Source organism: Streptomyces sp. NPDC045899 (genome assembly GCF_056431485.1).
This window is the reverse complement of record NZ_JBWKKP010000001.1, coordinates 455152-512822: the sequence shown is the minus strand read 5'-3', so window position 1 is coordinate 512822 and position 57671 is coordinate 455152. Positions and strand designations below refer to the sequence as shown.

Sequence of the window (57671 nt, the reverse complement as noted above, 5' to 3'; positions counted from 1 at the left end):
GCCGGGAGGGCGCCCCCGGCCGCGCCCTGACCGTGCGCCATCCGCTGCTGCCGCCGGGGCTCAAGACCTACCGGGGCACCCCGGTGCCGGTGCTGGAACCCACCGGCACGGACCTGGCGGCCTGGGCGGCCCTGACGGCCACCGGCGAAGGGAGCGCCCTGCTGCCGGTGATGCTGCTGGACGGCGCCGGGCCGCCGGTGACCTCCCGGACCGGTCCACCGGCGCCGCCGCCCACCCCGGAGGAGCGGCTGCGCCGCTTCCGTGCCGCCGCCTCTCCGGAGAGCCAGCGCCTGGCCGGTGCGCTGGCCACCGTCCATCCGCTCACCCTGCCGGTGATGCGGCTGATCCATGACGCCGGCGGCGCCGGATCCGCGCCGCTCGCCGAAGTCTTCCTGGGCGGACTGCTGCGCCGCCGCGAGGGCGGCGCGGAGGAGTTCGCGTTCCACCCGGGCGTGGCCGATCTGCTGCTGGACACCGTCCGCACCTCCACGGCGCTGGATACGGCGGCGCAGGTCACCGACTTCCTGATGCGCCGCCAGAGCGGTGGTCCGGCGTTCCGCGCCCGGCTGTCGGGACCCCACGGCGACGCGGCGGTGGCCGCCGAGGCCCGTCCGTTCGCGGCGGCGTCACCGGAGCTGCTGCACCGGCTGGGACTGGCACGGGACGAACCGGACCCGGAACCGGAAGCCCCGGCGCCCGGCCCGGGGGAACCGCCCGCCGCGTACCCGCCGCGCTCCCGCGCCTCGGAGTGGGTACAGCCGCCGCTCACCGATCTGGTGCGGCGGATCGCCGCGGACGACCGGCTGCCGCCGACCGTCCTGGAGAAGGCCGAGGAGGTGCTGGCCTCGGCCGAGCGGCGGGACGAGGAGACGGGCTGGTCGGCCGTGCGGACCCTGGCGCCGTTCGCCGGACGGCTGGTCGCCGCCGGATGGCCGCACTACGCGGACGCGCTGTGCCAGGCGATCCGGACCACCGTCGGGTGGCTGGAGCCCGCGGTCGACCTCGAATCGCGCAACCTCCGCGGCCATCTGGCGCTCGCCCTGAACCAGCTGGGCCGGCATGACGAGGCGGAGCGCCATCTGCGGGACGTGGTGGCGATCTCCGGCCGGGAGCACGGTGAGCACCATGACTACACCCTCTTCGCGCGCTCCTATCTGATCGACCTCCTGGAGGACGCCGGACGGGTGGAGGTGGCCGAGGAGGAGTGCCGTGCCCTGCTGGACAGCTGGGAGCGCCGGGGCCACGCCGAGTACGGGCGGACCGTGTACGGGCTGCGTCTGCTGCGCGGCCGGATGCTGCTGAACCTCGGGCGGGTGGTGGAAGCCGAGCGGGAACTGCTCGCGGCGGCGGTCGGCCGGGACGGCATGCTCGGCCCCCGCCACTTCGACACCGTCAACGCCCGCGCCTGGCGGGCCACCGCGCTGGAGCGGCTGGGCCGTTACGACGAGGCCGAGGCCCAGATGCGGGAGGCGGTCCAGGAGTGCGCGGACGCGCCCGCCGGGGACGCGGCGCTGCTGACGGCCCGGTTCACCCTGGGCGACATCCTGGTCGCCCGGGGGTTCACCGAGGAGGCGGAGTCCCTCTGGCGGGACCTCACCGAGACGACCTCGGCCGTGCTCGGGCCCCGGCACTGGCGGACCCGCACCGCCCGTCGCAAGTGGATCAACCGGCTGCGCGCCCTCGACCGGTACGACGAGGCGGAGGCGGCGCTGCGCACCCTGCTGGAGGAGACGGTCGAGTCCCTGGGGGAGCGGCACCCCGACACCTTCGTCGCCCGCCGGCTGGAGGCGATGCTGCTGGACGACCGGGCGCGCCACGACGAGGCGCAGGCCGCCTACCGCGCCCTGCTGGAGACCCAGCTGACGGTGGTCGGGGCCGACCACTCCAGCACCCTCACCACCCGCCACCACCTCGGCGTCAGCCTCGGCCTGGCCGGGCGGCACGAGGAGGCGCTGGACCTGTTCACCGAGCTGCTCCGGGACCGCGTCCGGCTGCAGGGGGCGGACGCCCAGCCGACGCTGGCGACGCGCTACTGCCGGGCCGGGGCGCTGAGCCAGCTCGGACGGCTGGAGGAGGCGGAGGCCGAGTACCGCGGGACGGCGGAGGGCGAGGCCCGCGCGATGGGCCCGGACGACCCCAGCACCCTGATCACCCGTCGCCGGCTCGCGGATCTCCTGCGCGACCAGGAGCGCTACGAGGAGTCCGAGCGGGAGTACCGCAGGGTGGTGGAGGGCCGCACCCGTGCGCTGGGCACGGAGGCCCGGCTGACCCTGGCGGCCCGCCACAGCCGCGCCAACGTCCTCAACAAACTGGGCCGGTTCGCCGAGGCGGAGGGGGAGAACCGGGAGACCGCCGCGCTGCGCGCCCGGCTGATGGGCCCGGAGGACGCCCGCACCCTGTGGACCCGGCACAACCTCGGCACCTCGCTCCGGGGACAGGGACGGCCGGCCGAGGCCCGGGCCGAATGGCGGGCGGTGCTCGAGATCAGTGCCCGGGTCCTCGGCGAGGAGCACAACTGCACCCGGCGGACGCGCGAAGCCCTGGAGGCCCTGGACGGCGGCGGCGCTCCCAGCTGAAGGCTCAGCCGGGGCTCGCCTCCAGTGCCAGGTCCAGCGCCAGCGCGGCCGTCCAGCTGAAGGACGTCGTTCCGCGCGCCCGGCCGGTGTACGGGTCGACGTACTCGGCGAAGTCCGAGGCGGCGGCCGTCTCCAGGACGGCGGTGCGCAGTGCGTCGGCCGCCGCCGTCTCGCCGTGCAGCCGCAGTCCCCGCTCCAGCAGCCAGTTGACGTTGAACCAGGCCGGGCCGCGCCAGTAGCGGGACGGGTCGAAGGCGCCGCCGAGCAGGTCGTAGCTGGGGACCAGCCGGGCCGTTTGGCCCAGTCCGAAGTGCTCACCGCGGACCGTCCGCACCAGCGTCCGCGCGACCGCGGGCGGGAGGTCCGGCAGGAGCAGGGGCAGCAGCCCCGCCGCGCTCCGCTCCGGCACCAGGGTGCCGGTGAGGACGTCGCGGCACAGGAACAGCCCGGCGGCCGGGTCCCAGAGCCGCTCCACCAGGGCGGCCGTGAGCCGGGCGGCCCGCGCCCGGTGGGGTGCGGGATCGGCGCCGGTCGCCGCCGCGATCTCGGCCAGGGCGTGTTCGGAGGCGGCGAGCAGGGCGTTGAACCCGGGGTCCTCGACGGCGAACCGCGGGTCCGTGGCCGGCCCGTCCCGGTAGCCGCCGTCCCGGTAGTCCGTGGCGAGCCGGACGTAGCGCCCGTAGTCCAGATCGGTCGGCCGGTCGGCGGCGGCGCCGTGGTCGAGGTCGGCGCGGTGGAAGGTACCCGGCGGGGCGGGGGTGACCCGGGCCAGCGGGGCGTCCCAGCAGGGGCTGTTGTCCATCCCGGGCTCCCAGGGGTGGACCGCCGAGACCAGTCCGTGGCCGCCCAGGTCGCGGGCCCGGAGCAGATAGCCGTGCCAGGCGGCGAGCCGTGGCCGGGCGCGGTCCAGGAAGCCGTGGCGGGCCGAGGCGTCCGGATCGGCGCGGTGGACCAGCAGGGCGGCGAGCGCGTGCACCGGGGGCTGGACGATGCCGGAGGTCTCCGTGTCCGCCGGTGCCCCGGCGGCGGCGCCCGCGGTGGAGGAGCGCCAGAAGTCCGGGCCGGGGAAGTAGGCGTGGCGCGGCACCGCCGGGTTGAAGACGATGTGCGGGATGCGGCCGTCGCCCCACTGGGCGGTGAACAGGGTCTCCAGCTCCCGCTGGGCGCGGTGCGGAAACCGGTGGCGCAGCCCGACCGCGATGAACGCCGAGTCCCAGCTCCACTGGTGGGGGTAGAGGGTGCGGGAGGGGACGGTGGAGGAACCGGTCCAGTTGTCGCGCAGCACGCGGTGGGCACCGTGTGCCAGGCGCCCATACGCACCGAGCGGGGGCCGGATACCGGTCACGGTCCCTCCTCGTCCGGGAATGTGCGGTCACGATAGCCGCGCCGAGGTGCTGAAACGGGGCTCCGGGAGGATGCGCCGTGGTTCGTGAGGGCGTTCCACGACCCCGCTCACCTGCATATCGCTCATCTGAGCGAGACCCCTCTCGTTGTATCCAAAGGGCGAGACAACGGCCCTCGCAAGGGCGTGATTCTCGCCACTCTGATCAGGGTCTCGCTCAGATGAGCGGTCGCCTGGAGGGGGTCGGATGGGTCAAGGCTGCTCTCACCTCTCCAATACGTGGCACTGAGTGCCACCCTGTTGATGTTCGATACATCCTTCGAATCATCACCGAGGGTGAGCAAAGTGGGAGTCGTCGCCTGCGGAGCGTGGTCATGTGTTCGAGTCCTGAAGGCTTGGCAAAATGACGCGCTTTCACTGCCGAACTTTCGAACGCGTGGCAGGCGGGTGGTTACAGCCGAATGACGGTGGAGTGGACATGCTCAGGCACCTTCGATCTGGGTACGCTCCCCGCCGTCAGGGCAGCCGAGCCGAGGAGATCGAGTCCCGTGTCGGAAACACAAGATCAGCAGAAGTTCGTTTACGACTTCACCGAGGGCAACAAGGATCTCAAGGACCTGCTCGGCGGGAAGGGGGCCAACCTCGCCGAGATGACCAACCTCGGTCTCCCGGTGCCACCGGGATTCACCATCTCCACCGAGGCGTGCAAGGTCTACCTCGACAGCGGCTCGGAGCCCGCGGCCCTGCGGGACGAGGTCGGCGCGCACCTCGAGGCCCTCGAGACCAAGATGGGCAAGAAGCTGGGCCAGCCGGACGACCCGCTGCTGGTATCCGTACGCTCCGGCGCCAAGTTCTCGATGCCCGGCATGATGGACACCGTCCTCAACATCGGTCTGTCCGACGACTCCGTGGCCGGTCTGGCCACACAGGCGGGGGACGAGCGGTTCGCCTGGGATTCCTACCGCCGTCTCATCCAGATGTTCGGCAAGACCGTGCTCGGCGTGGACGGTGACCTCTTCGAAGAGGCCATCGACGAGGCCAAGAAGGCCAAGGGCGTCGTCGTGGACGTGGACCTCGACGCGGCCGACCTCAAGCGGCTGGTCACCGAGTTCAAGGACATCGTCGCCAAGGAGACCGGCCGCAGCTTCCCGCAGGAGCCGCGCGAGCAGATGGACCTCGCCGTCCGCGCCGTCTTCGACTCCTGGAACGGTGACCGCGCCAAGCTGTACCGCCGTCAGGAGCGCATCCCGCACGACCTGGGCACCGCGGTCAACATCTGCTCCATGGTCTTCGGCAACCTCGGCCCCGACTCCGGCACCGGTGTCGCCTTCACCCGTGACCCCGCCAGCGGCCACCAGGGCGTCTACGGCGACTACCTCCAGAACGCGCAGGGCGAGGACGTGGTCGCGGGTATCCGCAACACCGTTCCGCTCGCCGACCTCGAGCAGATCGACAAGCGGTCCTACGACCAGCTGATGCAGATCATGGAAACCCTCGAGACGCACTACAAGGACCTGTGCGACATCGAGTTCACCATCGAGCGCGGCAAGCTGTGGATGCTCCAGACCCGCGTCGGCAAGCGCACCGCGGGCGCCGCCTTCCGGATCGCCACCCAGCTGGTCGACCAGGGTCTGATCGACGAGGCCGAGGCGCTGCGCCGGGTCAACGGCGCCCAGCTCGCGCAGCTGATGTTCCCGCGCTTCGACCTGGAGGTCGCCGACGGCGACAGCGTGCAGCGGATCGGCCGCGGTATCGCCGCCTCCCCGGGCGCCGCGGTCGGCAAGGCCGTCTTCGACTCCTACACCGCCGTCAAGTGGTCGCGTTCGGGCGAGAAGGTCATCCTCATCCGCCGGGAGACCAACCCCGACGACCTCGACGGCATGATCGCGGCCGAGGGCATCCTGACCTCCCGCGGCGGCAAGACCTCGCACGCGGCCGTGGTCGCCCGCGGTATGGGCAAGACCTGTGTGTGCGGCGCCGAGGAGCTCGAAGTCGACACCAAGCGGCGCCGGATGACGGCCCCCGGCCGGGACGGCAAGGACCCGGTGGTGATCGAGGAGGGCGACGTCGTCTCGATCGACGGCTCCTCCGGCAAGGTCTACCTCGGCGAGGTGCCGGTCGTGCCCTCCCCGGTGGTGGAGTACTTCGAGGGCCGGATGCACGCCGGTGCCGAGGAGGCCGGTGAACTGGTCGGCGCGGTGCACCGGATCATGGCCTACGCGGACCGGGTCCGCCGGCTGCGTGTCCGCGCCAACGCGGACAACGCCGAGGACGCCTCCCGCGCCCGCCGGTTCGGCGCTCAGGGCATCGGCCTGTGCCGCACCGAGCACATGTTCCTCGGTGAGCGCCGGGAGATGGTCGAGCACCTGATCCTCGCCCACACCGACGAGGAGCGCGAGACCGCCCTCCACGAGCTGCTGCCGCTCCAGAAGGACGACTTCGTCGAGCTGTTCGAGGCGATGGACGGACTGCCGGTCACCGTACGGCTGCTGGACCCGCCGCTGCACGAGTTCCTGCCCGACATCACCGAGCTGTCGGTGCGCGTCGCGCTCGCCGAGTCCCGCAAGGACCACAACGAGAACGACCTGCGGCTGCTCCAGGCCGTCCACCGGCTGCACGAGCAGAACCCGATGCTGGGTCTGCGCGGTGTCCGCCTCGGTCTGGTCATCCCCGGTCTGTTCGCCATGCAGGTGCGGGCCATCGCCGAGGCCGCCGCGGAGCGCCGCAACGCCAAGGGTGACCCGCGCGCCGAGATCATGATCCCGCTGGTGGGCACGGTCCAGGAGCTGGAGATCGTCCGCGAGGAGGCCGAGCAGATCATCGAGGAGGTCGAGCGGGCCCGGGGCGTGGACCTCAAGCTCACCCTCGGCACCATGATCGAGCTGCCGCGGGCCGCGCTGACCGCCGCTCAGATCGCGGAGTCGGCCGACTTCTTCTCCTTCGGCACCAACGACCTCACCCAGACCGTCTGGGGCTTCTCCCGGGACGACGTGGAGGCCAGCTTCTTCACCGCCTACCTGGAGAAGGGCATCTTCGGGGTCAGCCCGTTCGAGACCATCGACAAGGACGGTGTGGGCGCCCTGGTCCGGGACGCCGCGCGGGCCGGCCGGGCCACCCGCCCCGACCTCAAGCTGGGCGTGTGCGGTGAGCACGGCGGCGATCCGGACTCCGTCCACTTCTTCCACCAGGTGGGTCTGGACTACGTCTCCTGCTCGCCGTTCCGCATCCCGGTCGCGCGCCTGGAGGCGGGCCGTGCGGCGGTGAGCGGCTAGGAGCCACCGGGGCTGCCCGGGACTCCCTCAGCCCGTCGGCGGCCCCGGATCTCAAAGGGGGCGGCACCTTGTGCGGAGGTGCCGCCCCCTCTCACTCCCCCCACGGGAGCTGTTGCCACGCGCATCGGCTACGGGCGGCAACACAAGTGCCCAGTCGCCGTAACGCACTCGTCACCCCCCACGGGAACGAGCTATGTGGCTCTGAGCACCGCCTGTTGAATTGTGGACGGCCCCGGAGTGTTTTGCCGGTGGCCTCCCGTTTGCACGAGGAACAGCTTTCCTCTTCGCACGCCCGAAGCGCGCCCCGTTTCACATCTGGCCAAAAGGACGTGGTGACTGACCGTGTAAGCGTGCATACTCAACGGTGATCGGGGGGACGGTCGGCATGTCACATGTGAGGGTCTAGTGCTACGTGTTCATTTCAGTGAACTCGATCTGGCCCGGCTGCGGATGGCGGTCCGCCCGGATGTGCTCTGGGAAACGGTTCTGAGTTTCCACCGCCTACGGGAGAACCGGGCCGAGACCGTATACGGGGAATGGCGTTCGGAAGCGCGAAACCGGCTCAACGGGGAAGCGCGGCTCCTGGCGCCCCTCATTCCCTCGCGCGGATATTTTCCTGACTTCCTGACACCCGCCGAAGGGGTAATCGGTTGCGACAGTGCCATGGCCGCGCTGCGTGCCACACCGGGAGAGCGCTTGCACCACGAGATCGCCGGGCTCCCGGCGCCCCGTGCCCTCCCGGGATGGATACGTGACCTCGCCCAGGGCGAGGCGCGACCACTGGATCGTCTGATCACCACCCTGCGCACCTACCACCGGGCCGCCATCGCCCCCTACTGGCCTCATATCCAGGCCCGGATCGAAGCCGACCGGGCCGCCCGGGGCCGGGCGCTGCTGGACGGCGGGGCGGACGGCCTGCTGTCCTCGCTGCCGCCCACCATGCGCTGGCGGGCGCCGGTACTGGAGGTCGACTATCCCGTCGACCGGGATCTGTATCTGCGCGGCCGGGGGCTGTTGCTGCTGCCGTCGTTCTTCTGCCGCGGCACCCCGGTGACCTTCCGCAACCCGGAGCTGACCCCGGTGCTGGTCTATCCGGTCGAACACGCCCGCCGGACCGCGCCGCCCCGTATCCATCCGCGCCCGGCCACCGCGCCCGCCTGCGTCCGTTCGCTGGGCAAGCTGGTGGGCCAGACCCGTTCCGCGGTGCTGCTGGAGGTCGGCGGCGGCTGCACCACCAGTGAACTCGCCCGCAGAGTGGGCGTCTCGCTCGCCTCGGCCAGTCAGCACGCCAGTGTGCTGCGGGAGGCCGGACTGGTCCACACCCTGCGCCAGGGCAGCGCCGTACTGCACACCCTGACCCCGCTGGGCGCGGCGCTGCTGCGCGGCGGCGGCTCCCCGGGGGAGCGGGTCTTCGGCGCGCAGGCCGCGTTCCCCGCGGTGGCCGGTGCCCAGGGGCACGCGGGACACGGATGACGCGACCGCCGCGGCGGTGCGAACCCCCGCGCCGCGGAGCGCCTCAGTCATCGATGCCGGAGCGTTCGACGCCCGCCACGATGTAGCGCTGGAGCACCAGGAAGACCACCAGCAGCGGCACGATGGACACCGCGGCCGCCACGAACAGCTCGTGGATGTTGACGCTCTGGGCGGTGGTGAACGTCGACAGCGCGACCTGCACCGTCCACGCCTCCCGGTCCTGGCCGATGACCAGCGGCCAGAGGAAGGAGTTCCAGGCGCCGATGAAGACGATGGTGCCCACCGCGGCGAACACCGGCCGTGAGTTGGGCACCACCACCCGCCAGTAGGTGCGCCAGTAGCCGAGTCCGTCCACCCGCGCGGCGTCCTCCAGCTCGCGCGGGAAGCCCAGGAAGTACTGGCGGAAGATGAACGCGGCCACCGCCTGGAACAGCGTGGGCACCACCAGACCGCGCAGGGTCGAGATCCAGCCCAGCGAGCTGACCAGTACGAAGCTGGGCACGAAGGTGACCGCGGCGGGAACCATCAGGGTGCCCAGGATCCAGTAGAAGACCAGGTTGGCGTGGCGGTACGGGATGCGGGCCAGACCGTACCCGGCGAGCGAGGCAAGCAGCAGGGTGCCGAGCGTGGTGAGCACCGCGATCAGCGAGGAGTTGAGGAGGGCGCGCGCCATCGGCACATCGGGGTCCTCGAACAGCTCGCGTACGTTGCCCCAGTGCAGTTCGCCGGGGAAGAGGGTCCACCCGGGCGAGGTGATGTCCGCCTCGCTGGACAGACCGTTGCGCACCAGCAGATAGAAGGGGAGCAGGAAGAGCAGCGCGAGCGCGCACAGCAGCACCAGCCGCACCGCGCGGCCCGCGCGGGCCAGGCCGTCGCCCTGCCGCTCGTGCGCGGGAAGGGTCCGGGGCATCGCTCAGTCCTCCTTCCGGCCCAGGCCGAACCAGCGTGCCTGCGCCACCGTGACCACCGCGATGATCAGTGCCAGGATCACCGCGCCCGCACTGCCCAGACCCAGGTTCTGCCCCTGTCCCAGCGCGGTGTAGTAGAGGTAGACCAACGGCGGCCGGGCGTAGGGCGGGTAGCCGCGTGAGTCGGACAGCAGGTTGTAGAACTCGTCGAACGCCTGGAAGGCGTTGATCACCAGCAGCAGCACCACGGCCACCGAGGTCGCCCGCAGCTGCGGGAAGGTGATGTACCGGAACACCTGCCACCCCGGCCGGGCGCCGTCCACCGCCGCCGCCTCGTACAGCCGCGCGGGGATCCGCTGGAGCCCGGCCAGGAACAGCACCATGTAGAACCCGGCCTGGAGCCACAGCCGCACGGTCACGATGACCAGCCAGTACCAGGGCGGATCGGTGGTGGACAGCCAGGCGATCTGATCGGCCCCGAACCAGCCGAGCACGGTGTTGGCCAGGCCGAACCGCACCCCGTTGAAGATCGACATCTTCCAGATCAGCGCCGCCACCACGTAGGAGCACGCCACCGGCAGGAAGAACACCGACCGGAAGAACGCCTGCGCCCAGCGCAGCCGGTTGACCGTCAGCGCCAGGCACAGCGAGAGCACGTACGTGGCCGGGACGATGAACGCGGTGAAGACGAGGAAGGTCAGCAGGCTGTCGGTGAAGGCCTCGTCGCGCAGCATCGCCGTGTAGTTGTCGAAGCCGACGAACTCGGTCGGTGACACGGTGTTGTGCGCGTCGAAGAAGCTGAGGTAGGCGCTCCAGGCCAGTGGCACGTAGGTGAACAGGGTCAGTCCGAGGACGAACGGGCCCACGAAGACCCAGAACCACAGGGTGCGGTTCTGGCGGCCGAACCGGCTCCTCCGGGCCGGCGGCTTCCGTTGCGGGGCCGCCCCGCGCATCAGCGCTTCGTCCGGACGCGCCGCAGCTCCGCCCGGGTCGTGCGCACCACGGACCGCAGCTCCCGCCCCGGATCGGCACCGCTCTTGATGATCCGGCTCAGCGCGTCCTGGTAGGCGGTCTTGCTCGCGGGTGTCCACAGCAGCGGTTCGGCATGGCCGTGGTCGGTGGCGTAGCCCACGGCCTCACCGGCCGCGCCCGCGCGCAGTTTGGCGGCCCTCCTCGCCAGCGAGATCCGGGCCGGGATGTGGAAGCCGTAGGTGAGCGCGAAGTCCTCCTGGTACTCCGTCCTCTCCACCCACAGCCACTTCACGTACTCCTTCGCCGCCTCCCGGTGGCCGCTGCGCGCGCTGACCGCCGCCCCGTAGGCGCCCACCGGCACCGCGGGGCCGCCGTGCGCCCCGTCCCTGGGGAACGGCAGCACCCCGAAGTCGTCCCCCAGCGCCTTCTTCACCTGCGGCAGCGCCCACAGCCCGGACCACTGCATGGCCGTGAGCCCCTGGGTGAACGCGGCCGGGTCCGACCAGTCCGAAGGAGCCCCCAGCAGCAGTGACTTGTCGGCGAAGAGCCGATGCAGCTTGCCGAGGGTGCGGGCGGCGGCCGGATCGTCGAACCCCACCGCGCCGTCGGTGGTGATCAGTTCGAGCCCGGCGGCGTGCAGCGGGGTGCCGCCGAGGACCCCGGGACCGCCGTCGTTGCCGAGGAAGAGCCCCTTGACGTCCTTGGTGGTCAGCTCCTTCGCCGCGTCCACCAGCGCGTCGAGCGTGCGCGGTGGTTCCACGCCCGCCTTCTCCAACATGCTCTTGCGGTAGTAGAGCAACTGCATGTCCACGACCTGCGGAACGGCCCAGATCCTGCCCTCGTGGGTCTTGGGCGCCAGCACCGCCGGGTTGAAGTCGTCCTTGGCCTCGCTGAGCAGATCGGTGAGGTCCACGACCTGGCGGCCCCGGATCTGGTCCAGCGTCGGGCCGTTGACCTCGAAGACGTCCGGCCCGGACGTGGTCAGCAGCGCGGCGGCGGTCTGCTGGTCGTAGTTGCCCGGCCGCCACTGCACCTGGACGTCGGCCTTGCGGTAGGCGTCGGCGTACCGCTTGACCGCCTGCTCGGTGCCGGGTTCGCCGTACTGGTGGTACCAGTGCTCGAGCAGCGGCCGGCCGCCCTCGCCGTCCGATCCCCGTCCGGTGTTGGACCCGCAGGCGGCGGTCAGTCCACCGGTCAGCGTGAGTCCCGCGCCCGCGCCGAATGTACCGAGCAGTCTTCTGCGGCTGATGGACACAGCTGGCGCCCCCTCGCTCCTCGTGTGGCCGGTCCCGGGCCACCGTATGTCCCAACGATCAACGATGGGGGCGGATTACGACAGGGGTGTTGCGGCGCCATGTCCACTACGGCGCACGGAGGATGACGGGGCGTCGGAAGCGGGACCGGACCGCCTCACCGTTCCAGGACGAGCGCCAGCCCCTGCCCCACGCCGATGCACAACGTGGCCAGCCCCGTGCCCGAACCGCGGGCCGCGAGCTGGTGCGCCACCGCCCCGGCCAGCCGGGCACCGGAGCAGCCCAGCGGATGGCCGATGGCGATGGCTCCGCCACGCGGATTGACCACACCCGGGTCGAAGCCGGGGTCCTCGGCCCATTCGGCGAAACAGCCCAGCACCTGTGCGGCGAACGCCTCGTTGAGCTCCAGCGTGGCCAGATCGCCGAAGCCACGGCCCGCCCTGGTCAGGGTCCGGCGCACCGCCTCGACCGGCCCGAGGCCGAAGTACTGCGGTTCGATCCCGGTGACGGCCGAGGCGCCGATCCGGGCGAGCGGTTCCCGGCCGGTGGCCGCGAGCCCTTCCTCGTCGACGAGCAGCAGGGCCGCCGCGCCGTCGTTGAGGGGTGAGGAGTTCCCGGCGGTGACGGTGCCGCCGGGCTTGCGGAAGGCGGGCTTCAGACCCGCCAGGGACTCCAGCGAGGTGGTGTCCCGGATGGTCTCGTCGCGCACCAGGCCGGTGTCCGGGTACGGCAGCACCTCGGCGTCGTACGCCCCGTCCTTCCACGCCCGCGCCGCCTTCTCATGGCTGGCGAGGGCGAACGCGTCCTGCGCGGCGCGGGTGATGCCGTGCTTGTCGGCGATCAGCTCGGCGCCCTCGCCGAGGGCCACGGTCCACTCCGGCGGCATCTCCGGGTTGGTCATCCGCCAGCCCAGGGTGGTGGAGTACAGCTGCTGGTGTCCGGCGGGGAAGGCGCGCTCGGGCTTCTGGAGCACCCACGGTGCGCGGCTCATGGACTCCACGCCGCCCGCGAGCGCGATATGCGCGTCGCCGACGGCGATGGCGCGGGCGGCCTGGAGCACGGCCTCCAGACCCGAGGCGCAGAGCCGGTTGACGGTGGCGCCGGGCACCGTGACCGGGAGCCCGGCCAGCAGCACGGCCATCCGGGCCACATCGCGGTTGTCCTCGCCCGCGCCGTTGGCGTTGCCGAAGTACACGTCGTCGATCCGGGCCGGGTCCAGCTCCGGGGTGCGCTCGAGCAGCCCGCGCAGCACATGGGCGGCCAGGTCGTCGGGGCGGACCCCCGCGAGCGCGCCGCCGTACTTGCCGACAGGGGTGCGGACGGCGTCGACGATGTAGACGTCGCGCGGACGGTCGAGGGTCATCGGGCGTCCCTTCCTGCGGCCTCGGGCGCTTGTGGCGCGGCCGTCCGGTGGTGTCGGAGGGTGACGACGGAGGCGGTCCGGGACGGCCGGGGCCGCGGTCCACGGCGGCGTCGGTGACGCCGGGGTGGCGCGGGCCGCGGAGGCCGGTCGTCGTCACACCGTCCCGCCGGTGGTCAGCGTACTGATCACCTTCTCGCCCGCCCGTACGCTGCCACCGGGGGCGGGACCCGTCAAGAGGGTCCCGGTCCGTGTGGGCCCCGGTCCGCGGCGGGGTGTCGGTGCGCCACGGTCCCGGTCCGTGTGGATCCTGGTCCGCGGCGGGGTGTCGGTGCGCCGCGGTCCCGGTCCGTGTGGATCCTGGTCCGCGGCGGGGTGTCGGTGCGCCGCGGGTCCCTGCCCGTCGGGTGCCGGTGCGCGCGGGTGCCGGTGCGCCACAGGCCCGGTCCGTGCGGGTCCTGATCCGCGGCGGGTGCCGGTATGCCACGGGTCCCCGCCCGCGGCGGGTGCCGGTGTGCCGCGGGTCCGGTCCGTGCGGGTCCTGGCTCGTGGCGGGCGCCAGTGTGCCGAAGGTCCGGTCCGTGCGGGTGCCGGTGCGCGCGGGAGTCGGTGCGCCACAGGCCCGGTCCGTGTGGGTGCCGGTGTGCCACGGGTCCCTGCCCGCGGCGGGTACCGGTCCGTCCATGGTCCGGCCCGCCGCGGGTCCCGGTCCGCTCAGCCGCGCGGCGGACGCGTGGCGACCACCACCGTCGCCTCCCGCTCCGCGCACTCGGCCACCGTGGCCCGCAGCCCGTCCCGGGCGACGATCCCCACGGCCGCGGACGCCTGGGCCTCGCTGGTCTCGAAGAGCAGACAGCCGCCCGGCGCCAGCCACCCGGTCGCCTCCGCGGTCACCCGGCGCAGGACGTCCAGCCCGTCCGCCCCGCCGTCCAGCGCCACCCGCGCCTCGTGCTCCCGGGCCTCCGGCGGCAGCAGCCCGACCTGTGCGCTGGGCACGTACGGGACGTTGGCCAGCAGCAGGTCGACCCGGCCGCGCAGGCCCCCCGGCAGCGGCTCGTACAGATCGCCCTGGTGGACCCGGCCGCCCACCGCGGCCACATTGCGCCGGGCGCAGCGCACCGCCGCCGGATCGATGTCGGTGGCGTCCAGCGCGATCCGCCCCAGCGCCGCCCCCAGGGCCGCGCCCAGCGCGCCCGAACCGCAGCACAGATCGACCACCACCGCCCCGGCCCGCGCGGGCGCCAGCGCGAGCGCCCGTTCGACGAGGAACTCGGTGCGGCGGCGGGGGACGAACACACCGGGGTCCACGGCGATCCGCAACCACCGGAACTCCGCCCATCCCAGGACGTGTTCCAGCGGAAGCCCGGCGGCGCGCCGCGCCACCATGGCGTCGAGCGCGGCCGGATCGCGGGCGGTGGAGAGCAGCAACTCCGCCTCGTCCTCGGCGAATACGCACCCGGCGGTACGCAGTCTGCCGACGACGGCGGGGAAATCGAGGACCGGAACGAGGGAGAGAGGTGAAGTCGACATGGAGCCTTCCGGGATTCCCAGGGCGCTCCGCCGGTCACCTACACCGGTTCGGCCGCTTGGCCGCAGAAGGGGAGCACCCAGCCTGACCTGGCGTTTATGGGTCTCACCTCCTCAGTTGTGCTGGAGGGCCACCTTATCAGCAGGTCCCGTCCGAGGCGGGTGCGCGCGGTGTCGGTGCCATGGGCGAGGATCGGTCCATGGCAGACGTGACGGGGGGAACTCCGGTGCTCGACCGGCTCGGAGGCGGCGGGCTGGATGACGAGTGGGTGGCGAACGCCCTGGGCGGGCTGGTCGACGGCTCCGGGTACTGGATGACGCGGGGAGTGCTGGCCGCGCTGGAGCGTACCGGTGGGGCGTTGACCGGGAGGTGGGAGCCCGGGGAGGGGGAGGTCGGCCCGGGGGCGGCCGGTGAGGGGTCCTGGACCCGGTTCCTCGGACGGATCGGAGCCCTCGCGCTGCGCGCCGCCGTGGAACCCACCCGTGAGGTGCGGCGGCAGCGGCTGCTCGCCTGGCTGGAGATCTGGGCGGAGAGCCCGTTCGCGGACCCCTCGGCCCGCTGGCGCACCGGGGTGGTGCGCACCGACCGCACGGCCGTCCGCGATGAGCACGGCGCGGCGGTCCGCGTCGGCTGGGTGCGCGGCGGGGCCCGGACCTTCCTGGAGCTGCGCACCGGTCACGGCGAGCCCCCGTCGCTGGGGGAGACCGTGGAGGTGAACGACTTCGTCCCCGGCGGTGGCTGGGGCTCTCCGGAGCAGATCCGCACGCTGGTGGCGCTGGTCCGCGAGCGCGGTCCGGTGCCGTGGGACCGGTCGGCCGTCGCGCTGCTGCGCGAGGCCACCGGGCTGGGGCGGGCCACCGCGTCGTTCGTCCTGGCCGGGGTGATCAGCACGGGATACGCACCGTTCCTCGATGCCGAGGAGCGCCGGATCCACCAGTTGAAGGCCGTCGAGAGCGAGGACGGCGGAGCTGAGCTGGCGAGGCTGAGTCCGCTGGAGCGGCTGGAGCTGCTGGCGGACGTACTGCCCGCCGACCCGGCCGCGCTGTGGGAGCCCGAGGGCATGCGGGAGGTCGCGGCCCGGCTCGGCGCGGCGTGGCGGGCCCGGTTCGGGCGGCGCACGGCGGTGCCCGAGTCCACGCACGCGGCGGTGGTCGAGCGGGCCCCGTTCCTGCTGACGGCGGGCAAGCTGTGCTGGGCGTTCACCGACCCCACCGACCTTCCGGAGCTGCGCGCGGACATCGACACCTGGCTGACCGAGTCGAAGTTCGGTCCCTATGTCACCGACGCCCATGGCCGGCAGCGGTGGTTCGGGGACACCCTGGTCACCGCGGTGGCGCACCTCCCGTGGGTCTACGCCGAACTCCCCGCCGGGGACGTGGTGCACGACGGTGTGCCCGGGCTGGTGCGGGTGTTGCGGGAGCGGCTGGACCATCCGGGGCTGCTGCTCGACGCGGGGTTCCGGGGGATGCGCGGGGAGGATCTGCCGGCGGAGCTGCCCGAGGGGTTCGGCCGCCGCCCCTACGCGGGCCCGGAACCGCTGGACGACCCGAGCGTGGACGACGGGCTGACGGTGGTGACGCGGTGGCGGGCGAACCGCCCGGACGAACGGCCCAGTATGCATCTGTCCTTCCGCCCCGCCTTCTACGGCGACGACGAACGCTCCCGGCGGCTGTCGGGATGGGTGGGCGGCTACGGCCGCGAGCACATGGACGCGGTCGCCTGGCTGCGCGGTCCGGTCTGCTCCGCCATCGTGGACCGGATCGCCTCCGCCGCGCTGCCCCCGGGCCGCTACGAGTCCGATCCGGCGGCCTCGGCCCCGGACGTGGTCGCGCTCGCCGCCGGGAAGCTGGACGTCGACGAGGACCAGGCACGGCTGTATCTGCAACTGCTGGCGCTGCCCGCCCCCACCGACCGCAATGTGCGGAAGTGGAACGGCTGGACGGCCGCCCGCCATCACGCCGCCCGCGACGGACTGCTGGCGCGCGGTGTGGTGGTGGCGGACAAGCGGCCCCGCGCCGGACGGCAGGTCTTCCTGCCCGGCGAGTGGGGCCACGCGGTCAAGCCGTATCAGCCGATGGAGCGGTGGAAGGCGGCGCTGCTGGGCGTGGAACGCTCGTACAACGGCCGCTACGACAACCACCCGCCGCTGCCCGTCCGCACCCTGCCCGAACTCTTCGCCCACGCCTGGACGCTGGTGGAACGGGGCGACGGCCCGGTCTGACCGGTGGCGCGCGGTGCCCCACGACCGCTACGGCACCGGTGTGATACCCCCGTCGACCCGCAGATTCGTGCCGTTGACGTAGTCGGCCAGCGGGCTGGCCAGATAGGCCACCGCCGCGGCGATGTCCTCACCGGTGCCCAGCCGTCCGCTCGGGTTCGGCGCGTACTCCCGCGTCACCCGCTGTTCGATCGCGGGCCAGTCGCCCTCCCAGCCCTCCTCGGCCGCGCGCTCCTCGAACATCCGGCGCAGCCCGGGGCTCACGATGACCCCCGGGCTGACGGCGTTCGCGGTGATCCCGGTGCCGGACAGATGGCGGGCGAGGCTGGTGGTGGCGTTGAGCACGGCCGCCTTGGCCGCCGAGTACTCGACCATGTTGGGAAGCGCGGTCACGGCCGCGCGGCTGCCGACGTTGATGACCCGGCCCCAGCCGCGCTCGCGCATCCCGGGCACCAGGGCGCGGACCATCCGGACCGCGGAGAGCAGATTGCCGTTCACGGCCGTCAGCCAGTCCTCGGGCGCCGCGGAGTCCCAGTCGTGTTCGGCGAACGGGCCCGCGTTGTTGACCAGGATGTCCGTGCCCCAGTCCGCCGCCCGCCGAGCCACCTCCGCGGCGGACTCGTCCTCGCCGAGGTCGCCGAGCACCGCCTCGGCCCGCGCGCCCGCACCGCGCAGCGCGGCCACGACCTCCTCGGTCCGCGCCGCGTCCCGGCCGTGCACCAGCACCGCGCAGCCCTCGGCGGCCAGCAGCCGGGCGATCGAGGTGCCGATACCGCCGCTGCCACCGGTCACCAACGCGCGTTTCCCCAGGAGCTTCAGATCCATACCAGGGACCCTAACCGCCCCCAACTCCGCGCGGGCGACAACGGGTCGCACGGTCACACCGGGTGCGGCGCGGGGCTTCCGGTGCGGGTGGCGTACGCCGTGACGGACACCGTCTCGTCGTCCAGGCAGCGGCCGGTCTCCAGGTCGAAGCGCTGCTTGAGCAGCGGGGAGGCCACGAACGGCCGTCCGCCCGCGGTGCCCAGCAGTCCGCGCGAGAGGACGTACGCGCCGGTGAACGGATCGCGGTTGCCGATGGCGTGGGCGCGGCCCGCGCGGTCCTGGAAGACCGCCACCTGGGTGCCGTCCGGCAGCAGGGCCGCCACCCCGCGGCCGGGGACGAGATCGGTCAGTTCGCAGATCGCGAACCACTTCTGGTCGACGAGGAGTTCCACACGGACATCGGTCCGCTCGGGCGCCATGGTCATCGGCTGGAGGTCCCTTCGAGTTCGCGGGTACGGACGGGGATGGTCGGGCCGGACAGGATCGTGAGGTCCGGCTTGACCTGGTCGCGCTCGGGCACGAACCGCACCGTGGGGTCCGGTGCCTCGGGCGCGTTGACGAAGGAGACGAAGCGGCTCAGCCGCTCGGGGTCGGCCAGGGTCTCGGCCCACTCGTCGCGGTAGCCCGCCACATGGTCGGCCATCAGCGCCTCGAGCTCGGCGCACAGCCCCAGCGCATCGTCCACCACCACGTCCCGGACGTGGTCGAGACCGCCGTCGATCCGCTCCAGCCAGGCCGAGGTGCGCTCCAGCCGGTCGGCGGTGCGGATGTAGAACATCAGGAACCGGTCGATGAGCCGGATCAGCCCCTCGTCGTCCAGGTCCTGGGCCAGCAGGTCGGCGTGGCGGGGGTCGGCGCCCCCGTTGCCCCCGACGTAGAGGTTCCAGCCGTTGGAGGTGGCGATCACCCCGAAGTCCTTGCCACGGGCCTCCGCGCATTCGCGCGCGCACCCCGAGACGGCCGACTTCAGCTTGTGCGGGGACCGCAGCCCCCGGTAGCGCAGCTCCAGGTCGATCGCCATCCGTACCGAGTCCTGCACCCCGTAGCGGCACCAGGTCTGTCCCACGCACGACTTCACGGTGCGCAGCGCCTTGCCGTACGCGTGGCCCGATTCGAACCCGGCGTCCACCAGCCGTGCCCAGATCACCGGGAGCTGGTCCACCCGGGCGCCGAACAGGTCGATCCGCTGACCGCCGGTGATCTTGGTGTAGAGGCCGAAGTCCCGGGCCACCTCTCCGATCACGATCAGCTTCTCGGGGGTGATCTCCCCGCCGGGGATCCGCGGCACGATCGAGTACGAGCCGTTGCGCTGGAGGTTGGCCAGGAAGTGGTCGTTGGTGTCCTGGAGCGCGGCCTGTTCACCGTCCAGGACATAGCCGCTGGCGCCCAGCGTCGGGGCGAGCGAGGCGATGATCGAGCCGATGGCCGGTTTGCACACCTCGCAGCCGTCGCCCCGGCGGGCCTCCTCACGGCCGTGGCTGTCCAGCAGTTGCGCGTAGGTGGTGACGCGCAGGGTGCGCACGATCTCGTACAGCTCGGCGCGGGTGTAGCCGAAGCAGCCGCACAGCCCCTTGTCGACGCTGACGCCGCTCGCCTCCAGCTCGTCGTTGACCAGCGAGGTGAGCGCCTTGACACAACTGCCGCAGCCGGTCCCCGCCTTGGTGCACTTCTTCACCGCCGGGACGGTGGTGCACCGGTGGTCGGTGACGGCGGAACGGATCGCGCCCTTGGTGACGTTGTGGCAGTTGCAGATGACGGCCTCGTCCGGCAGCGCGGACGGGCCGAGCGCGGCGGGCGCACCGGCCCCGGCCGGGAGCACCAGCTGTTCGGGGGCGACCGGCGGCACCGAGCCGGTGAGCGGGCGCAGCATGCCGTACGCGTCGGCGTCACCGACCAGCACCCCGCCCAGCAGGGTGCCGTCCGCGCCGACCACCAGCTTCTTGTAGACGCCCGCGCGGGAGTCGGAGTACACCACGTCCAGACAGCCCTCCGCGGTGCCGTGGGCGTCGCCGAAGCTGGCCACGTCCACGCCCAGCAGCTTGAGCTTGGTGGAGGTGTCCGCACCGGTGAATCCGGTGTGCGCGCTGCCCGCGATCTCGTGCGCGGCCACCTCGGCCATCTCGTAGCCGGGCGCGACCAGGCCGTACACCCGGCCGTCGGCGGCCAGCGCGCACTCGCCGATCGCGAGGACCGCCGGATCGCTGGTGCGGCAGCGCTCGTCCACCGTGATCCCGCCGCGCTCGCCCACCTCCAGACCGCAGTCACGGGCCAGCTGGTCGCGGGGCCGCACCCCGGCCGAGAAGACGACGAGGTCGGTCTCGACGGACGAACCGTCGGACAGCGCCATCCCGGTGACCGTGCCGGCGGCGTCCGCGGTGATCTCCTTGCCGCCGACACCGGTGTGCACGATCAGGCCCATGTCCTCGACGGTGCGGCGCAGCGCGGCGCCACCGCCGTCGTCCACCTGGAGGGCCATCAGCCGCGGGTTGAACTCCACGATGTGGGTGGTCAGGCCCAGCCCCTTGAGCGCACCGGCCGCCTCCAGACCGAGCAGTCCACCGCCGACCACCGTGCCGGTGGCGCAGTTCTTGGCGTACGCCTCGATCGCGAGCAGGTCCTCGACGGTGCGGTAGACGAAACAGCCCTCGCTGTCCTTGCCGGGGACGGGCGGGACGAACGGGTAGGAGCCGGTGGCCAGCACCAGCGTGTCGTAGCCGACGGTCAGCCCGGAGCGGGCGGTCACCGTGCGCGCGGCGCGGTCCACGGACGCGGCCGGGTCGCCGAGGTGCAGTTCGATCCCGTGCCGGGCCAGGAACCCGTCCTCGACGAGGGAGAGGTCCTCGGCGGTGCGGCCGGAGAAGTACGAGCTGAGCTGGACGCGGTCGTAGGCCGGGCGGGGCTCCTCGCAGAACACCACGACCCGGGCGGTCCCGGTGACGTTCCGGTCGACGAGGGCTTCGAGGAACCGCTGGCCGACCATCCCGTGGCCGATCAGCACAATCGTCGGCTTCGTCATGAGCAGGAGCCTCCATCGTTGGTGAGCAGGTGGAGCAGCGGGGTGGCGGGGAGCGGCTCATCGCCCTCCCAGGTGCGGGCGAGCGCGCCGACGGTGCCGAGATCGCCGAGGAGGATGCCGCCGACGAGGCGGTCGCCCCGGACGACGACCTTGCGGTACGCGTTGCGGGTGGCGTCGGTGAGGTGCACGACGTCGTCCCCGGGGGCGGGGGTGGTCTCCCCGAAGGAGGCCAGGTCCAGGGGGCGGGCGGAGGCGAGGGTGAGCCGGGTGAGGGTACGGGTCCCCTGGTACGGGGTCGCCGCCGCGTCCTCCCGGGGCGCTTCCCGGTGGCCGGGCCCGGCCCGGCCGCGGTCGCCCAGCACGGCGCTGACGGCGTCGGCCTGTTCCTGGGCGGCCTGTGCCAGCCCGTAGACCACACCGCCGTGTTCCGCGCAGTCACCGATCGCGTGGATCCGGGGGTCGCTCGTCCGCAGCGCGTCGTCGACCACGACACCGCGCGCCACCTCCAGACCGGCCGCCCGGGCCAGCCCCACGCGCGGCCGGACCCCGCAGGCGAGCACCACGAGTTCGGCCTCCAGCGCATAGCCGTCGGCCAGTTCGACGGCGCTCACCGCGCGTCCGCCCCGGGTCCGTTCCCGGGTCCGCAGACCACGGACCCGGCACTCGGTGTGGACCTCCACGCCCAGCGCCGTCACATGGTCCCGCAGCAGCCGGGAGGCGCCCGGGTCCAGCTGGCGTTCCATCAGGTGCTCGCCCTGGTGCGCCAGCACCACCTGGGCGCCGCGTTCGGCCAGGGCGCGGGCGGCGGACACGCCCAGCAGCCCGCCGCCGATGACCACCGCCCGCACCCCGGGGCCGGCCGCGGCGCCGAGCGCCAGACAGTCGTCCATGGTGCGGAAGGCGTGCACCCCGTCGGGCAGTTCCCTGCCACCGGGCGCGAACAGACCGCGCAGCGGCGGCAGCACCGGATTGGAGCCGGTGGCCAGCACCAGCGTGTCGTAGCCGAGGCTCCGTCCGTCGTCGCACAGCACCCGCGCGGTGTCGCGGTCGAGGCGGACCGCCCGCACCCCGCCCAGCCGGTGCACCGCGGGGGCCGGGGCCGGGAGCGCGATGACCTCCGGGGCGTACCGCCCGGCCAGCACCTCGGCGAGCAGCACCCGGTTGTACGCGGGGCGCGGCTCCTCGCCGATCAGCGTCACCCGCAGCGGTCCGGCGCCCGCCGGCGGCGCGGCGGTGAGCTGCTGCGCCAGCCGGGTGCCCGCCATACCGCCGCCGACGATCACCACGCGGTGGCGGCGCTCCGGCTCCCTGTTCGACCTCATGACACCGAAGCCTGCGGGGTGCCTGTTACCCGACGGCATCCCCGTCGTTTCCCGGAGGCAACGCTGCCCTCAGCGGGCGCGGGCGGCCACTGTGAGCGGTGGCCGCGCGGCCGTCAGCCCAGCCGGACCGGCAGCTCCACCGGGCTGTTGCCGACGAAGCTGGGGTGCGGCACCAGCTCCTCGTCCGGCACCGCCACCTCGAGACCGGGGAAGCGGGTGAACAGCCGCTCCAGCGCGATGGTGGCCTCCATCCTGGCCAGCGGGGCGCCCAGACAGTAGTGGGCGCCGTGGCCGAAGGACAGATGGCGGGTGGCGGCGGCCCGGGTGATGTCGAAGCGGTCCGCGTCCTCGCCGTGGGCCCGCTCATCGCGCCCGGCGGAGGTGTAGGAGACCAGCACCGGCGCGCCGCACGGGATGACCGTGTCGCCGACCTCCAGGTCGCGGGTGGGGTAGCGGAACGGGAAGTAGCTGACGGGGGCGTCCCAGCGCAGGGTCTCCTCGACCACGTCGCCCCAGGCCGGGCCCTGTCCCTCGGCGTCCCGCGCGCGGGTGCGGACCAGCTCCAGCTGGTCGCGGTGGTTGCACAGCGCCCGCACCGCGTTGGTGATCAGGCTGAGCGTGGTCTCGTGTCCGGCGACGATCATCAGCAGCAGGGTGCCGATCAGTTCGCTCTCGCTCAGCCGGTCGCCGTTCTCCTCGCGCGCCGCGATCAGCGCGCTGGTCAGGTCGTCGCCGGGGGACGCCAGCCGGGCGGCGGCCACCTGGCCGAGGATGGCGACCATCTCCCGGTTGGCGGCCACCACCCGCTCGGGTCCGGTCCTGGTGGAGACGATCTCGTTGGACACCTCGTGCAGCCGGTCCTGGTACTCGGCGTCGACGCCCAGCATCCGGCAGATGACCCCCATGGGCAGCGGCAGCGCCAGGTGGCGGCGCAGATCGGCCACCCCGTCCGGGGCGTCGGCGGCGGCCCGCTCCAGACCGTCCAGCAGTGACTCCGTCAGCTCCTCGACCGCGGGCCGCATCGCCTCCACCCGGCGCGGGGTGAAGGCCCGGGTGACCAGGGAGCGCAGCCGCCGGTGGTCCGCGCCGTCGGCGGTGGTCATGCCCTGCACGGTGGCGAAGGTGGCCAGCGGCCAGCCCGGCGGGATGTCCCCGTTCCGCAGTGCCGCGAAGTGACGGGCGTTCTTGGCCACGTCGGGGTGGGTGACGAACTCCTTCAGCTCCTCGTGCCGGGTGATGGCGTACGCGGACACCTCACCGGGCAGCAGGATCGGGACCGCTGCCCCGCGGGCGCGCAGCCGGTCGTTGACCGCGTGCTGGGCGGCCCCGGTGGGGTCCAGACGGTGCGGCGGTGCGGCGTGCGGCACGGGGCATCGGCCGTCGGTCATCTGCTGCCTCCTGGCGGCTGCGAGGGCGTCACGGTCGGTTCTCGGGGGTGTTCCGGGCGGCCGGGGTCTCGGCGGCCAGCTGGGGCGCGGAGAACCGCACCGGCAGCGCCGCGAGACCCTTGGACCAGGGCGAGGTGATCCACGGCAACTGCTCCTCCGGGACCGCGATCTCCATGTCCGGCAGCCGGTGGCGCAGGGTGTCCACCGCGGTCCGGGTGATCAGCCGGGCCGGATCGCGCGCCGGGCAGGTGTGCGGCCCGGCGCCGAAGGCCAGGTGCGAGCGGTTGCCGACGACCGGACGGCCGTCCTCGGGCAGCACCTCCGGATCGGCGTTGGCCCCCGCGAGCCCCAGGATGAGCATGTCCCCGGCCCGGATGTCCTGGCCGCCGAAGCGCAGATCGCGGGTGGCGTAGCGGCCGGGGAAGTTGGCGGTCGGCGGGAAGCGCCACAGCACCAGGTCGAGCGCGTCGTCCACGGTCATCTGGCCGTGCGCAAGCGAGGAGCGGAACGCCGGGTCGGTGAGCAGGATCCGGGTGGTCTCGGCGATCCAGTTCACGGTGGTCTGGTTCCCCGCGACGATGATCACGACCAGGTTGTGCAGCACCTCCTCGTCACCGAGGCCGATGGGGTGCTCCAGCAGCCAGGAGGTCAGATCCGGGCCCGGCCGCCGCTTCTTCTCCGCGATCAGCTCCAGCAGGATGCGGCCCATGGTCCGGTTGGCGCTGGTGGCGGCCACGGTCGGGGCGTTGGCGATCGCCCGGATGGCCTCGACCAGCCGCGGTCCGTTCTCCTCGTCCAGACCCAGCAGTTCGGTGACCACCTGGAGCGGCAGGATCCGCGCGTACTCCGCCACCAGATCGGCCCCGGAGCGCTCGGCGAACCCGGCCACCAGCCGCTCCGCGGTGGCCCGCACCGTGCGGATCAGCTCATGGCCGTTGACCCGGCCCAGGGCGTCGACCACCGCCGAGCGCATCCGGCGGTGCTGCTGACCGTCGGCGAACAGCAGCGCGGGGCGCCAGCCGACCAGCGGCATCAGCGGGGAGTTGACCGGCACCCGGCCGTCGCGCAGCGGGGTCCAGCGGCGCGGATCGTGGGAGAAGTACTGCTCGTCACGGGTGAGGTGGAGCAGTTCGCGGTGGCCGATCACCAGCCACGCCTCGATGCCCGGGGAGATGTCCACCGGCACCACGGCGCCGTGCTCCCGGCGCATCCGCTCGTACAGGTCGGTCATCCGGCCTTCCAGCGCCGCCCCGTACAGCGGCACCCGGCGGGTCACGGTGGTCACGGCGCCTCCGCGACGGTCTCGATGAGATGGGACACCAGCGAGATCAGCGCCTGCACCGACGACTTGTGCTCACGGGCGTCACAGATGACCAGCGGGGTGTGCGGCAGCAGGTCGAGCGCCGACCGAAGATCCTCCTCGCTGTGCAGCGCACTGTCGGGGAAGGAGTTGACCGCCACCGAGAACGGTACGTCCAGGTCCTCCAGATGGCCGATGGCGTCGAAGGACGCCTCCAGATCGCGGGTGTCCACCAGCGCCAGCGCGCCCAGGGCACCGCGCGCCAGGTCCTTCCAGGCGGGCAGGAAGCGCTGCTGGCCCGGGGTGCCGAACAGGTACAGCACCAACTCGCCGCCCAGCGTGATCCGTCCGAAGTCCAGCGCCACGGTGGTGGTGGTCTTCGACGGGCTGACGACGGTGTCGAGCCGCGCCCCCGCCCGGCTCATCGTCGCCTCGGTGGAGAGCGGGGTGATCTCCGAAACCGTGCCGATCAGGGTGGTCTTGCCGACCCCCATCGGCCCGACGACCAGGATCTTGGCCGCGCCGGAGACGCTGGGCTGCACATACATGACGGGGCTGTCGTCCATGCCGTCCATATCGCCCGGCTCCGTTGTGTCGTCCGTATCGGCCATCGAGATCTCAGAGCTGGCTCTCAAGCCCATTGAGCACCTTCCTCAGCAAGTCCAAATCGGCACGCTCGGCCGCCCTGATCGGCGGGCGTGCCACGATGTGCCCCCAGTCGATGAGATCGGCGAGCAGCACCTGCACCACCGCGGGTGGCTGACCCAGGTGTGCCGCGACCTCCGCCACCGACAGCAACCCCCGGCAGAAATGGGCGATCCGCCGGTATTCGGGCTGCAGTGTCGGAGGCAGTGTGCTCCCGGAGGCCATGACGAGCGTTTCCAGCGGCAGAGCTTCCCGTGAGGAACCCGCGCGCCCCCCTGTGATCACATAGGGGCGCACCGCGGCCGTGGTCCGTTCCTCCCCGGGACCGGTCATGACGCCGGACTGATCGGCTCCCGCGGCTGACTGCTCAGGTGGGCGCCGATCTTCGCCACCAGCAGCTGCATCTGCTGGGCCACCAGACCGACATCCGCCTCGGTGTCGGTGGCCACCCCCAGCGAGGCGCCCTGACCCGCCGAGGTGAACAGGACGAATCCACTGTCGGACTCGATCATCAGCTGTCGCACCCCCGCCTCCTCACCGAACAGCAGTGACACCGTGGACTGGCTGGTCACCGTCAGCGCGGCGCAGGCGGCGGCCAGCGACTCGGCCTCGGCGACGCCGAGCTGGGACACCTCGCCGCTCAGCCCCTCGGCGGAGCCGTGCCCCATGCGCAGACCGTCCTCCGAGACGACGACGGCATGCCGCACCCCGGGAATCTGGGTCAGGGGACGCAGCATCCATCCAACGTCGGGCAGTCTGGAAATGGTTCCGGCCACTACCGGCCTCCCTCTCGATCCTCTTGGTCATCTCGGTCGCGGTCCCGCGGGGACCGCGCCGCCTCGGCCCGGCCGCGGCGGGTGCCCGCGACCACGCTGGCGACGGAGGCGCGGGCGGCCTCGGGCGTCCACGGGTCCCCGTCCGCCGCCGTGGTGTCGGCAGCCGACGCCGAGAGCGCGGGTGCGGTGGCCGCCGGTCCGGTGGTGTTCCGCGGTGGCGGACGGCGGCGGTTGCGGCGCTGGGGCAGTCCGGGGGCGGCCGGACCCCTCGGTGGCCCCGGATCCGGTGCGGGTTCCGGCTCCGGCTCCGTGGCCTGCGTCGCCTCGTCGGCGGCCACGGCGGCCACGGCGGGCGGTCCGGCGGTCAGGACGGCGGGTTCGGCGACGACCGGCTCCGTGGCCGGCACCGGCGCACCGACGCTGAACTCGGTCAGCAGCCGGTGCGGTACGAAGACCACCACCCGGGTTCCGCCGTACGCGGACGCCGTGGACAGCTCCACCCCGAAGCCCAGCTCCCGCGACCAGCGGCCGGCGCAGGCCAGCCCCAGCCGCGGCACGGCGCCCAGCTGGGCCAGGTCCAGTCCCTCGCGCAGCTGGCCCAGGGCCTGTTCCAGGACGTCGGGCGGCATCCCGAGCCCCGCGTCGTCGATCTCGATGACGGCGCCCGCGGCCACTTCCCGGACCGAGACGGCCACCTGGGTGCGGGAGGGGGAGAACACGGTGGCGTTCTCCAGCAGTTCGGCGACCGTGTGCATCAGGCCCTCGACGGCGGGCGCCACCACGTAGAGGTTCTGGCCGCCGTGCACCTCCACCCGGCCGAACTCCAGGATGCGCGACTGCGCGCCGCGCACGCAGTCGAACAGCGTCACCGGCCGGGTCTCCCGCCGCGCGGGCCAGATCCCGCACATCACCAGCAGGGTCTGCGCCTTGCGGGTCATCTGGGCGGCGGCGTGGTCGGCCTTCATCACCTCGGCCATCAGCCGGGGGTCGGAGACGAACTGCCCCAGGCCGTCCAGCACCTGCTGCTGCACCATCGACATGGCGTGCATGTTCCGGGCCACCGACTCGAACGACGCCTGCACCGAGTCCCGCAGGATCCGCTCCCGGCGCGCCGCCTCGTCCAGATCGGCCCGTACGGCCGCCATCCGTGCCACTTCTTCACCGCGTTCGGCCGCCAGGGCTCGCTCTTCCGCGGAATTGGCGCGTTCTCGTTCGGAAACGGCTTGTTCCCGTTTGGTCTCGGCCCGTGCCGTGACAACGGCCCGGCGCAATCGGGACACCCAAATCAGGCACAGCGACAACACCAGCACCAACAGCACGGACGCGGCCGTGGCGACGGTCTCCGCCCCCGACAGCACCTATGACACCTCCATCCGGGACACGGCCAAGAACGGGCAGATACTACTGACCAAGTGATCAGAAGAGTCTGGTAGTTGCCAAACTCTCACCGCTACGGGCGGAACGGACAACCGTTCTCCGCATTCGGGCAGTCAGGCGGAGACGGCCCGCGGCAGGCGCAACAGCAGCCGGGCACCGCCCTCGGGGCTGGTGAGGACGGTGAGCGTCCCCCCGTGGGCGTGAGCGATGTCATGGGCGATGGCGAGTCCCAGACCGGTGCCGCCGTCCTGGCGGGCCCGGGCGTGATCGAGCCGGGTGAAGCGTTCGAAGACCCGGTCGCGGTCGGCCTCGGGGATCCCGGGACCGTCGTCGTCCACGGTGAGTTCCACGGCGTCCTCGTACCGGCCGACGGTGAGGCGGACCGAGGCGCGGGCGTGCCGACGGGCGTTGTCGGTGAGATTGGTCAGCAGCCGCGAGAGCTGGACCCGGCTGCCGTGGACGACCGGGTCCGCCGCCGGGCCGCTTCAGCGGGGCCTCAGCGCCGGTGCGGCACGGTGGGCGGGCCGGTCGGCCGAGTGCCCCGGCCGGCGGACTCCCCTGACGGACGGCGGAGTCCGGCCCCTCGATCAAGGAGACAGATGACGATGTCGACCAGGCCCCGTTCCACAGCGGCCAAGCGCCGCAAGATCCTGTTCGTCGTGGCCGCCGGTGCCCTCGCCATGGGTGCCGCGCCCGCATCCGCCGCCGGGGGCTCCCCTTCCCCCTCCGGCACGCTGGAGAAGCACCGCGACCGGGTCGCGGTCGTCTGCGATGCCGTGGAGTGGCACGACGGGGCGGACGCGCGGGCCGAGGGATCCGTCCCCGGGAAGGGGAAGACCAAGGAGGAGACCCCGTCGCAGACCCTGTGCGGCAAGGTGCTGCCCGGCACGCCCGGTAAGCCCGGCGACCAGTGCGTGGTGGTCGTCATGAAGCACGAGACCGGACCGAAGAAGGCGACACCCGCACTGCCCGGTCGGCACGGTGAGCGCGTCAAGCGCGGTGAGCGGGTCGAGCGGGTCCGCCCGGCCCGGCCCATCAAGATCGACAAGCTGGACCGGTCCGTGCGGCCGGGCGAGGTGTGCGGCATGTTCCTGATCAAGGAAGCCAAGACCGTCGCGCGCTGATCACCGGCACCGGCCGCCGCCGGGAGACCGGCCGGACCCGGGGCTCCGGGTCCGGCCGACCGGGGCCGTTCTAGGCTCCTGACCATGCCTGACATATCCCTGACGACGCTGCTCCTGCTCTGTCTGACCGCGGCGGCGGCCGGCTGGATCGACGCCGTCGTGGGAGGCGGGGGACTGCTGATGCTCCCCGCCCTGCTGGTGGGACTTCCGCATCTCCAGCCCGCGTTCATCCTCGGCACCAACAAGGCGGTCGCCATCTGCGGCACCACGGGCGCCGCCGTCACCTACACCCGCAAGGCGCCCCTGGACCTGTGGATCGCCGTCCGGATCGGCGTGGCCGCCGCCACCGGCTCGCTCGCCGGGGCGTACCTCGCCTCGGGCATCGACAGCGGTGTGCTCCGCCCGCTCATCATGGCCGTCCTGCTGGCGGTCCTCGCGTTCGTCCTGCTGCGGCCCACCTTCGGCGCCGGCCCCGCGCTGACCGGCCCGGTGTCCCGCCACCGCGTGCTCGCCGCGGTCCTCGGAGTGGGTCTGGGCATCGGCTTCTACGACGGTCTCATCGGCCCCGGCACCGGTACGTTCCTCGTCCTCGCCCTGGCCGCGACCCTCGGCACCGATCTGGTCACCTCGTCCGCCACCGCCAAGGTGGTGAACGTCTGCACCAACCTCGGCGCCCTCGTCACGTTCGGCCTCCAGGGCACCGTCCTGTGGCGCTTGGCCGCCGTCCTCGCCTGCTTCAACCTCGTGGGCGGCATGGTGGGCGCGCGGATGGCCCTCAAGCGGGGGAGCGGTTTCGTCCGCGGCGTGCTGGTGGTGGTCGTGGTCTCCCTGGTGTGCAAGCTGGGGTACGACCAGTGGATCGCCTGAACGGCACCCCGATGACACCGTGAATTCGGTGCGGGATCACCGCATTCGGGAATCAACCCCAGACTGTCTGAGCCTGAGCCAAGATTTTCTTCTCCTCCACGGTCGCGGCCCGTTCCGCGAATTCCGCCCCGGCCCGCTCTCTTGGTCGAAGCGTGAGACGCGCGGTGCCCACCGGCGCAGAGTGCGGATGATTCCCCTCGGCATCGTGGCCGCCGTCGGCGTGGTCGCCGGATCGGCGGCGGTGTTCTCCTCCCAGGACGACGCCACGGCCGGTGAGACCTTCCCCCAGGCGTCGCACCCGGCCACTCCCGAGGGCACCTCCGCTCCCGCCCCCACCGCCTCGGCAGCCACCTCCGCGCCGAAGCCGGGGAAGGTGGCGCGCTACGAGGCGGAGATCAACCGTCTGGTCAACAAGGCCCGCGCCGACCACGGCTGCGCCCCGCTGCACCGCGACCCCCGGCTGGACCGCGCGGCCCGGCTGCACAGCCAGGACATGGCAGCCCACAGCCACTACTCCCAGACCGGCACCAATGGTTCCGGCCCCAAGGAGCGGATGGAGGCGCAGGGGTACCACGACGCCTCGGCGGAGAACATCGACGCCTGGCCGAGGACCCCCAAGGGCGCGTTCGACGCCTGGATGCACAGCCCCGGCCACCGGGCGAACATCCTCTCCTGCCGTTCCAAGGCGACGGGCATAGGCGTGGCCCTCGGCGGCAAGCACCGGGCCTAATGGACGCAGGACTTCGGCCACAAGTAGGAGCGGGCGCGAGGGCGGCGGCCGGACGGTTCCCGTGCCCGGAATTGAGTAGCCGTACTCAGGCGCCCGGCCGTCGCGCCGACGCACCATCGGGCGGTGGAGACCGCCGGGAGACGATGGACGCGCATCCCCCTTGCCACCGGACCGGTGTGGCTGCTGGGGGCGCTGCTGATACCCCTGGGCCACCGGCTCGCGTCCCTGCCGTGGTGGGGGCGGGGCACGGCCGGAGCCCTGGTGGTGCCGGCCGTCGTCGCGGCGGCCATGGTGGCGGCGCTCGCCCACGGCCCCGCCCCGGTCCACCGCGCGGTCCCGATGTGCCGTACGGCGGTGGGCCGGTGGGCCTGGGCCGTGATGGTGTGCTGCGGCGGCACGGTCGGACTCGCGGCCGGTGCCGGTGCCCGGCGGGCAGGAGCGCTGGACACGGGCGGTCCGCTGTCCCGCGCGGCCCTGTGCGGAGTGCCCTACGCGCTGGTGGCGGCGCTGTTCATCACGGGCGTGGCGGTCCGGACCGTCTCCGGGGTGGCCATGCTCGGCGTGGTGGCGTACGGCACCGCCGTGACCCACAAGGCGCGCCAGACGGAGGAGGTCCGGGCGCTGATGACCGGCACCTCGCTGGTCCGGCGGGAACTGGTGCTGCCCGATCCGCCCGCCGGTTACCGGCTGGACGAGGGCAACGGCGAGCTGGCGGACGACGACTTCCGGGTCCGGTACGTGTACACGGGCGCGGGGCGCGAACGGCCCGATGTGGTGTTCGCCGTCCGCCGCGACCCCGGCGCCCACGCGTGCGGCGGACGGCGCGACGGGCGGATCACCGAGTCGGTCCGGACACGCGGCGAGGGAAGCGGGAGCATCGTCCTGACCCGCCACCGTGACGGACTGCGGCTCACCGTCACCGCCCACGGGGCGGCCCGGCCGGACGCGGTGGACCGGGGCGAGCTGCGGCGGATGCTGCGGAAGGCCCGTACGGCCGGCGACGGTCAGGTGCTGCGCGCGCTGCGCCGCCCGGTGGCCTGACGGGTGCCGGGCGGGATCGCCCGCGATGACGTCCCGGGCCCGGGCGCGCCGTCCGGGAGACCGCGGACCGGGGCCGTCACGCGGTGACCGCGTCCTCGGCGGGGGCGGGACAGCCGACCGTCGCGGTCACCGCCGTCAGCAGCACCACCGAGTCCTCCAGGGCACGCAGCCCGTGCCGCCCGTGCGGGATGCGGTGCACCTGCCCCGCGATGAGTTCGGTGCTCCCGCCGTCGGCACCGGTCAGCCGGACATGGCCGTGCAGCACCTGGAGGCTCGCCGCCGGGGGCGCGTTGTGCTCGTCGAGCTCACAGCCGGAGACCATCGCGATCACGCTCTGCCGCAGGGGTCCGTCGTGCAGGAACAGATGGGCGCTGCGCCCGTGCGGATCGGCTCTCGCCTGGTCCAGATGGTGGCGCGCGAGCGCGGTGAGGTCATCCATGAGTGCCCCTCGATCGGCCTGGTCTGATCGTCGCCGGGTTCTCTCAATCGTCACCGGCTAGCGTGGTGCGCGCCAGTTCACCGGTGGGGTCCCGGGCGGAGCCGGGAGGCCCCGGAGCCGCCCAGGAGAGAGGTTCAGCAGCCGTGGCCGACCATCTGACCGTCCTGACCACCACCGACACCCCCGAGAAGGCCGAGGCGCTGGCGCGCGGGGCCGTGGAGGCGCGGCTGGCGGCGTGTGCGCAGATCAGCCAGCCCGTCACGTCGGTGTACCGGTGGGAGGGGGCCCTCGAGACTTCGGCCGAGTGGCAGGTCCTGTTCAAGACCACCGCCGCGCGGTACGAGGAGCTGGAGGCACATATCCGCGAGGCGCACGACTACGATACCCCCGAGGTCATCGCCACCCCGATCACCAACGGCAGCGAGGACTACCTGGCCTGGGTGGTCACGGAGACGACCATCGGCTGACCCGCGGTCCCGCCCGTCAGCGGTGACCGGCGTCCGCCGCCAGCGCCTCCTCCAGGCCCCGTTCCCGGGGCCCCAGGAAGGCCGGATCCGGCCGGAAGGCCGCGTCCAGGACCGCCTTGTTCGCCGCCAGTACCTCGCGCAGCGCACCGTAGTTCCAGGTCACGTCGTGCGGCTCGTCGACCGCCACCCCGTACGCGTCGATCCCCGCGGCACCGCACAGGGCCAGGGCCCGCTGAATGTGGAAGCCCTGGCTCACCAGGACCGCCCGGCGCACCCCGAAGATCCGCCGGGCGCGGCTGCACGAGTCCCAGCTGTCGAAGCCCGCGTAGTCGCGCACGATCCGCCCCTCGGGTACGCCGTGCCGGGCCAGATAGGCGCGCATCGCGTCCGGCTCGTTGTAGTCCTGGCGGCTGTTGTCGCCGGTCACCAGCAGCGCCCGCACCTTGCCCGCCCGGTAGAGCCGCGCGGCGGTGTCCAGCCGGTGCGCCAGGTACGGGGACGGCGCCCCGTTCCACAGCCCGGCCCCGAAGACCACCCCGACCGGGGCCGCGGGCACGTCCGCGACCGTGCGGATCCGGTCCTCGGTGGTCAGCCGCAGCCAGGTCGCGGGAAGCAGCGCCAGGACGCACAGCGCCGCGCCGGTCTGGAAGAGCCGCCGCTGTTCCCGCCGCGTACGCCGCCGGAACAGCCGCCGGAGCCGCCGCCGCGCCCGGTACCACGGCGTCATCGCGGCCCACCGCATCCGCTCGAACCGCGCCCCCACACGCCCCATCCGTCCCCCCCGACCCGTCTTGCCGGCCCTGCGTCCGTCGGGCTGAGGGACGACCACGGGCGCCGTGCGGTTGCGTTCCGGCCGCGTTCCGGCCGTGTTCCGGCCGCGTCGCAGGGGGGTGGCGATCAGCCCGGCGGGCCCCTTCCGCATAGCCTGGGGACGTTCCGTACGACCGAGAAAACAGGTGTGATCAAGCCGTGCCCCCGATCCCCACAGCAGAGCTCCACCTCCATATCGAGGGCACCCTGGAGCCCGGACTCGCCTTCGCGCTCGCCGGGCGCAACGGCGTCGTGCTGCCCTACGGCACCGAGGACGAGCTGCGGGCCGCGTACTCCTTCACCGACCTCCAGGACTTCCTGGACCTGTACTACGCGCTGATGGCCGTGCTGCGCACCGAGGACGACTTCGCCGACCTCGCCCACGCGTACCTGGCCCGCGCCCGGGAACAGGGCGTGCGGCACGCGGAGATCTTCTTCGACCCGCAGGCCCACACCGAGCGCGGCGTCCCCATCGGCACCGTCATCGGGGGCCTGTCGCGGGCCCTGGACACCGCCCAGGAGACCTACGGCATCACCACCCGCCTCATCATGTGCTTCCTGCGCGACAAGAGCGCGGAGTCCGCCCTGGAGACGTTCGAGTCGGCCCGGCCCCACCTGGACCGGATCGCCGCCGTCGGCCTGGACTCGGCCGAGGTCGGCAACCCGCCGTCGAAGTTCCGCGAGGTGTACGCGCGGGCCCGGGAGGCCGGGCTGAAGTGCGTGGCGCACGCGGGGGAGGAGGGCCCGCCCGCGTACGTGTGGGAGGCGCTGGACGTCCTCGGTGTGGACCGGATCGACCACGGTGTGCGCTGCCTGGAGGACGAGGCACTGGTCGCGCGGCTGGTCGCGGACCAGGTCCCGCTGACCGTGTGCCCGCTGTCCAACGTCCGGCTGCGCGTCGTCGACCGCCTCGAGGACCATCCACTGCCCGCGATGCTGGACGCCGGGCTGCTGGTGACGGTGAACTCCGACGACCCCGCCTACTTCGGCGGCTACGTGGGCGACAACTACACCGCCGTGCGGACCGCGCTCGGGCTCGACGACGCCACCCTGCGCACCCTGGCCCGCAACTCCTTCCGCGCCGCCTTCCTGGACGAGCCGACGCGGGCGGCCTATCTGAAGGAAGTCGGGGAGACCGGATAGCGGCGGTTGACCTCACCTCGGGTTCAACTTCTACGTTCATGAGCAGTCGCGTGACCCGGTCACGCGATCAGTCCCACGGACGGACGAAGCGAAATGAGGACAGGGTGATGGAGTACTCCCACAGCGACGCCGAACTGGTCCGGCAGCCCATCGGCTACTGGTCCTGGGCCGCGCACACCTCGGTGGTGACCCACATCCGCGCCGGGCTGGCCGAGTTCGGCCTCAGCCAGCCCCAGTGGTGGGTGCTCAACCAGGTGTTCGACGGCGGTGCGGACGGCCGCCTCCGTGAGCGGGTGCGGTCGGTCCTGGAGGGCTACCTGGACGCGGGCGACACCCTCGAGCCGGAGATCGACGCCCTTCTGCAGCGCGGTCTGCTCGTGTCCGGCGAGGGGGCGCGGCTCCGGCTGACCGACGAGGGAGGGGCGTTGCGCGAACGGGCCGCGGAGCGCCAGCTCCAGATGCGCGCGCGGATCCACGAGGGCATCGACGACGACACCTATGTGACCGTCCTCAAGGTCCTCCAGCGGATGATCCACAACACCGACGGCAAGGCCTGGCACCACTGACCGCTCCCGGCGGCGCGGGGACGACCGGCATCTCCCACGCCCGGTACGGGCCCCGCCGGACCAACCCCCGCGGGTGCGGGGGACGGGCGGGGCGGCCCGGGGATCAGCCCCCGGCCAGCTCCACCCGTACCGCGCACACCTTGAACTCCGGCATCCGCGAGACCGGGTCCAGCGCCGGGTTGGTGACCGTGTTGGCCCGGCCCGGCCCCGCCCAGTGGAACGGCATGAACACCGTGTCCGGCCGGATGTCCCGGCTGATCCGCGCCGGGGCCACGGTCCGGCCGCGGCGGGAGACCACGGCGAGCGGAGCCCCCTCCGCCGCGCCCAGCCGGTCCGCGAGCAGCGGATGGAGCTGGACGAACGGCCCGGGCGCGGCCTCGTTCAACTCCGCCACCCGCCGGGTCTGGGCGCCCGACTGGTACTGGGACAGCACCCGGCCCGTGGTGAGCAGCACGGGGTACTCCGCGTCCGGCTCCTCGGCGGCGGGCCGGTGGGTGACGGGAACGAAACGGGCCCGTCCGTCGGCGGTGGCGAACCGTTCGAGGAAGAGCCGCGGTGTACCGGGATGAGGCGCGACCGTCCCGGCCGGACCCGCATCCCCCGTCCCCGCCCGGTCGCCCTCCGGTCCGGCCCCGGTCCGTTCCCCGTCCCCGGCCGGGGCCGGACAGGGCCAGAACACACCGTCCTCGTGCGCGATCCTGCGGTAGGTGATGCCCGAGTAGTCCGCGGGGCCGCCGGCCGACGCGCGGCGCAGTTCGTCGAAGACTTCCTCCGGGTCGGCGGGGAACCCCTTCTCCCAACCGAGCCGCGCCGCCAAGGCGTTCAGCACCGCCAGGTCCGTCCGCACACCCGGCGGCGGGGAGACGGCCGCCCGGCGCAGGATGACCCGGCCCTCCAGGTTGGTCGTCGTGCCCGTCTCCTCGGCCCACTGGGCCACCGGCAGGACGACGTCCGCGAGCGCGGCCGTCTCGGAGAGCACGACGTCCGCGACCGCCAGGAAGTCCAGCGAGCGCAGCCGCGATTCGATGTGGGCCGCGCGGGGCGCGGAGACCAGCGGGTTGGAGCCCATGAGCAGCAGCCCCCGCACCTCGCCGCCGAGCGCGTCCAGCAGTTCGTACGCGCTGCGCCCCGGGCCCGGCAGCGCGTCGGGGTCCACGCCCCAGACGCCCGCCACATGAGCGCGCGCGGCGGGGTCGTCCAGTTTGCGGTAGCCGGGGAGCTGATCGGCCTTCTGGCCGTGTTCCCGGCCGCCCTGGCCGTTGCCCTGGCCGGTGAGACAGCCGTAGCCGGACAGCGGGCGCCCGGCGCGGCCGGTGGCCAGGCACAGGTTGATCCAGGCGCCGACGGTGTCCGTGCCCTTGGACTGCTGCTCGGGGCCGCGCGCGGTGAGCACCATCGCGTTCTCCGCGTCGCAGAACATGCCGATCGCCCGCCGGAGTTCGGGCACCGGGACACCGGTGATCCGCTCGACCAGTTCCGGCCAGTGGGCCATGGCGGCGGCCCGTGCCTCCGCCCAGCCCGTGGTCCGCCGCGCGATGAACTCCTCGTCCACCCGCCCCTCCGCCACCACCAGGTGCAGCAGCCCCAGGGCCAGCGCGAGATCGGTCCCGGGCCGGGGGGCGAGGTGCAGATCGGCCTGTTCGGCGGTGCGCGTACGGCGCGGATCGACCACGATCAGCCGCCCGCCCGCCTCCCGCAGCTCGGTCAGATAGCGCAGCGCGGGCGGCATCGTCTCGGCGAGGTTGGAGCCCACGAGGATCACACAGCCCGTGCGGGAGACGTCCGCCAGCGGGAACGGCAGGCCCCGGTCCAGGCCGAAGGCCCGCTGGTGGGCCGCGGCGGCCGAGGACATGCAGAACCGGCCGTTGTAGTCGATCTGCGAGGTGCCGAGCACCACCCGCGCGAACTTCCCCAGCGCGTACGCCTTCTCGTTGGTCAGCCCGCCGCCGCCGAACACCCCCACCGCGTCCGGACCGTGCGCCCCGCGGGTGGCCGCGAGGCCGTCCGCTACCCGGTCGAGGGCCTCCTCCCAGGTGGCCGGTTCGAGCCGACCGGTGTCAGGGCGGCGGACCAGCGGCCCGGTCAGACGCACCCGGGAGGAGAGCAGGGCGGGCGCCGTGCGCCCCTTGCCGCACAGCGCGCCGCGATTGACCGGGAACGCGGTGCGTTCCACCACCTCGACACCGACGTCCGCCGCCGACGGCCGCAGCGTCATCCCGCACTGCAGCGCGCAGTACGGGCAGTGCGTATCGACGGCGGCGGTGGCGGTGGCGGGTGCGTCCCCAGGAGCGTGCGGCATACGGGGGAGCGTGCTACGCCCGTGTTACGGACCGCGTCCCGGTGCGTTTCGCCTCCGGGAACCGGACCTCAGCGCGTCCCGGAAGCGCCGGTGAAGTCGGCGCAACCACCCGTCACCGCGGCGCAACGGCGGCGCAACACGCCGCTGCCAGGCTCTTCTCATGACGGCGTCGCCCCGCCCGGGTCCTCCCGGTCCCCACGGTCCTTCCGGCCCTCCCCGGCCTCCCGGCCCCACCGGCCCCCACGACTTCGAGAGCACGGCGCAGCTCATGAACCGGATCACCGCACAGCTCCACACCCAGCTCAGCCGCAGGAGGCGGTCGGCCCGCCGCCCCGCGCCGCCCCCGCCGACCCTGGTCGCCGTCGCCCACGGCAGCCGGGACCCCCGTGCGCTGCGCACCGTGACCGCGCTCCTGGACCGGGTCCGGGCGCTCCGCCCCGAGGTGCCGGTGCGCCTGGGCCACATCGAGCTGAACCAGCCGCTGCTGACCGACACCCTCGCCGCCCTGCGCGGTGACGTCGTGGTGGTGCCGCTGCTCCTGGGCCGCGGCCACCACACCAAGCGGGACATCCCGGCCACCGTCGCCGCCGCGGCCCACCTCCGCGCCCGGATCGCCGGCCCGCTGGGCCCGCACCCCCTGCTGGCCGAGGCCCTGTATGCCCGGCTGGCAGAGGCGGCCCGGCGGCCCGGGGCGCCCACCGCCGCGCCGGGCGGTGTGGTCCTGGCCTCCGCGGGCTCCAACGACCCGGACGCGGCCGTCGACACCGCCCGTACCGCCGAGCTGCTCAGCACCCGGCTCGGCGGTGCCCCGGTCCTGCCCGGACACGCCTCCGGCACCGGGCCCCGCGTGTCCGACGCGCTGCGCGCACTGGCCGGCCTGGGCCATGAGCGGCCCGCGGTGGCCTCGTACTTCACCGCTCCCGGCCGCTTCGCGAGCCAGTGCGCGGACGCCGCCCCGGGGGTCGCGGCGGCCCCGCTCGGCGCCCATCCGGCCGTCGCCCGGCTCGTTCTGCACCGCTACGAACAGGCCCTCGCGAGTGCTCCCTTGTCACACGGGGCGGTTACCGTCGGTGTATGAACAGCCCAGCAGGACCTGATCCCGACCCTTCCGACGCGTCGTACCGGCCCGGAACCACCGGTGAGGCCACGGCCCGCCGGATCCCCGGCTACGACGCTGCGGATCTCGAGCGGTGGGCGGCCGAGCCCGACAAACGGCCGGGCCGCACCGCCTTCCAGCGGGACCGGGCCCGGGTGCTGCACTCCGCCGCCCTGCGCAGACTGGCCGGGAAGACCCAGGTGGTGCCCGCCGCCCCGGCCGCCGACCACGGCCCGCCGCGGCGCGCCCCGGCCTGGGACGCCACCCCGCGCACCCGGCTGACCCACTCCCTGGAGTGCGCGCAGGTGGGCCGGGAGCTGGGCGCCGCCCTCGGCTGTGACCCGGATCTGGTCGAGATGGCCTGTCTCGCCCATGACCTCGGCCATCCGCCCTTCGGGCACAACGGCGAGCAGGTGCTCAACGAGATCGCCGCGCCCTGCGGCGGCTTCGAGGGAAACGCGCAGTCACTGCGGCTGCTGGCCCGTCTTGAGCCCAAGCGGTTCGTCCCCGACGAGGAGACCGGCGGCCAGCGCAGCGTCGGTCTCAACCTCACCCGCGCGGCGCTCGACGCCGCCACCAAATACCCCTGGCCGCGCGGTGGCCACCCCCGTGACCCCGGCTCCCCGAAGTTCGGCGTCTACGAGGACGACATCCCGGTCTTCCGCTGGTTCCGGCAGGGCGCCCCCGAAGGCCGTACGACCTTCGAGGCCCAGGTCATGGACTGGTCCGACGACGTGGCGTACTCGGTGCACGACGTCGAGGACGGGCTGCACGCCGGTCATCTCGACCCGGCCAGCCTGCTCGCCGAGCCCGAGCGGGCCGAGGTGTTCGCCGTCGCCGCCGACCGGTACGCGCCCGGCGCCGATCCGCAGGAGCTGGCCGAGGCGCTGGACCGGCTGCTGGAACAGGAGTGGTGGCCCCACGGCTACGACGGCTCACCGGTGGCCCAGGCCCGGCTGAAGGACGCCACCAGCCAGCTGATCGGCCGGTTCTGCCTGGCCGCCGAGGGCGCCACCCGCGCCGCCTACGGCACCGGCCGCTTCACCCGTTACGCGGCCTCGCTGGTGGTGCCCCGCTCCATCCGGCTGGAGTGCGCGGTGCTCAAGGCGGTGGCCGACCGTTACGTCATCCAGCGCGCTGACCAGGAGCTGGTCCGCGCCGACCAGCGGGTGGTCATCGCCGAACTGGGGGAGGCTCTGATCGCCCGCGCCCCGGTCGGGCTGGACCCGCAGTTCCGTGCCCTGTTCGAGGAGGCCGGGGACGACGCCGGGCGGCTGCGCGCGATCGTGGACCAGATCGCCGCCCTGACCGACGCCTCGGCCCGCGCCCTCCACACCCGCCTCACCGAGCCCCGCTCAGCCGACCGGGGATGAGCTTCGGTGCGCCCGGAGCCGACCGCCTGCACAGGCGAACACCACCGAGTCGCGCCCCACGGCCCACCGAGCTGCCCCGGCCGCGCGGAGCGGTGGGCAGCACTCGGCAGGCACGACATGCGGCCCGCCCGGACCGGCACCGGCCACGGCGGTGGCCCGACGCCCCCTCCGCGCACCGCAAGCCTCCGTGGAGCGCCGTGCCCGGTACGCACGATGTACGGCGCGGCCGAACCGGTACCGGGCCCTGGGCGGCGGTTCGGCGTCCAGCGTGCGGGTCCGGGCCGCCCCGGCCGTGCGCACCCGAAGCCCCCGCGCAGCGGGGGGACGCGGACCGTCGGCCCCGTGGCCGTACCGGCCCTTCCCGCCGTACGCCCGGTGCGGGAGGCTCCTCCTTGGCCGGGCGCGGCGCCACGAGGTGTCTGACAAGGGCCATCGAGGACACCGACACATCAGGCCGAGAAGAGACCTCCGACGCCGGACCGGCGGGAGACTGACGGGAGAACGACACACGACACACGGCAGACCGACACGAGTCGCGCGCAACACTCACGCGAGAACGACGCGAGACCCAGGCGCCAGGCCGACGCGACCGGGGTAAGGCAAACGCAGAGCCACTGCTCGGCAGCGAGGAGGAGACAAGTGGTCGACGCACACCAGACGTTCGTCATCGTCGGAGGAGGTCTGGCCGGGGCGAAAGCCGCGGAAACCCTTCGGTCGGAGGGCTTCACCGGCCGGGTGATCCTCATCTGCGACGAGCGCGACCACCCCTATGAGCGGCCACCGCTGTCCAAGGGCTTCCTCACCGGCAGTCAGGAGCGCGACAGCGTCTTCGTCCACGAGCCCGCCTGGTACGCCCAGGCCGATATCGAGCTCCACCTCGGCCAGCCCGCCGTACGGCTGGACCGCGCCGCCAAGGCCGTGACCCTCGGGGACGGCACCCGGATCAACTACGACCGGCTGCTGCTGGCCACCGGCGCCGAACCGCGTCGCCTCGAGATCCCCGGCACCGATCTCGTCGGCGTCCACCACCTGCGCCGTCTGGCCCACGCCGAGCGGCTCAAGGGCGTCCTGGCCGCGCTCGGCCGGGACAACGGCCAGCTGGTCATCGCGGGCGCGGGCTGGATCGGCCTGGAGGTGGCGGCGGCGGCCCGCGGCTACGGCGCCGAGGTCACCATCATCGAGCCGGAGCCCACACCGCTGCACCCGGTCCTCGGCCCGGAACTGGGCGCCCTCTTCGCCGATCTCCACAGCGAGCACGGCGTCCGCTTCCACTTCGGTGCCCGGCTCACCGAGATCACCGGCCAGGACGGCGTGGTGCTGGCGGCCCTGACCGACGACGGCGAGGAGCACCCCGCCCACAGCGTGCTGGCCGCGATCGGCGCCGCGCCGCGGATCGCCCTCGCCGAGGCCGCGGGCCTGGAGGTGGTGGACCGCGCCCTGGGCGGCGGTATCGCGGTGGACGCCGCGCTCCGCACCAGCGACCCGTACATCTTCGCCGCGGGCGACGTCGCCTCCGCCCCGCTCGCCTTCCTGGAGGGCACCCCGGTGCGCGCCGCCCTGCCGCCGAGCGCCCGGCTGCGGGTGGAGCACTGGGCGAACGCGCTCAACGGCGGTCCGGCCGCCGCCCGCGCGATGCTCGGCCAGGACGTCACATACGACCGGGTGCCGTACTTCTTCTCCGACCAGTACGACGTCGGCCTGGAGTACTCCGGCTACGCCCCGCCCGGCTCCTACGACCAGGTCCTGGTCCGCGGGGACGTCGGCAAGCGGCAGTTCATCGCGTTCTGGCTGAACGAGGGCCGGCTGCTCGCGGGGATGAACGTGAACGTGTGGGACGTCACCGGGACCATCCAGGGGCTGATCCGTGCCGGTGCCCGGCTGGACCCGGCGGCCCTGGCCGACCCGGCCGTCCCGCTGGCCTCACTGCTGTCGTAGCCGGGGCCCCGGCCGGTGCCACGGCTCATGCCGTGACGGCGGGACGGCGGCCCGCGTCCCGGGTCCGGCACGGAGCGGAGATCCGTGTCGGACCCCGGCCGTAGAATTCACGCGTGGCAGGCAGGATCAACGATGACGACGTGAGGGCGGTGCGGGACGCGGTCCCGATCGACGCCGTCGTGTCCGAGTACCTCCAGCTGCGGAGCGCGGGGGGCGGCAATCTCAAGGGCCTGTGCCCCTTCCACGACGAGAAGTCCCCGTCCTTCCAGGTCAGCCCCAGCAAGGGGCTGTATTACTGCTTCGGCTGCCAGGAAGGCGGCGACACGGTCGACTTCGTGATGAAGATCGACCACCTCTCCTTCGCGGAGACCATCGAGCGGCTGGCCTCCCAGGCGGGCATCACCCTGCGCTACGAGGAGGGCGGGTACACCCCCGGGCGTCAGCAGGGTGAGCGCACCCGTCTGGTCGAGGCCCACAAGGCGGCGGCGCAGTTCTACGTCGAGCAGCTGGACGGCACCGAGGCGGAGATCGGCCGGAAGTTCCTCGCCGAGCGCGGTTTCGACCAGGCCGCCGCCCAGCACTTCGGCGTCGGCTACAGCCCCGCGGGCTGGGACCACCTGGTCCGCTTCCTGCGCGGCCGCGGCTTCACCGACAAGGAGCTGATCGTCTCCGGCCTCGCCCAGGAGAGCCGCCGCAATCCGATCGACCGCTTCCGCGGCCGTCTGATGTGGCCGATCCGCGACATCACCGGCGAGGTGGTCGGCTTCGGCGCGCGCAAGCTGCGCGACGACGACAACGGTCCCAAGTACCTCAACACCCCCGAGACCCCGCTCTACAAGAAGTCCCACGTCCTGTACGGCATCGACCTCGCCAAGAAGGACATCGCCAAGACCAGCCGGGCGGTCGTCGTCGAGGGCTACACGGACGTCATGGCCTGCCATCTGGCCGGGGTGACCACCGCCATCGCCACCTGCGGCACCTCCTTCGGCGGCGACCACATCAAGATCCTCCGCCGGCTGCTGATGGACAACGCGAGCGCCGAGGTGGTCTTCACCTTCGACGGTGACGCGGCGGGCCAGAAGGCGGCCCTGCGCGCCTTCGAGGACGACCAGAAGTTCGCCGCCGAGACCTATATCGCGATCACCCCGGGCGGGATGGACCCCTGCGAACTGCGGCTCGCGGAGGGCGATGGCGCGGTCAAGGCCCTGGTCGACAGCCGCACCCAGCTGTTCGAGTTCGCCATCCGGCAGATCATCGCGCGCCACAACCTGGACACGGCGGTGGGCCGCGCCGCCGCCCTGGAGGAGGCCGCCCCGGTCGTCGCCGGGATCAAGAACAGCTCCATCCAGCACGAGTCCGCGGTGCACCTCGCGGGTCTGCTGGGCATCCTCGACACCCAGTTCGTCGTCCGGCGCGTCTCACAGCTGGCCCGCTGGGCCCGTGAGCGCGGGCGCGGCCAGGGCGGCGACCAGCGCGGCAGGGGCGATCAGCGCGGCCGTCCGGGCGGCCCCGGCGGGGACGGCGGACCGGGGGGCCGGCGGGGCGGTCCTGAGGCACAGCCCGCCCCGGCGGTCCCGCGCGGCCCGGCGCTCAACCTCCGCAGCCCCGCCCACCGCGTCGAGCGCGAACTGCTGAAGTTGGCCCTCCAGCGCCCCGAGCTGGTCTCCCCGGCCTTCGACGCCTACGGAGTCGACGAGTTCACCGCCCCGCCGTACGCGGCCGTGCGCCGCACCATCGAGGACGCGGGCGGGGCCACCGGCGCCGACGGCGACTATCTCGCCCGGGTCCGGGACACCGCCCCCGACGACACGGTCCGCGCGATGGTCACCGAGCTGGCCGTCGAGCCCCTGCACATCCGCCGGGAGGCGGACGAGGCGTATGCGGGCGTGCAGTTGGTCGCCGTGCGCCTGGCCGCCGTCAACCAGCGGGTGACGGAGGTCCGGGGCGCCCTCCAGCGGCTCGGCCAGCACGCCGACCCCGCCCATCTCGCCGCCGTCCAGAACGAGCTGTGGGTCCTCCAGCAGTACGGACAGTCCCTGCGCGACCGGGGCGCGGCGGCGCTGTAGGGCGCCGCGTCCGCTTCCGGCCTGCCCTTTCCCGGCGTTTTCCTGCCGTCTTCCACCGTCCCACCGGCCTCCCCGGCCCCACGGGTGGACCCCCGGACGATAGATGTAGCCGCCGGGTAGTCAGACGGTCACGGGCCGCTGCGTAAAAAGTGCCCGCACGCCCCTCGTGGCGGGCCTGTCCCGTACTCCACACTGGGGGCGGTGCCTGAGTCCTCGGAGCGCGGCGGTGTCGACCGGCCACTGCCGGATTCCCCCGCAGATCCACTCATGATGGACGGGACGGACGGCGGTGTGGCCGCCGCAGCCGTACCCGATCGTTCTGCCGCTTCAGCAGCGATCACCCTGGAGGTCGCCCCCGTGCAGACCCAGACCCTCTCCGACGCGGCCCCGGCCGCGCCACCGCACTCCCGGCCGTCCCCCTCGCCCGGCGCGGAACCGGCCGCGCCGCCGCGCTCCGCGGACGCCACGGGCGCGCCGGACGCCGGACCGGAGGGGGCGGAGGACATGACGGCGGCACCGGACGCCACCGCGCCGGAGCCCGACGGGCCCGGCGCGGTGGCGCCGCCCGAACCGGACGAGGCCGACGCGGCGGCGCCGCCCGAGCCCGTGCCGTCGGCCGCCCGGCCCGACACCAGCGGCCCGTCGTCCGACCTCTTCCGCCAGTACCTGCGCGAGATCGGCCGTATCCCGCTGCTCTCGGCGGCCGAGGAGGTCGAGCTCGCGCGCCGGGTGGAGGCGGGCCTGTTCGCCGAGGAGAAGCTCGGCACCACCCCCGATCTCGACTCCCAACTCGCCCTGGACCTGGACCGGTTGGTGGTCCAGGGCCGGATGGCCAAACGCCGTCTGATCGAGGCCAACCTCCGCCTCGTCGTCTCCGTCGCCAAGCGCTACATCGGCCGCGGGCTGACCATGCTCGACTTGGTCCAGGAGGGCAACCTCGGCCTGATCCGGGCCGTCGAGAAGTTCGACTACGCACGCGGGTACAAGTTCTCGACGTACGCGACCTGGTGGATCCGCCAGGCCATGTCCCGCGCCCTGGCCGACCAGGCCCGGACCATCCGGGTCCCGGTGCATGTCGTCGAGCTGATCAACCGGGTGGTCCGGGTGCAGCGCCGGATGCTCCAGGAGCGCGGCTACGAGCCCACCCACGAGGAGGTCGCGGCCCAGCTCGACATCACCCCGGAGCGGGTCGGCGAGGTGCTGCGGCTGGCCCTGGAGCCGGTCTCGCTGCACGCGCCGGTCGGCGAGGAGGACGACGTCGCCCTCGGTGACCTCATCGAGGACGGCGACGCCGCGTCCCCCGTGGAGTCGGCGGCCTTCCTGCTGCTCCGCGAACACCTGGAGGCCGTGCTCTCCACCCTCGGCGAGCGCGAGCGCAAGGTCGTCCAGCTCCGCTACGGACTGGTGGACGGCCGCCCGCGGACGCTGGAGGAGATCGGCCGGATCTTCGGCGTGACGCGCGAGCGGATCCGTCAGATCGAGTCGAAGACCCTCAACAAGCTCCGCGACCACGCCTTCGCCGACCAGCTCCGCGGCTATCTGGACTAGACCGTGTCGGCCGGTCCGCCCGGTGGCGAGGTGACCTGCCGTTGCGGTCGGCCCGCAGGGCGCCGGATCGGCCCCGCGGGCGGCACCGGGCCGGCCCGGCGCTAGGCCGGGTCGCCCTCGAACGCACCCGGATGGGTCTGCTCGCGCACCGCGACGTACTGCTGCCGCACGGCCTGCCCCACGGCCAGTTCCTCACCCGGTTCGAAGACCTGGCTGGCCGCCGCGGGCCACCGGGGCGGCTCGTGCGGCGAGAGGGTGCCGTGCGCGGCGCCGAGCGCCCAGGCGGCCTGACGGGCCGCGCCGATGGCGGTGTAGTCCGCGGGCTGGGGCACCACGATCTGCGCGCCCAGCAGCGCGGGCGCGATGGCCCGTACGGCCTGGAGGTCGGCGGCGGGCCCGAGCAGGAAGACCCGCCGCACCTGGACCCCGCGGCCGCGCAGCACGTCCAGCGCGTCCGCGAGCCCGCACAGCATGCCCTCGAAGGCGGCGCGGGCCAGGTGCTCGGGCTTCATCGACTCGCGCCGCAGCCCGGTGAGCGTTCCGGCGGTGTGCGGCAGACGGGGGGTGCGCTCACCCTCCAGATAGGGCAGCAGCACCAGTCCGTACGCACCGGGGGTGGACTTCAGCGCGAGTGCCGACAGCCCCTCCAGATCGGTGCCGAGCAGCTCGGCGGTGCCGCGCAGCACCCGTACGGCGTTCAGCGTGTGCACGACCGGCAGATGCATCCCGGTGGCGTCCGCGTACGACAGGATCGTGCCGGTCGGGTCGGCCAGCGCCTCGTGGTGGACGGAGAAGACCGAACCGGAGGCCCCCAGCGAGATCACCGCGTCCCCGACGCCGACGCCCAGCCCGAAGGCCGCGGCCATCGTCTCGCCGGTCCCGGCGGAGATCAGCAGTCCCTCGGGGGTGTGCCCGGCCGCCTCGGCGGGGCCGATCACCTCGGGCAGCCGCACCTGGTGGCCGAGTGCCAGCTCCACGAGGTCCGGACGCCAGGAGCCGGTGGCCGCCGACCAGTAGCCGGTGCCGGAGGCGGTGCCCCGGTCCGTCGTCCGCCGGTGCGGCCGTCCGAGCAGCTGCCACACCAGCCAGTCGTGCGGCTGCATCAGCTCGGCGACGCGGCGCGCCGCGTCCGGCTCGGTCCGGGTCAGCCAGCGCAGTTTGGCCACCGCCTGGGTGGAGGTCGGCACCGCGCCGACCGCCTGGGCCCACGCGGCGCGGCCGCCGAGCGCCTCGATGATGTCGGCGGCGGCGGCCTGCGCGCGCTTGTCGTTGCCCACCAGCGCCGGGCGCACCAGCGCCCCGCCCGCGTCCAGCGCGACCAGCCCGTGCTGCTGCGCGGAGACGCCGATGGCCTGCACCCCCTCCAGCAGCCCGCCCTCGGCGGCCTCGCCGAGGGAGAGCAGCCAGGACTGCGGGTCCACGTCATGCGGGGAGTCGTACGGCGATCCCTCGCCGCCGACGGCTGGATGCGGGGCGTACCCCTGTTTGAGTACGGCTCCCGTATCCGTGTCACAGACGACGATTCGTGTGCTGTCGGACGAACTGTCCAACCCGGCGACTATCCCCATGGACCAGATGATGCCACCGAGTGCCCTAGGTGTTGGTGGTGCCCCAGTCGTCCTCCCCCAGCGCCCGCTCCTCGCGCTGCCCGCCGATCCGCTCACGGAGCGGCCGCACCTTGCCGAGCGCCTTCACGGCGGCCTGGCGACCGCCGTGCGCGGCCGATTCGGCGGTGTTGCGGACGGCGGGGTTGTGTGCGAACCGCTGCGCGCAGCTGCGCAGCTGCTCGTACCGTTCGCGGCCGGCCCGTGTGCCCAGTACGTAACCAACAGCCAGCCCGGTGATGAACGTCAGCCGGTAGCGCATCGACCTGCCCTTCTGGTTGCCCTTCGCGTCGGACCCCGGGGTCGTGCCGCTCGCCTACCCGCCCGTGCCGCAGATCACCCACAGATCACCGACAGATCATCCGGGGGCCGTCCGCGGGGATACCGATTGGCGGAGCACCCCCCTGCTTGCGCTAATGTATGTGTCGCAGCGAACGCACGCCCTCCGGGAACCCCGGACGGGGGCGCGGTCGAGGCACACGGAGCAATCCCCTGTAGCTCAATTGGCAGAGCAGCCGGCTGTTAACCGGCAGGTTACTGGTTCGAGTCCAGTCGGGGGAGCTCGGTCCCCTGTAGCTCAATTGGCAGAGCATTCGGCTGTTAACCGGAGGGTTACTGGTTCGAGTCCAGTCGGGGGAGCCAACGGGAGAGGGCCCTGCGGGGCCCTTTTTCATGTCCGGTTCAGCCCCGGGCAGGGGTGCTCCGAACGGCGGAACGACGAGATCAAGCCATGATCGAGCCGCAGGCGCGTCCAACATCGGCCTGCCGGAGCAGCAGATCGTATGAGCGGCTATGCTGCGGCAGACGGCGCGCACATCTGTGAAGGCGCGCCGTTACGGGGCGGTAGCTCAGCCGGTTAGAGCAGCGGACTCATAATCCGTCGGCCGTGGGTTCGAGTCCCACCCGCCCCACCGCGCAGATATTCGCGAAAACGTTCCTGACCTGGTTTTTCAGGTCGGGAACGATCTTTTTGAGCCGGGTGTCGCACCGTACCCCGCCCCAGCCCGTCAGCACGGCAATGACACCGCCCACGATCGTGTCCCACAACGGGACAACGAGCCGGGTGCCCGGATGGACACGAGGGGCAGCGCCCTTCGGCCCGAACCCGCCCCCTCGGGCCGGAGCCCGAGGGGGCGACAGGACCGAGCCGTGGTCCGAAGCGGCGGTCAGCGGCCGATGACGTTGGAGCAGTTGCTGCCGATGTCGATGGCCCCGACCGGAGCGGCCCCGCCGACCGGCGCGAGGGTCCCGGTCGCGGTGTCGCAGTCGTTCGACTGGAAGATGAAGCTGAAGCTGTTGACGGTGATCCCGTTGCCGCTGTCGCCGAGCCCGGCGGACGGCACCCCGTACGCGGCCGCACTGCCCGCGCCGGCCATCACCAGCGTCGCGGACGCCGCGGCGAGGAGCGCTGCCTTCTTACCGATTCGCATCTGATTCCTCCGGATGAGCCATAAGGCCAAATATCTGACGATCAGATCCAACGGCTTGGCGCTGCCCGCGCCGGGCAAACGCGGCGGCGGGTAACTCGCCCGATGCCGAAATTCGCCGGTTCTGCCCAAAGGATTCCGCCGATCGCCGCCGCCCCGCCCAGCGGAGCCCCCAGCCCACTGCCGGCAGCCCGGCTGCTGCTCCGAGGGAGGAACGCCGCCGCGGCCGGGGGCGACCCCCGGGTGCGGGGAGCACGGCAGGTGGACCGCGAATCCGTGGACAACGCCGGGACCAACCCCGCGGGTGCGGGCAGCACGGGTTCTCATAGAAGCCGCTGTATTTGGTGGCGGGACCAACCCCGCGGGTGCGGGGAGCACCACAGGGAGTCCGGCAGCCGAATGGTGGTGTCGGGACCAACCCCGCGGGTGCGGGGATCACTGCACGCACAAGTCGTGCCGCCCGGAGAGGCAGGGACCAACCCCGCGGGTGCGGGGATCACCACCTCGCCATCGTGCACGGTCGTCCGGCCGCGGGACCAACCCCGCGGGTGCGGGGATCACCACCTCGCCATCGTGCACGGTCGTCCGGCCGCGGGACCAACCCCGCGGGTGCGGGGATCACCGGTAGCCGAGGTGCTCGAATCGCTGGGGTCTGGGACCAACCCCGCGGGTGCGGGGATCACACCAAGCTCCAGGACTACTACCTCCGCGAGGGGGGGGACCAACCCCGCGGGTGCGGGGATCACTGCCGCAGCCAATGTCCAGCGCGCGGCGGCCAGGGACCAACCCCGCGGGTGCGGGGATCACAGGAGGCGACCTGGGGGTTTAGGGGCGCGGGGGCTCGATTTTACTTACTTTGCCAATACTGACAGAGCTTCGGCCACTCACTTTGCAAGGCATGTCGCCCACCCCTTTCGTCTCGTGCCGAGTATTCCGGAAAGAGTCCGACCGGATCTGGGAGATCGAGAGAGCGACGCCCCCTCGCTACGTCGGCGGGGACACCAGTCCCGACTCGTAGGCCAGGATGACCAGTTGGACGCGGTCGCGGGCGGTGAGTTTGGCGAGGAGGCGGGTGACGTAGGTTTTGGCCGTGGCCACGCTGATGCAGAGTTCCGCGGCTATCTCGGAGTTGGAGAGTCCGGTGGCGACGAGGGTCAGTACCTGGCGTTCGCGGTCGGTGATGCCTTCGACGGGGCGCGGGGCCCTCGGGGCCGGGCGGGTGGCGAACTCCTTGATGAGGCGGCGGGTGACGCTCGGGGCGATCAGGCCGTCCCCCGCGGCGACCACGCGGATCGCGGCCAGGATGTCGTCCAGGGCCATGTCCTTGACGAGGAATCCGGAGGCCCCGGCGCGCAGCGCGCCGTAGACGTAGTCGTCGTCATCGAACGTGGTGAGGACGATGACATGGGCCGTGCCGGGGCCCGCGGTGATGCGGCGGGTGGCTTCGATGCCGTCCACACCGGGCATCCGGATGTCCATCACGACCACATCGGCCCGGGTGCTCTCGGCGAGTGCGACCGCCTCGGCGCCGTCGCCCGCCTCCCCGACGAGTTCGAGGTCGTCGGCTTCGGTCAGCACCATCCGCAGTGCCGCCCGGACCAGCGGCTGGTCGTCGGCGAGGACCACGCGTACGGTCACCGGGCACCCGCCGTGCTCGGCACCGCGGCGACCGCGGCGACCGCGGCGGCCGGGGCGGTGGCCACCGGCAGCCGCGCCGCCACCCGGAAGCCGCCGCCGGGACGCGGGCCCGCCGTGAACTCCCCGTGCAGCAGGCCCACCCGCTCCCGCATCCCCAGCAGGCCGTAGCCGTAGCCGTAGCCGTATCCGTAACCGGTGTCGCGCTCGGGGCCGCGGCCCCCGTCCACCACCTCCACCGACAGCGCGTCCTCCCGGTGGTCGATGGTCACCCGGCACGCACCGGCACCGGCGTGGCGGACCACGTTGGTGACCGCCTCCTGGACGATGCGGTACGCGGACATGTCCACCTCCGGTGGCAGTGGACGGGGTGTGCCCGACCTCCGGACGTCGACCCGCACCCCCGCCGCCGTGGTGTTCGCGGCCAGCCGGTCGATGTCCGCGAGGCCGAGTCCCTGGACGTCGGTGTCCTGGCCGGGGACCGGTGCGGCCTGGCGGAGCGCGCCGAGCATCCGGCGCAGGCCCGACAGGGTCTCCCGGCCCGCGGACTCGATGACGTCGAGCGCGTCGCGCGCCCCCGCCGGCTGGGTGTCGATGACCCGGCGCGCCGCGCCCGCCTGGAGCGCGATGATGCCGATGCTGTGCGCCACCATGTCGTGGAGTTCGCGGGCGATCCGCAGCCGTTCGGCGGTGACGGCCTGCGCCGCGGCCTGGGCGCGGGACCGTTCGGCGTGTTCCCGCGCCTGGTGGGCGGAGTTGCCGAGCAGCCAGGCGATGACGGTGGTCAGCGCCACCGTGAGCTCCGTCGAGGTGCCGACGGGCCAGCCGCACAGCACCCGCGTGGCCACGTAGCCGATCAGGACGCCGAGGGACATGGCCAGGGCGATCAGTCCGGTACGCCGCGGCCGGGTGGCGGCGATGGCGCATACGGCGACGTCCACCGCGAGGAACTGCAGCAGCGGAATCTCCGCGACGCTCAGGGCGGTCGACCCGATGACGGACCCCGCGAGCAGCAGCCCGAGCGCCTCCAGCGGACGCCGGGGCAGCCGGGCGCTTCCGGCCAGTGCCAGGGCGGTGGCCAGGGCCAGCGCGGTCAGACCGTCCCAGCGGTAGAGGAGCACCCCGGGGTAGACGGTCGGTTCCGACTCCCCGGGCAGCCGCAGTCGCAGCAGGAACGAGAGCGCGGCGCCCGCAGACCAGGTGACGGCCGTCCAGACACCCGGGGGAACACGTCGGAGGAGGGGCGCAGGCGGGGTGGCGGGCATGCGGCGATCGTAACGAGGCGGTGGCCGCGGAACATCGGACCGCGGACGTACACCCACGGGTGACAACGGCGCCGGGAAGTGTCGGCGGCGGTCCGACGACGGCCAGAGGGACCGGGCGGCAGCGTGGTCCATGTGATCGAAGCCAAGGAACTGACGAAGCGTTACGGGGCGCATGCCGCCGTCGACGCGCTGAGCTTCACCGTACGGCCGGGAAGGGTGACCGGGTTCCTCGGGCCGAACGGCGCGGGCAAGAGCACCACCCTCCGGCTGATCCTGGGCCTCCATGAGCCCACCGGCGGTTCGGTGACCGTCGGCGGACGGCCGTTCCGGGAACGTCCGCGCGGGCTGCGCCACGTCGGGGCGCTGCTGGACGCGCATGAGGTGCACGGCGGACGCAGCGCGTCGGCGCATCTCGGCGCCCTCGCGCGGAGCAACCGCATCCCGCGCCACCGGGTGGACGAGGTGCTGCGGGAGGTCGGCCTCGCGGAGGTGGCACGCCGGCGGATCGGCGGCTTCTCGCTCGGGATGAAACAGCGCCTCGGCATCGCCACCGCCCTGCTCGGCGACCCTCCGGTGCTGCTCTTCGACGAACCGCTCAACGGCCTCGACCCGGAGGGTGTGAAGTGGGTGCGCGGGCTGTTCCGGCGGCTGGCCGCCGAGGGGCGCACGGTGTTCGTCTCCAGCCATCTGATGTCGGAGATGGAGCACACCGCCGACGACCTGGTGGTCATCGGCCGCGGTGCGCTGCTCGCGGCGGAGACCCTGACGGAGTTCTCGGCGCGCGGCGACCGCCGGACCGTACGGGTGGCCACGCGGGACGCGGACACCGACGCGCTGACGGCGGTGCTGACCGGCGAGGGCGCGACGGTACGGCGGGACGGGGACGGGGACGCACACGCGGACGGGGGCGGCGGCGCGCTCACGGTGACCGGGCTGGACGCCGCCCGGATCGGCGACCTCGCCTGCCACCACCGCCTGCCGCTGCGCGAACTGACCGTCCGTACCGCCTCCCTGGAGGAGGCGTTCATGGAACTCACCGCCGACAGTGTCGAATACCTCGCGGGGGAGCCCCGATGACCACGATGACGACCACCTCCGTACCCGGCATCCGCGGTGGCGCCGTCGAGCCGTCCGCCCGGTTCCGCGATCTGCTCGCCGCCGAGTGGATCAAGCTGTGGTCACTGCGCTCGACGGTCTGGGCGCTGGTGGTCAGCGCGCTGACCGTGCTCGGGTTCACCATCGGCACCGCCTGGGACCAGCACCGCTACTGGCCCGACGACCCGCGGCACACCGCCGCGTTCATCGAGGACGGGATCGCGGTCGGCCTCATCTTCAACGGCAACGCCGCCACCGTCCTCGTCCTGGCCCTCGGTGCGTTCGGCGCCATGAGCGTCGTCGGCGAGTACGGCACCGGGCAGATCCGTACGACCTTCGCGGCCGTCCCGGCGCGCCGTTCGGTGATGGCGGCCAAGGTCACCGTGATGGCAGGGGTGATGGCCGTCTTCGGGGCGGTGGTGTCGCTGCTCTCCTTCTGTACGACCCAGGCGATCCTGTCGGAGCTGGGTGTCGGGGTTTCGATCGGCCACCCGGGCGTGGTCCGTGTGATCGTCGCGTCGGCGCTGCTGTCACCGGTCGCCGCACTCATCGGTATGGCGCTGGCCGCCGTACTCCGGCAGGCCGGGGCGGCGTTGGTGTCCACCGTGGCGGTGCTCGTCCTGCTGCCCGCCATCTTCAGCGAAGACCGGTACTGGAGTGCCGTCATCGACCACTCCCTGCTCCTCAGCGCGTGGTTCCGGCTGACGCAGTCCGGCACGTACGGCGGGGTGGCGCACCCCTGGACGACCGGCGGGGCGTGGTGCGTGTACGCGGTCTGGGCGGTGGTCGCGGCCGTGGTCGCGGTGGCGGTGGTCCACCGCCACGACCAGTGACGGTGCCCGGGCCGCCGGGGGGAACGAGGGAGCGGGGCCGTGCCGTGCCGCCGACCGGCGGCGCGGCACGGCCCCGCCGGCCGGGGCTCAGCGGCGTGTCACCGCGTGCTGCGCTCCACCGGGATCCACAGTTCCGCGTCGCCACGGCCGCCGTCCTCCGCGGGGCGCGTGCGCAGGATCTCCGGTCCCGGCCTGCTCCGGTACGGGTTCGACGGGAACCACTGGGTGAACACGTCCCGCCACAGGTACTGGATCACCTGTGGGAACTCACCCGAGACCTCGAACACCGCCCAGTCCCCGGCCGGGACGTCGAGTGTGTCGAGATCGCCGGAGCCGGACGGAGCCGCTCCACCCGTCACCACCGCGTGGTAGTAGTCGAGTTCGGTCCCCTCGGCGCGGCTGTCGTCCAGGTTGTCCGTGACGGCCACGATCCCCCGCGGCTCCTGGTCGCTCAGTGCCTCCAGCCCGGCCAGGGTCTCCGGGCCGATCTCCCGTACGAAGTCCATGATGGCCGTGTTGTGTCCCTCGTGGACCAGTGGGACACGGGCCCTCCTGCCCACCACCCGGAACTCCTCCTTCTCCACGATCCGATACCGCATGCTGACGCTCCCTTCGACGACAAGGCGGAAGGACATCCGTGGCTGGGAGTGCAGCGCGGCGCCGTCACGCCTGGCCTCGCCCGGACCGATGCCGTGCATCGCACGGAACGCCCGGGCGAACGCCTCGCCCGAGCCGTAGCCGTAGCGCGTCGCGACCTCGAGCAGGGTGCGCTCCGCGGAGAGCACCTCGGCCCCCGCGACGGTCAGCCGACGGCGCCGGACGTAGACGGACAGCGGCATACCCGCGAGCGCGGAGAACAGCCGCCGGAAGTGGTACTCCGACGTGACGGCGATCCGTGCCAGCTCGGCGGCGTCGATCTCCTGGTCGAGGCGGTCCTCGATATGGTCCATGGCTTGGTTCAGCCGCTCCAGCACTCCTGGCCTCCTTCCTTTCGGCCTCTTGGCTTCTTGGCGTTCACCACGCTAGGGAGGGCCCACCCTGCCGTACCCGACATCCGGTGCCCGGCCCGGTCGGGCGCCGCCTGCACCCGCCCCGCAGGGCCCGCACCACGCCCCTGACCTGCGGGAGAACGGCCCCGAGGAATACCGGGCGGGGGAGAGGGGTTACCGTCGTGGCATCTGCCGACGTACGGAAGCGGGATCTCAGGCATGAGCACGAGCACGAGCACCGTTGAACTCACGAAGGACAACTTCGACGAGATCGTCTCGGGAAGCGGCTTCGTACTGATCGACTTCTGGGCGTCGTGGTGCGGACCGTGCCGGATGTTCGCGCCCGTCTACGAGCGGGCGGCCGAGCGTCACCAGGACCTGACCTTCGCGAAGGTCGACACCGAGGCCCAGCCCGAGCTCGCCGCCGCCTTCGACATCCAGTCCATCCCCACGCTGATGATCGTGCGCGAGAACATCGCGGTCTTCGCCCAGCCGGGCGCCCTCCCCGCGGAGGCGCTGGAGGACGTCATCGGCCAGGCCCGCGCCCTCGACATGGACAAGGTCCGCACCGACATCGCCGCCGCCGAGAAGGCCGCGGCCGGTCAGGGACAGGCGGCTCAGGACGGCTCCGGCGAGGCGAAGGCATCCGACGGCCATGAGTGAGCTGGTGCTGATCCGGCACGGCGAAACCGAGTGGAGCCGGTCGGGGAAGCACACCAGCTGGACCGAACAGCCCCTGACGGCGCGCGGTGAGGAACAGGCCCGCGCGCTGCGCCCGCTGCTCGCCGGACGGACGATCGGACGCGTCCTGGTGAGCCCGCTGGGGCGGGCCGCGCACACCGCGCGGCTCGCCGGGCTCGACGGCGCGCAGGTCGAGCCCGATCTGCACGAATGGGACTACGGCGGCTACGAGGGCATCACCACCGCCGAGATCCACCGCACCCGCCCCGACTGGAACCTGTGGACCGACGGGGTGGCACCGGGCGACGCCGAGCACCCCGGGGAGTCCCCCGAGCAGATCGGCGCCCGGGTCGACCGGGTGCTGGCCCGGATCGCGCCCGCGCTCGAGGGGAAGGCCACGGACGGGTCGGCCACGGACGGGACGGCGGACCGCGGGGATGTCGTGCTGGTCGCCCACGGCCATGTGCTGCGGGTGCTCACCGCCCGTCGGCTGGGCCTGCCGCCGTCCGCCGGAGCGCTGTTCCGCCTCGACACCGCGACCCTCAGTCGACTGGGAACCGAGCACGGCCGCCCGGCGGTTGTCGCCTGGAACGTAGGCTCGGAGCCGAACTCCGGGCGGGTCGCAACCGGCAGCGGTACGGCCACGGCCGGATGATCGGACCCGACCGTCCCCTGGTGCGTCGTCCGAACGGCGTCACCTGACAGGAAGCAGGGAACAGCGAGCATGGCTACGACGCGCACCGCGCACACCGTCTGGAACGGCAATCTGGCCGAGGGCAAGGGAGTCGTCACCTTCGACTCGTCCGGGATCGGCGAGCAGCCGGTGTCCTGGCCCTCCCGCGCCGAGCAGGCGAACGGCAAGACCAGCCCCGAGGAGCTGATCGCCGCCGCGCACTCCAGCTGCTTCTCGATGGCGCTGTCGCACGGCCTGACCCAGGCCGGGACCCCGCCGACGCAGCTGACCACCCAGGCCGAGGTCACCTTCCAGCCCGGCACCGGCATCACCGGGATCCACCTCACCGTGGAGGGCACGGTCGAGGGGCTGGACGAGGCGGCGTTCGTGGCGGCCGCCGAGGACGCCAAGAAGAACTGCCCGGTGAGCCAGGCGCTCACCGGTACGGAGATCACCCTGTCGGCGAAGCTGGCCTGACGTTCTCCTCCTGCTCCACGCGCTGGAGCAGACCCCAGGTGAACTCCGCCACGTAAGGGCGGAGTTCACCTTTCTCCGCTCCCTCCGTTCCGGGGGCGTCGAAGGCCAGCCGCCAACGGGTGGGCGCCGAGCCCTCCATGGGCCGGGCGGGCGCGAAGGCGCGCGCCACCTCGTCCACCGTGCAGGACCACGGCAGCAGATCGGCCGCCGTACGCAGGGCCGGTCCGGCCGCGCCCGGGGCGCGCACCAGCCACTCGTTCCACACCGCCCCGCCGGGCGCGGTGAGTACCTCGAACCGCAGATCCGGCCACAGGGGTACCGGCCAGCTCAGCGCGTCGCAGGTCAGATCGCCGATCCGGCGCTTCGCGGAGGTCTCGGGCGGGCCGAGCACCGAGCGGTAGCGGGCCACGGCGGACCGCCGTCGCGGGGACCGCTGCATGGCCTGCCAGCGCCGGTTGGCCTCGCGCATCACGGCCCGCCCGAACCCGAGTTCCCGCAGTGCGTCCTCGACCAGTCCGGGCTGGAAGTCGGCCATCCGCCGCAGCAGGACGAGGACGAAGGGGAAGGGATCGGGGAACGGTTCGGACCCGGGGAACGAGGACGCGGAAGCCATCCCCCCATCCTGGCGCAGCGACCGCCCGGCCCGGGCGGCACGTGTCTCCGGCGGGGCCGGCGGCGCGTGTGCCCCGCGGGCCGGGTGCGGCGCGCTGGGACGGCGGCGGGCGCAACCCGCCCCGGACCCGGTTCCCCGTTCTTCCAACGGGCCCGGCGGCGCGTCCGTCTGGCGGGGCCGGGTGGCCCGTGCGTCCCGCCGGAACGGGTGCCGCGCTCTCATCCTGCGGGTCCCGTGCCGGGCGCGGCGCGGCGTCCCCTCCGCTGGTCCGGCGGCATGAGCCCCTGTGGACCCGGTGGCGCATCCGCCCCGCGGACCGGTGTTACGCCCCCTGCCCCGCGGGGCCGGTGCACGGTTCGTCCGGAAGGAAGACCGGTGCCGGGTCCCCGCCCCGCGGGATCCGTGCCGGGTGCGGCGCGGCGGGACGTGGACGGGCGCAACCCGTCCCCTCCGCTGGTCCGGCGGTATGGGCCCCTGCGGGTCGGTGCCATGTGCGTCCCGCGGATCCGGTGGCCACATCTGCCCGGTGGACTGGTGCCACGCCCCTGCCGGGACCGGTGCACCGTTCGGCCGGAGGGAAGACCGGTGCCATGCCCCACCCCGCGGGACTCCCGCCCCGTCCGCCCCGCGGAATCCGTGCCGGGCGCCGCGGCGCCGCGGTACGCGGATGGGCGCGTACCCGCCCCCGCGGGGCGAAACCAGGCAGGACCGGGGCCTTCACCTCGGACCGGGCCCGAACCGTGGCGGACCGGGACCGGTATGGCCGTTCCGGCGGTTCTCGCGCAGGGGCGCGGCCCCCTGCACAGGATCCTCACACCCGCGCGTATCCGGGTTGTTCATCGGTCACATAACCTGCCCGGCGTCATGGATTACTGCCCTCCCTGCCGCCGCCACCTCAACGGTGCGCTCTCCTGCCCCGGATGCGGAAAGCCCGTCGAGGAACTCGAGCTGCCCACGGCCGGGTCGGGAGCGGCGGAGGCGGGTGCGGGCGCCGACGGGGCCTCCGATGCGCCCCTGTCGCGTGCGGAACGGCGCAGGGCGCAGCGGTCGCCGTCCGGCGCGACCCGCCGGAAGCCCAAGTCCCATGGGATCGTCGGCGGTGGCGGCGCGCGCCGCGCCCGCCCGGGGCGCGCCCGCCGGAGGGTCGTGGTGGCCGCGGTACTGGGCCCGGTGCTGGCCGCCCTGTTCGTGGCGGAGCTGGCGAACGAGGGGTACTTCCGGGAGTCGACCCCCGCGCCCGCCAGTGAGAAGCCGGTGGCCGACCGCGGTGGCGGCGTGACGGAGTCCGCCGAGCCCGTGGTGCGTGACAGCGGCGGGCCGAGTA

General features: G+C 73.2%; 48 protein-coding genes, 3 tRNA genes, 1 pseudogene and 1 CRISPR repeat array (2 of these 53 only partly in view). Of the genes and pseudogenes, 25 read left to right on the top strand and 27 right to left on the bottom strand.

All coding sequences use genetic code 11. The features are described from left to right. Positions 1–2576 carry the 3' portion of an SAV_2336 N-terminal domain-related protein gene (locus AC07FT_RS02320; protein WP_479173383.1) on the top strand. 889 nt of this gene lie to the left of the window's left edge, so the window shows 2576 of its 3465 coding nt (coding positions 890–3465); its start codon lies beyond the left edge, outside the window; its stop codon occupies positions 2574–2576. A gap of 4 nt (positions 2577–2580) precedes the next feature. On the opposite strand, the gene AC07FT_RS02315 is transcribed toward AC07FT_RS02320, so the two are convergent. Then, complete coding sequence (locus tag AC07FT_RS02315) at positions 2581–3921, bottom strand: MGH1-like glycoside hydrolase domain-containing protein (protein ID WP_479173287.1); 1341 nt, start codon at positions 3919–3921, stop codon at positions 2581–2583. A gap of 545 nt (positions 3922–4466) precedes the next feature. Here AC07FT_RS02315 and ppdK point away from each other — a divergent pair. Together ppdK and AC07FT_RS02305 are read left to right on the top strand one after the other, a co-directional pair. Continuing rightward, on the top strand, positions 4467–7190 hold the full coding sequence (gene ppdK / locus AC07FT_RS02310; RefSeq protein ID WP_471204363.1) for a pyruvate, phosphate dikinase: 2724 nt from the start codon (positions 4467–4469) through the stop codon (positions 7188–7190). A 405-nt stretch (positions 7191–7595) separates the two neighbouring features. Continuing rightward, positions 7596–8663 (top strand): ArsR/SmtB family transcription factor, encoded by a 1068-nt coding sequence (locus AC07FT_RS02305; RefSeq protein ID WP_479173285.1) that lies wholly within the window; start codon positions 7596–7598, stop codon positions 8661–8663. A gap of 43 nt (positions 8664–8706) precedes the next feature. Here the strand turns inward: AC07FT_RS02305 and AC07FT_RS02300 are convergent, their stop codons facing one another. The 5 genes from AC07FT_RS02300 to AC07FT_RS02280 form a co-directional block, all read right to left on the bottom strand. Next, positions 8707–9573 carry a carbohydrate ABC transporter permease gene (locus AC07FT_RS02300; RefSeq protein ID WP_479173283.1) on the bottom strand — a complete coding sequence of 289 codons (867 nt, stop codon included), beginning with the start codon at positions 9571–9573 and terminating at the stop codon, positions 8707–8709. A 3-nt stretch (positions 9574–9576) separates the two neighbouring features. Beyond that, positions 9577–10524: a carbohydrate ABC transporter permease gene (locus AC07FT_RS02295; RefSeq protein ID WP_479173281.1), complete on the bottom strand. Its 948-nt coding sequence runs from the start codon at positions 10522–10524 to the stop codon at positions 9577–9579. Next, complete coding sequence (locus tag AC07FT_RS02290; RefSeq protein ID WP_479173279.1) at positions 10524–11798, bottom strand: ABC transporter substrate-binding protein; 1275 nt, start codon at positions 11796–11798, stop codon at positions 10524–10526. The genes AC07FT_RS02295 and AC07FT_RS02290 overlap by 1 nt, the downstream gene beginning before the upstream one ends. Positions 11799–11953: 155 nt before the next feature. Beyond that, positions 11954–13159, bottom strand: coding sequence for a thiolase family protein (locus tag AC07FT_RS02285; protein ID WP_479173277.1), 1206 nt, complete (start codon positions 13157–13159; stop codon positions 11954–11956). A 711-nt stretch (positions 13160–13870) separates the two neighbouring features. Next, on the bottom strand, positions 13871–14686 hold the full coding sequence (locus AC07FT_RS02280) for a putative protein N(5)-glutamine methyltransferase (protein ID WP_479173275.1): 816 nt from the start codon (positions 14684–14686) through the stop codon (positions 13871–13873). A 197-nt stretch (positions 14687–14883) separates the two neighbouring features. Here AC07FT_RS02280 and AC07FT_RS02275 point away from each other — a divergent pair, with 197 nt between their 5' ends. Next, positions 14884–16905, top strand: coding sequence for a hypothetical protein (locus AC07FT_RS02275; protein ID WP_479173273.1), 2022 nt, complete (start codon positions 14884–14886; stop codon positions 16903–16905). Positions 16906–16932: 27 nt separating this feature from the next. Here AC07FT_RS02275 and AC07FT_RS02270 read toward each other — a convergent pair whose 3' ends face one another. The 11 genes and pseudogenes from AC07FT_RS02270 to AC07FT_RS02220 form a co-directional block, all read right to left on the bottom strand. Beyond that, on the bottom strand, positions 16933–17727 hold the full coding sequence (locus tag AC07FT_RS02270) for an SDR family NAD(P)-dependent oxidoreductase (RefSeq protein ID WP_479173271.1): 795 nt from the start codon (positions 17725–17727) through the stop codon (positions 16933–16935). Between the two features lie 53 nt (positions 17728–17780). Next, complete coding sequence (gene nirD / locus AC07FT_RS02265; protein ID WP_479173269.1) at positions 17781–18152, bottom strand: nitrite reductase small subunit NirD; 372 nt, start codon at positions 18150–18152, stop codon at positions 17781–17783. After that, entirely contained in the window at positions 18149–20743 is a 2595-nt protein-coding gene (nirB, locus tag AC07FT_RS02260) for a nitrite reductase large subunit NirB (RefSeq protein ID WP_479173267.1), read from the bottom strand. Before nirB ends, nirD begins: the two co-directional genes overlap by 4 nt. Then, a complete protein-coding gene (locus AC07FT_RS02255) occupies positions 20740–22065 on the bottom strand; it encodes an NAD(P)/FAD-dependent oxidoreductase (RefSeq protein WP_479173265.1) in 1326 nt (441 codons plus the stop codon). Before AC07FT_RS02255 ends, nirB begins: the two co-directional genes overlap by 4 nt. 113 nt (positions 22066–22178) lie before the next feature. After that, positions 22179–23453, bottom strand: a complete 1275-nt coding sequence (locus tag AC07FT_RS02250; RefSeq protein ID WP_479173263.1) for a cytochrome P450 family protein — start codon at positions 23451–23453, stop codon at positions 22179–22181. Positions 23454–23481: 28 nt separating this feature from the next. Continuing rightward, positions 23482–24684, bottom strand: a complete 1203-nt coding sequence (locus AC07FT_RS02245; RefSeq protein WP_471204513.1) for a cytochrome P450 — start codon at positions 24682–24684, stop codon at positions 23482–23484. A gap of 50 nt (positions 24685–24734) precedes the next feature. Continuing rightward, positions 24735–25328 carry a GTP-binding protein gene (locus tag AC07FT_RS02240; RefSeq protein WP_471204511.1) on the bottom strand — a complete coding sequence of 198 codons (594 nt, stop codon included), beginning with the start codon at positions 25326–25328 and terminating at the stop codon, positions 24735–24737. 43 nt (positions 25329–25371) lie between these two features. Beyond that, on the bottom strand, positions 25372–25731 hold the full coding sequence (locus AC07FT_RS02235; protein ID WP_479173261.1) for a DUF742 domain-containing protein: 360 nt from the start codon (positions 25729–25731) through the stop codon (positions 25372–25374). Continuing rightward, a complete protein-coding gene (locus AC07FT_RS02230; RefSeq protein WP_254740237.1) occupies positions 25728–26174 on the bottom strand; it encodes a roadblock/LC7 domain-containing protein in 447 nt (148 codons plus the stop codon). Before AC07FT_RS02230 ends, AC07FT_RS02235 begins: the two co-directional genes overlap by 4 nt. After that, complete coding sequence (locus tag AC07FT_RS02225; RefSeq protein ID WP_479173259.1) at positions 26174–27532, bottom strand: ATP-binding protein; 1359 nt, start codon at positions 27530–27532, stop codon at positions 26174–26176. The genes AC07FT_RS02230 and AC07FT_RS02225 overlap by 1 nt, the downstream gene beginning before the upstream one ends. Before the next feature lie 132 nt (positions 27533–27664). Then, positions 27665–27988, bottom strand: a pseudogene (locus AC07FT_RS02220) (ATP-binding protein); the annotation flags it as partial. Between the two features lie 168 nt (positions 27989–28156). Between AC07FT_RS02220 and AC07FT_RS02215 the strand changes: the two are divergent. The 4 genes from AC07FT_RS02215 to AC07FT_RS02200 all read left to right on the top strand — a co-directional run bounded on the left by AC07FT_RS02215 (position 28157) and on the right by AC07FT_RS02200 (position 31313). Next, positions 28157–28675 carry a hypothetical protein gene (locus tag AC07FT_RS02215; protein WP_479173257.1) on the top strand — a complete coding sequence of 173 codons (519 nt, stop codon included), beginning with the start codon at positions 28157–28159 and terminating at the stop codon, positions 28673–28675. Positions 28676–28759: 84 nt separating this feature from the next. Next, the gene (locus AC07FT_RS02210; protein WP_471204326.1) at positions 28760–29542 is read left to right on the top strand and encodes a sulfite exporter TauE/SafE family protein; all 783 of its coding nucleotides are present in this window, start codon (positions 28760–28762) and stop codon (positions 29540–29542) included. Between the two features lie 187 nt (positions 29543–29729). After that, a complete protein-coding gene (locus tag AC07FT_RS02205; RefSeq protein ID WP_479173381.1) occupies positions 29730–30272 on the top strand; it encodes a CAP domain-containing protein in 543 nt (180 codons plus the stop codon). 123 nt (positions 30273–30395) lie between these two features. Further along, complete coding sequence (locus AC07FT_RS02200; RefSeq protein ID WP_479173255.1) at positions 30396–31313, top strand: hypothetical protein; 918 nt, start codon at positions 30396–30398, stop codon at positions 31311–31313. Between the two features lie 76 nt (positions 31314–31389). On the opposite strand, the gene AC07FT_RS02195 is transcribed toward AC07FT_RS02200, so the two are convergent. Then, the gene (locus AC07FT_RS02195) at positions 31390–31752 is read right to left on the bottom strand and encodes a cupin domain-containing protein (protein ID WP_479173253.1); all 363 of its coding nucleotides are present in this window, start codon (positions 31750–31752) and stop codon (positions 31390–31392) included. A gap of 143 nt (positions 31753–31895) precedes the next feature. Here AC07FT_RS02195 and cutA point away from each other — a divergent pair, with 143 nt between their 5' ends. Further along, the gene (cutA, locus tag AC07FT_RS02190) at positions 31896–32219 is read left to right on the top strand and encodes a divalent-cation tolerance protein CutA (RefSeq protein WP_479173251.1); all 324 of its coding nucleotides are present in this window, start codon (positions 31896–31898) and stop codon (positions 32217–32219) included. A 16-nt stretch (positions 32220–32235) separates the two neighbouring features. Here the strand turns inward: cutA and AC07FT_RS02185 are convergent, their stop codons facing one another. Then, complete coding sequence (locus AC07FT_RS02185) at positions 32236–32961, bottom strand: SanA/YdcF family protein (RefSeq protein ID WP_479173379.1); 726 nt, start codon at positions 32959–32961, stop codon at positions 32236–32238. A gap of 227 nt (positions 32962–33188) precedes the next feature. On the opposite strand from AC07FT_RS02185, the gene AC07FT_RS02180 reads away from it, so the two are divergent. Beyond that, on the top strand, positions 33189–34172 hold the full coding sequence (locus tag AC07FT_RS02180; protein WP_479173250.1) for an adenosine deaminase: 984 nt from the start codon (positions 33189–33191) through the stop codon (positions 34170–34172). A gap of 107 nt (positions 34173–34279) precedes the next feature. Next, positions 34280–34738, top strand: a complete 459-nt coding sequence (locus tag AC07FT_RS02175) for a MarR family winged helix-turn-helix transcriptional regulator (RefSeq protein WP_479173249.1) — start codon at positions 34280–34282, stop codon at positions 34736–34738. Between the two features lie 103 nt (positions 34739–34841). Here AC07FT_RS02175 and AC07FT_RS02170 read toward each other — a convergent pair whose 3' ends face one another. Next, positions 34842–37037: a molybdopterin oxidoreductase family protein gene (locus AC07FT_RS02170; RefSeq protein WP_479173247.1), complete on the bottom strand. Its 2196-nt coding sequence runs from the start codon at positions 37035–37037 to the stop codon at positions 34842–34844. Between the two features lie 268 nt (positions 37038–37305). On the opposite strand from AC07FT_RS02170, the gene AC07FT_RS02165 reads away from it, so the two are divergent. The 5 genes from AC07FT_RS02165 to AC07FT_RS02145 all read left to right on the top strand — a co-directional run bounded on the left by AC07FT_RS02165 (position 37306) and on the right by AC07FT_RS02145 (position 45055). Beyond that, positions 37306–38115 (top strand): sirohydrochlorin chelatase, encoded by an 810-nt coding sequence (locus AC07FT_RS02165; protein WP_479173245.1) that lies wholly within the window; start codon positions 37306–37308, stop codon positions 38113–38115. Then, positions 38112–39506, top strand: coding sequence for a deoxyguanosinetriphosphate triphosphohydrolase (locus tag AC07FT_RS02160; RefSeq protein ID WP_479173243.1), 1395 nt, complete (start codon positions 38112–38114; stop codon positions 39504–39506). The genes AC07FT_RS02165 and AC07FT_RS02160 overlap by 4 nt, the downstream gene beginning before the upstream one ends. 639 nt (positions 39507–40145) lie before the next feature. After that, entirely contained in the window at positions 40146–41441 is a 1296-nt protein-coding gene (locus tag AC07FT_RS02155) for an NAD(P)/FAD-dependent oxidoreductase (protein WP_479173241.1), read from the top strand. A 113-nt stretch (positions 41442–41554) separates the two neighbouring features. Further along, complete coding sequence (gene dnaG / locus AC07FT_RS02150; RefSeq protein WP_479173239.1) at positions 41555–43507, top strand: DNA primase; 1953 nt, start codon at positions 41555–41557, stop codon at positions 43505–43507. 201 nt (positions 43508–43708) lie between these two features. Then, positions 43709–45055: an RNA polymerase sigma factor gene (locus AC07FT_RS02145; protein WP_479173237.1), complete on the top strand. Its 1347-nt coding sequence runs from the start codon at positions 43709–43711 to the stop codon at positions 45053–45055. 101 nt (positions 45056–45156) lie between these two features. Here AC07FT_RS02145 and AC07FT_RS02140 read toward each other — a convergent pair whose 3' ends face one another. Both AC07FT_RS02140 and AC07FT_RS02135 read right to left on the bottom strand, forming a co-directional pair. Further along, a complete protein-coding gene (locus AC07FT_RS02140; RefSeq protein ID WP_479173235.1) occupies positions 45157–46623 on the bottom strand; it encodes an FGGY family carbohydrate kinase in 1467 nt (488 codons plus the stop codon). A 25-nt stretch (positions 46624–46648) separates the two neighbouring features. Further along, complete coding sequence (locus tag AC07FT_RS02135; RefSeq protein WP_479173234.1) at positions 46649–46921, bottom strand: YtxH domain-containing protein; 273 nt, start codon at positions 46919–46921, stop codon at positions 46649–46651. A 226-nt stretch (positions 46922–47147) separates the two neighbouring features. Here AC07FT_RS02135 and AC07FT_RS02130 point away from each other — a divergent pair. From AC07FT_RS02130 to AC07FT_RS02120, 3 genes are all read left to right on the top strand, one after another. Then, positions 47148–47220: transfer RNA gene (locus tag AC07FT_RS02130), tRNA-Asn, on the top strand. Positions 47221–47225: 5 nt separating this feature from the next. Next, a tRNA-Asn gene (locus AC07FT_RS02125) sits at positions 47226–47301 on the top strand. Positions 47302–47496: 195 nt separating this feature from the next. After that, positions 47497–47570, top strand: a tRNA-Ile gene (locus tag AC07FT_RS02120). Between the two features lie 255 nt (positions 47571–47825). Here the strand turns inward: AC07FT_RS02120 and AC07FT_RS02115 are convergent. The 3 genes from AC07FT_RS02115 to AC07FT_RS02105 form a co-directional block, all read right to left on the bottom strand. Beyond that, positions 47826–48089 carry a hypothetical protein gene (locus AC07FT_RS02115; protein ID WP_479173232.1) on the bottom strand — a complete coding sequence of 88 codons (264 nt, stop codon included), beginning with the start codon at positions 48087–48089 and terminating at the stop codon, positions 47826–47828. A gap of 285 nt (positions 48090–48374) precedes the next feature. Beyond that, positions 48375–48893: direct repeats of the CRISPR family, unit length 29 nt; unit sequence GGGACCAACCCCGCGGGTGCGGGGATCAC. Positions 48894–49070: 177 nt separating this feature from the next. Beyond that, positions 49071–49724 (bottom strand): response regulator, encoded by a 654-nt coding sequence (locus AC07FT_RS02110; RefSeq protein WP_479173230.1) that lies wholly within the window; start codon positions 49722–49724, stop codon positions 49071–49073. After that, positions 49721–50986 carry a sensor histidine kinase gene (locus AC07FT_RS02105; RefSeq protein ID WP_479173229.1) on the bottom strand — a complete coding sequence of 422 codons (1266 nt, stop codon included), beginning with the start codon at positions 50984–50986 and terminating at the stop codon, positions 49721–49723. Before AC07FT_RS02105 ends, AC07FT_RS02110 begins: the two co-directional genes overlap by 4 nt. Before the next feature lie 132 nt (positions 50987–51118). On the opposite strand from AC07FT_RS02105, the gene AC07FT_RS02100 reads away from it, so the two are divergent. Next, positions 51119–52063 carry an ABC transporter ATP-binding protein gene (locus AC07FT_RS02100; RefSeq protein ID WP_479173227.1) on the top strand — a complete coding sequence of 315 codons (945 nt, stop codon included), beginning with the start codon at positions 51119–51121 and terminating at the stop codon, positions 52061–52063. Then, positions 52060–52914 (top strand): ABC transporter permease, encoded by an 855-nt coding sequence (locus tag AC07FT_RS02095; RefSeq protein ID WP_479173225.1) that lies wholly within the window; start codon positions 52060–52062, stop codon positions 52912–52914. The genes AC07FT_RS02100 and AC07FT_RS02095 overlap by 4 nt, the downstream gene beginning before the upstream one ends. A 98-nt stretch (positions 52915–53012) precedes the next feature. Here the strand turns inward: AC07FT_RS02095 and AC07FT_RS02090 are convergent, their stop codons facing one another. Beyond that, entirely contained in the window at positions 53013–53888 is an 876-nt protein-coding gene (locus AC07FT_RS02090; RefSeq protein ID WP_479173223.1) for an AraC family transcriptional regulator, read from the bottom strand. A gap of 234 nt (positions 53889–54122) precedes the next feature. Here AC07FT_RS02090 and trxA point away from each other — a divergent pair, with 234 nt between their 5' ends. The 3 genes from trxA (at position 54123) to AC07FT_RS02075 (ending at position 55734) form a co-directional block, all read left to right on the top strand. Further along, complete coding sequence (gene trxA / locus AC07FT_RS02085; protein ID WP_471204286.1) at positions 54123–54566, top strand: thioredoxin; 444 nt, start codon at positions 54123–54125, stop codon at positions 54564–54566. Further along, positions 54559–55239 carry a histidine phosphatase family protein gene (locus AC07FT_RS02080; RefSeq protein WP_479173221.1) on the top strand — a complete coding sequence of 227 codons (681 nt, stop codon included), beginning with the start codon at positions 54559–54561 and terminating at the stop codon, positions 55237–55239. Before trxA ends, AC07FT_RS02080 begins: the two co-directional genes overlap by 8 nt. Positions 55240–55308: 69 nt before the next feature. Next, on the top strand, positions 55309–55734 hold the full coding sequence (locus AC07FT_RS02075) for an OsmC family peroxiredoxin (protein WP_254740180.1): 426 nt from the start codon (positions 55309–55311) through the stop codon (positions 55732–55734). Here the strand turns inward: AC07FT_RS02075 and AC07FT_RS02070 are convergent. Next, the gene (locus AC07FT_RS02070) at positions 55709–56347 is read right to left on the bottom strand and encodes a hypothetical protein (protein WP_479173219.1); all 639 of its coding nucleotides are present in this window, start codon (positions 56345–56347) and stop codon (positions 55709–55711) included. The genes AC07FT_RS02075 and AC07FT_RS02070 overlap by 26 nt on opposite strands. Before the next feature lie 864 nt (positions 56348–57211). Between AC07FT_RS02070 and AC07FT_RS02065 the strand changes: the two genes are divergently transcribed. Then, positions 57212–57671, top strand: partial view of an SCO2400 family protein gene (locus tag AC07FT_RS02065; protein ID WP_479173217.1) — the 5' portion only. The gene runs 287 nt beyond the window's last position; the window shows 460 of its 747 coding nt (coding positions 1–460); the start codon lies at positions 57212–57214; its stop codon lies off the right edge, out of view.

Coding starts and splice junctions, on each gene's coding strand:
- nirD (WP_479173269.1), bottom strand. CDS start 18,152: ATGACCATGGCGCCCGAGCGGACCGATGTCCGTGTGGAACTCCTCGTC.
- AC07FT_RS02075 (WP_254740180.1), top strand. CDS start 55,309: ATGGCTACGACGCGCACCGCGCACACCGTCTGGAACGGCAATCTGGCC.
- AC07FT_RS02240 (WP_471204511.1), bottom strand. CDS start 25,328: ATGGACGGCATGGACGACAGCCCCGTCATGTATGTGCAGCCCAGCGTC.
- AC07FT_RS02255 (WP_479173265.1), bottom strand. CDS start 22,065: ATGAGGTCGAACAGGGAGCCGGAGCGCCGCCACCGCGTGGTGATCGTC.
- nirB (WP_479173267.1), bottom strand. CDS start 20,743: ATGACGAAGCCGACGATTGTGCTGATCGGCCACGGGATGGTCGGCCAG.
- AC07FT_RS02280 (WP_479173275.1), bottom strand. CDS start 14,686: ATGTCGACTTCACCTCTCTCCCTCGTTCCGGTCCTCGATTTCCCCGCC.
- AC07FT_RS02285 (WP_479173277.1), bottom strand. CDS start 13,159: ATGACCCTCGACCGTCCGCGCGACGTCTACATCGTCGACGCCGTCCGC.
- AC07FT_RS02160 (WP_479173243.1), top strand. CDS start 38,112: ATGAACAGCCCAGCAGGACCTGATCCCGACCCTTCCGACGCGTCGTAC.
- AC07FT_RS02235 (WP_479173261.1), bottom strand. CDS start 25,731: ATGACCGGTCCCGGGGAGGAACGGACCACGGCCGCGGTGCGCCCCTAT.
- AC07FT_RS02140 (WP_479173235.1), bottom strand. CDS start 46,623: ATGGGGATAGTCGCCGGGTTGGACAGTTCGTCCGACAGCACACGAATC.
- AC07FT_RS02250 (WP_479173263.1), bottom strand. CDS start 23,453: ATGACCGACGGCCGATGCCCCGTGCCGCACGCCGCACCGCCGCACCGT.
- AC07FT_RS02245 (WP_471204513.1), bottom strand. CDS start 24,684: ATGACCGACCTGTACGAGCGGATGCGCCGGGAGCACGGCGCCGTGGTG.
- AC07FT_RS02165 (WP_479173245.1), top strand. CDS start 37,306: ATGAACCGGATCACCGCACAGCTCCACACCCAGCTCAGCCGCAGGAGG.
- AC07FT_RS02080 (WP_479173221.1), top strand. CDS start 54,559: ATGAGTGAGCTGGTGCTGATCCGGCACGGCGAAACCGAGTGGAGCCGG.
- AC07FT_RS02195 (WP_479173253.1), bottom strand. CDS start 31,752: ATGGATGACCTCACCGCGCTCGCGCGCCACCATCTGGACCAGGCGAGA.
- AC07FT_RS02105 (WP_479173229.1), bottom strand. CDS start 50,986: ATGCCCGCCACCCCGCCTGCGCCCCTCCTCCGACGTGTTCCCCCGGGT.
- AC07FT_RS02275 (WP_479173273.1), top strand. CDS start 14,884: ATGGCAGACGTGACGGGGGGAACTCCGGTGCTCGACCGGCTCGGAGGC.
- AC07FT_RS02115 (WP_479173232.1), bottom strand. CDS start 48,089: ATGCGAATCGGTAAGAAGGCAGCGCTCCTCGCCGCGGCGTCCGCGACG.
- AC07FT_RS02095 (WP_479173225.1), top strand. CDS start 52,060: ATGACCACGATGACGACCACCTCCGTACCCGGCATCCGCGGTGGCGCC.
- AC07FT_RS02070 (WP_479173219.1), bottom strand. CDS start 56,347: ATGGCTTCCGCGTCCTCGTTCCCCGGGTCCGAACCGTTCCCCGATCCC.
- AC07FT_RS02300 (WP_479173283.1), bottom strand. CDS start 9,573: ATGCCCCGGACCCTTCCCGCGCACGAGCGGCAGGGCGACGGCCTGGCC.
- AC07FT_RS02295 (WP_479173281.1), bottom strand. CDS start 10,524: ATGCGCGGGGCGGCCCCGCAACGGAAGCCGCCGGCCCGGAGGAGCCGG.
- AC07FT_RS02205 (WP_479173381.1), top strand. CDS start 29,730: ATGATTCCCCTCGGCATCGTGGCCGCCGTCGGCGTGGTCGCCGGATCG.
- AC07FT_RS02185 (WP_479173379.1), bottom strand. CDS start 32,961: ATGCGGTGGGCCGCGATGACGCCGTGGTACCGGGCGCGGCGGCGGCTC.
- AC07FT_RS02135 (WP_479173234.1), bottom strand. CDS start 46,921: ATGCGCTACCGGCTGACGTTCATCACCGGGCTGGCTGTTGGTTACGTA.
- trxA (WP_471204286.1), top strand. CDS start 54,123: ATGAGCACGAGCACGAGCACCGTTGAACTCACGAAGGACAACTTCGAC.
- AC07FT_RS02270 (WP_479173271.1), bottom strand. CDS start 17,727: ATGGATCTGAAGCTCCTGGGGAAACGCGCGTTGGTGACCGGTGGCAGC.
- AC07FT_RS02175 (WP_479173249.1), top strand. CDS start 34,280: ATGGAGTACTCCCACAGCGACGCCGAACTGGTCCGGCAGCCCATCGGC.
- AC07FT_RS02210 (WP_471204326.1), top strand. CDS start 28,760: ATGCCTGACATATCCCTGACGACGCTGCTCCTGCTCTGTCTGACCGCG.
- AC07FT_RS02215 (WP_479173257.1), top strand. CDS start 28,157: ATGTCGACCAGGCCCCGTTCCACAGCGGCCAAGCGCCGCAAGATCCTG.
- AC07FT_RS02170 (WP_479173247.1), bottom strand. CDS start 37,037: ATGCCGCACGCTCCTGGGGACGCACCCGCCACCGCCACCGCCGCCGTC.